The sequence below is a fragment of the Janibacter endophyticus genome (assembly GCF_016888335.1).
GTDB lineage: Bacteria > Actinomycetota > Actinomycetes > Actinomycetales > Dermatophilaceae > Marihabitans > Marihabitans endophyticum.
Genome location: NZ_JAFEJG010000004.1, coordinates 2590930 through 2648054, shown reverse-complemented (window position 1 = coordinate 2648054; position 57125 = coordinate 2590930). Strand labels below are relative to the sequence as shown.

53 protein-coding genes (1 of these 53 running past the window's edge) are annotated in these 57125 nt (G+C 72.1%); 29 read left to right on the top strand and 24 right to left on the bottom strand.

The genetic code is table 11. From position 1 onward, the window contains the following. From JNO54_RS12695 to JNO54_RS12645, 11 genes are all read left to right on the top strand, one after another. Positions 1-881, top strand: partial view of a mannose-1-phosphate guanylyltransferase gene (locus tag JNO54_RS12695; RefSeq protein WP_204144220.1) — the 3' portion only. 241 nt of this gene lie to the left of the window's left edge; only the last 881 of its 1122 coding nucleotides appear in the window; its start codon lies off the left edge, out of view; its stop codon occupies positions 879-881. Positions 882-926: 45 nt separating this feature from the next. Next, positions 927-2126 carry an amidohydrolase gene (locus tag JNO54_RS12690; RefSeq protein WP_204144219.1) on the top strand — a complete coding sequence of 400 codons (1200 nt, stop codon included), beginning with the start codon at positions 927-929 and terminating at the stop codon, positions 2124-2126. Positions 2127-2314: 188 nt separating this feature from the next. After that, a complete protein-coding gene (locus JNO54_RS12685; protein WP_204144218.1) occupies positions 2315-3358 on the top strand; it encodes a BMP family lipoprotein in 1044 nt (347 codons plus the stop codon). A 192-nt stretch (positions 3359-3550) separates the two neighbouring features. After that, positions 3551-5101, top strand: coding sequence for an ABC transporter ATP-binding protein (locus JNO54_RS12680; RefSeq protein ID WP_307818212.1), 1551 nt, complete (start codon positions 3551-3553; stop codon positions 5099-5101). Beyond that, positions 5098-6207 carry an ABC transporter permease gene (locus tag JNO54_RS12675; RefSeq protein WP_204144217.1) on the top strand — a complete coding sequence of 370 codons (1110 nt, stop codon included), beginning with the start codon at positions 5098-5100 and terminating at the stop codon, positions 6205-6207. Before JNO54_RS12680 ends, JNO54_RS12675 begins: the two co-directional genes overlap by 4 nt. After that, on the top strand, positions 6204-7484 hold the full coding sequence (locus tag JNO54_RS12670) for an ABC transporter permease (RefSeq protein WP_204144216.1): 1281 nt from the start codon (positions 6204-6206) through the stop codon (positions 7482-7484). Before JNO54_RS12675 ends, JNO54_RS12670 begins: the two co-directional genes overlap by 4 nt. Beyond that, a complete protein-coding gene (locus JNO54_RS12665) occupies positions 7485-7916 on the top strand; it encodes a cytidine deaminase (protein ID WP_372430722.1) in 432 nt (143 codons plus the stop codon). Further along, positions 7913-9223 carry a thymidine phosphorylase gene (locus JNO54_RS12660; protein WP_204144215.1) on the top strand — a complete coding sequence of 437 codons (1311 nt, stop codon included), beginning with the start codon at positions 7913-7915 and terminating at the stop codon, positions 9221-9223. The genes JNO54_RS12665 and JNO54_RS12660 overlap by 4 nt, the downstream gene beginning before the upstream one ends. Beyond that, the gene (locus tag JNO54_RS12655; RefSeq protein WP_204144214.1) at positions 9220-9606 is read left to right on the top strand and encodes a cupin domain-containing protein; all 387 of its coding nucleotides are present in this window, start codon (positions 9220-9222) and stop codon (positions 9604-9606) included. The genes JNO54_RS12660 and JNO54_RS12655 overlap by 4 nt, the downstream gene beginning before the upstream one ends. 2 nt (positions 9607-9608) lie before the next feature. Continuing rightward, positions 9609-10742: an adenosine deaminase gene (locus tag JNO54_RS12650; protein ID WP_204144723.1), complete on the top strand. Its 1134-nt coding sequence runs from the start codon at positions 9609-9611 to the stop codon at positions 10740-10742. A 129-nt stretch (positions 10743-10871) separates the two neighbouring features. Beyond that, entirely contained in the window at positions 10872-11771 is a 900-nt protein-coding gene (locus JNO54_RS12645) for a DUF559 domain-containing protein (RefSeq protein ID WP_204144213.1), read from the top strand. Positions 11772-11843: 72 nt separating this feature from the next. On the opposite strand, the gene deoC is transcribed toward JNO54_RS12645, so the two are convergent. Genes deoC through JNO54_RS12625 form a run of 4 tightly spaced genes read right to left on the bottom strand, consistent with a single transcriptional unit; the run spans position 11844 to position 15912 of the window. Beyond that, positions 11844-12617 (bottom strand): deoxyribose-phosphate aldolase, encoded by a 774-nt coding sequence (gene deoC / locus JNO54_RS12640; protein ID WP_204144212.1) that lies wholly within the window; start codon positions 12615-12617, stop codon positions 11844-11846. 6 nt (positions 12618-12623) lie between these two features. Then, positions 12624-13292 (bottom strand): uridine kinase family protein, encoded by a 669-nt coding sequence (locus tag JNO54_RS12635; RefSeq protein WP_233703247.1) that lies wholly within the window; start codon positions 13290-13292, stop codon positions 12624-12626. After that, the gene (locus JNO54_RS12630) at positions 13289-15061 is read right to left on the bottom strand and encodes a phospho-sugar mutase (protein WP_204144211.1); all 1773 of its coding nucleotides are present in this window, start codon (positions 15059-15061) and stop codon (positions 13289-13291) included. Before JNO54_RS12630 ends, JNO54_RS12635 begins: the two co-directional genes overlap by 4 nt. A 2-nt stretch (positions 15062-15063) precedes the next feature. Next, complete coding sequence (locus JNO54_RS12625) at positions 15064-15912, bottom strand: purine-nucleoside phosphorylase (protein WP_204144210.1); 849 nt, start codon at positions 15910-15912, stop codon at positions 15064-15066. A 66-nt stretch (positions 15913-15978) separates the two neighbouring features. Here JNO54_RS12625 and JNO54_RS12620 point away from each other — a divergent pair, with 66 nt between their 5' ends. Next, entirely contained in the window at positions 15979-17388 is a 1410-nt protein-coding gene (locus JNO54_RS12620) for an NAD(P)H-quinone dehydrogenase (protein WP_204144209.1), read from the top strand. 89 nt (positions 17389-17477) lie between these two features. Continuing rightward, positions 17478-17951, top strand: coding sequence for an antitoxin (locus JNO54_RS12615; protein WP_204144208.1), 474 nt, complete (start codon positions 17478-17480; stop codon positions 17949-17951). Here the strand turns inward: JNO54_RS12615 and JNO54_RS12610 are convergent. After that, positions 17924-19942 (bottom strand): MFS transporter, encoded by a 2019-nt coding sequence (locus JNO54_RS12610; RefSeq protein ID WP_204144207.1) that lies wholly within the window; start codon positions 19940-19942, stop codon positions 17924-17926. The two genes, JNO54_RS12615 and JNO54_RS12610, sit on opposite strands and share 28 nt — an antisense overlap. Before the next feature lie 11 nt (positions 19943-19953). Continuing rightward, positions 19954-21723, bottom strand: coding sequence for an acetyl/propionyl/methylcrotonyl-CoA carboxylase subunit alpha (locus tag JNO54_RS12605; protein WP_204144206.1), 1770 nt, complete (start codon positions 21721-21723; stop codon positions 19954-19956). Between the two features lie 128 nt (positions 21724-21851). Between JNO54_RS12605 and JNO54_RS12600 the strand changes: the two genes are divergently transcribed. Beyond that, positions 21852-22718 carry an aldo/keto reductase gene (locus JNO54_RS12600; protein WP_204144205.1) on the top strand — a complete coding sequence of 289 codons (867 nt, stop codon included), beginning with the start codon at positions 21852-21854 and terminating at the stop codon, positions 22716-22718. Between the two features lie 66 nt (positions 22719-22784). Here the strand turns inward: JNO54_RS12600 and JNO54_RS12595 are convergent, their stop codons facing one another. Together JNO54_RS12595 and JNO54_RS12590 are read right to left on the bottom strand one after the other, a co-directional pair. Next, positions 22785-25367, bottom strand: a complete 2583-nt coding sequence (locus JNO54_RS12595) for a DUF4153 domain-containing protein (RefSeq protein WP_204144204.1) — start codon at positions 25365-25367, stop codon at positions 22785-22787. After that, on the bottom strand, positions 25367-26071 hold the full coding sequence (locus tag JNO54_RS12590; protein WP_204144203.1) for a response regulator transcription factor: 705 nt from the start codon (positions 26069-26071) through the stop codon (positions 25367-25369). The genes JNO54_RS12595 and JNO54_RS12590 overlap by 1 nt, the downstream gene beginning before the upstream one ends. A gap of 227 nt (positions 26072-26298) precedes the next feature. On the opposite strand from JNO54_RS12590, the gene JNO54_RS12585 reads away from it, so the two are divergent. Beyond that, positions 26299-27228 (top strand): type IV toxin-antitoxin system AbiEi family antitoxin domain-containing protein, encoded by a 930-nt coding sequence (locus JNO54_RS12585; RefSeq protein ID WP_204144202.1) that lies wholly within the window; start codon positions 26299-26301, stop codon positions 27226-27228. Between the two features lie 84 nt (positions 27229-27312). Here the strand turns inward: JNO54_RS12585 and JNO54_RS12580 are convergent, their stop codons facing one another. Both JNO54_RS12580 and JNO54_RS12575 read right to left on the bottom strand, forming a co-directional pair. Next, positions 27313-28800: a VWA domain-containing protein gene (locus JNO54_RS12580; RefSeq protein ID WP_204144201.1), complete on the bottom strand. Its 1488-nt coding sequence runs from the start codon at positions 28798-28800 to the stop codon at positions 27313-27315. Next, positions 28787-29686, bottom strand: a complete 900-nt coding sequence (locus JNO54_RS12575; protein WP_204144200.1) for an AAA family ATPase — start codon at positions 29684-29686, stop codon at positions 28787-28789. Before JNO54_RS12575 ends, JNO54_RS12580 begins: the two co-directional genes overlap by 14 nt. Before the next feature lie 30 nt (positions 29687-29716). On the opposite strand from JNO54_RS12575, the gene JNO54_RS12570 reads away from it, so the two are divergent. Next, positions 29717-30634 (top strand): PfkB family carbohydrate kinase, encoded by a 918-nt coding sequence (locus JNO54_RS12570; protein WP_204144199.1) that lies wholly within the window; start codon positions 29717-29719, stop codon positions 30632-30634. Positions 30635-30737: 103 nt separating this feature from the next. Here JNO54_RS12570 and JNO54_RS12565 read toward each other — a convergent pair whose 3' ends face one another. Further along, positions 30738-31148, bottom strand: coding sequence for a MerR family transcriptional regulator (locus JNO54_RS12565; RefSeq protein WP_204144198.1), 411 nt, complete (start codon positions 31146-31148; stop codon positions 30738-30740). Between the two features lie 70 nt (positions 31149-31218). Here JNO54_RS12565 and JNO54_RS12560 point away from each other — a divergent pair, with 70 nt between their 5' ends. From JNO54_RS12560 to JNO54_RS12550, 3 genes are all read left to right on the top strand, one after another. Next, positions 31219-32415, top strand: coding sequence for an acyl-CoA dehydrogenase family protein (locus tag JNO54_RS12560; RefSeq protein WP_204144197.1), 1197 nt, complete (start codon positions 31219-31221; stop codon positions 32413-32415). Further along, a complete protein-coding gene (locus JNO54_RS12555) occupies positions 32412-33983 on the top strand; it encodes an acyl-CoA carboxylase subunit beta (RefSeq protein ID WP_204144196.1) in 1572 nt (523 codons plus the stop codon). Before JNO54_RS12560 ends, JNO54_RS12555 begins: the two co-directional genes overlap by 4 nt. Before the next feature lie 156 nt (positions 33984-34139). Continuing rightward, complete coding sequence (locus JNO54_RS12550; protein WP_204144195.1) at positions 34140-34421, top strand: beta/alpha barrel domain-containing protein; 282 nt, start codon at positions 34140-34142, stop codon at positions 34419-34421. A 50-nt stretch (positions 34422-34471) separates the two neighbouring features. On the opposite strand, the gene JNO54_RS12545 is transcribed toward JNO54_RS12550, so the two are convergent. From JNO54_RS12545 to JNO54_RS12515, 7 genes are all read right to left on the bottom strand, one after another. Continuing rightward, complete coding sequence (locus tag JNO54_RS12545; RefSeq protein ID WP_233703245.1) at positions 34472-35095, bottom strand: Maf family protein; 624 nt, start codon at positions 35093-35095, stop codon at positions 34472-34474. A 122-nt stretch (positions 35096-35217) separates the two neighbouring features. Then, the gene (locus tag JNO54_RS12540) at positions 35218-36057 is read right to left on the bottom strand and encodes a hypothetical protein (protein WP_204144193.1); all 840 of its coding nucleotides are present in this window, start codon (positions 36055-36057) and stop codon (positions 35218-35220) included. A gap of 87 nt (positions 36058-36144) precedes the next feature. Beyond that, positions 36145-37833, bottom strand: a complete 1689-nt coding sequence (locus JNO54_RS12535; protein ID WP_204144192.1) for a DUF885 domain-containing protein — start codon at positions 37831-37833, stop codon at positions 36145-36147. A 53-nt stretch (positions 37834-37886) separates the two neighbouring features. Next, positions 37887-39401 (bottom strand): FG-GAP-like repeat-containing protein, encoded by a 1515-nt coding sequence (locus tag JNO54_RS12530; protein ID WP_307818210.1) that lies wholly within the window; start codon positions 39399-39401, stop codon positions 37887-37889. Positions 39402-39585: 184 nt separating this feature from the next. Next, a complete protein-coding gene (locus tag JNO54_RS12525) occupies positions 39586-40251 on the bottom strand; it encodes an MOSC domain-containing protein (protein WP_204144190.1) in 666 nt (221 codons plus the stop codon). A gap of 11 nt (positions 40252-40262) precedes the next feature. Next, on the bottom strand, positions 40263-40508 hold the full coding sequence (locus tag JNO54_RS12520; protein WP_204144189.1) for an acyl-CoA carboxylase subunit epsilon: 246 nt from the start codon (positions 40506-40508) through the stop codon (positions 40263-40265). Positions 40509-40549: 41 nt separating this feature from the next. Continuing rightward, the gene (locus JNO54_RS12515; protein ID WP_233703244.1) at positions 40550-42193 is read right to left on the bottom strand and encodes an acyl-CoA carboxylase subunit beta; all 1644 of its coding nucleotides are present in this window, start codon (positions 42191-42193) and stop codon (positions 40550-40552) included. A 23-nt stretch (positions 42194-42216) separates the two neighbouring features. Here JNO54_RS12515 and JNO54_RS12510 point away from each other — a divergent pair, with 23 nt between their 5' ends. The 4 genes from JNO54_RS12510 to JNO54_RS12495 are packed head-to-tail and all read left to right on the top strand — an operon-like array spanning position 42217 to position 45889. Next, positions 42217-43053, top strand: a complete 837-nt coding sequence (locus JNO54_RS12510) for a biotin--[acetyl-CoA-carboxylase] ligase (protein WP_204144188.1) — start codon at positions 42217-42219, stop codon at positions 43051-43053. Between the two features lie 15 nt (positions 43054-43068). Further along, positions 43069-44154, top strand: a complete 1086-nt coding sequence (locus tag JNO54_RS12505; RefSeq protein ID WP_204144187.1) for an adenylate/guanylate cyclase domain-containing protein — start codon at positions 43069-43071, stop codon at positions 44152-44154. 56 nt (positions 44155-44210) lie between these two features. After that, a complete protein-coding gene (locus JNO54_RS12500; RefSeq protein WP_204144186.1) occupies positions 44211-44882 on the top strand; it encodes a response regulator transcription factor in 672 nt (223 codons plus the stop codon). Next, entirely contained in the window at positions 44882-45889 is a 1008-nt protein-coding gene (locus tag JNO54_RS12495) for a sensor histidine kinase (RefSeq protein ID WP_204144185.1), read from the top strand. Before JNO54_RS12500 ends, JNO54_RS12495 begins: the two co-directional genes overlap by 1 nt. Here JNO54_RS12495 and JNO54_RS12490 read toward each other — a convergent pair. Then, positions 45879-46415: a GtrA family protein gene (locus JNO54_RS12490; RefSeq protein ID WP_204144184.1), complete on the bottom strand. Its 537-nt coding sequence runs from the start codon at positions 46413-46415 to the stop codon at positions 45879-45881. The genes JNO54_RS12495 and JNO54_RS12490 overlap by 11 nt on opposite strands. Positions 46416-46454: 39 nt before the next feature. Between JNO54_RS12490 and JNO54_RS12485 the strand changes: the two genes are divergently transcribed. Together JNO54_RS12485 and purE are read left to right on the top strand one after the other, a co-directional pair. Further along, a complete protein-coding gene (locus JNO54_RS12485) occupies positions 46455-47651 on the top strand; it encodes a 5-(carboxyamino)imidazole ribonucleotide synthase (RefSeq protein WP_204144183.1) in 1197 nt (398 codons plus the stop codon). A 37-nt stretch (positions 47652-47688) separates the two neighbouring features. Beyond that, complete coding sequence (gene purE / locus JNO54_RS12480; protein ID WP_204144720.1) at positions 47689-48168, top strand: 5-(carboxyamino)imidazole ribonucleotide mutase; 480 nt, start codon at positions 47689-47691, stop codon at positions 48166-48168. A 3-nt stretch (positions 48169-48171) separates the two neighbouring features. On the opposite strand, the gene JNO54_RS12475 is transcribed toward purE, so the two are convergent. After that, positions 48172-48624, bottom strand: coding sequence for a CoA-binding protein (locus JNO54_RS12475; protein ID WP_204144182.1), 453 nt, complete (start codon positions 48622-48624; stop codon positions 48172-48174). A gap of 140 nt (positions 48625-48764) precedes the next feature. Here JNO54_RS12475 and JNO54_RS12470 point away from each other — a divergent pair, with 140 nt between their 5' ends. Continuing rightward, the gene (locus JNO54_RS12470; RefSeq protein ID WP_307818209.1) at positions 48765-49940 is read left to right on the top strand and encodes a nucleotide sugar dehydrogenase; all 1176 of its coding nucleotides are present in this window, start codon (positions 48765-48767) and stop codon (positions 49938-49940) included. Between the two features lie 32 nt (positions 49941-49972). After that, positions 49973-51154: an acyl-CoA dehydrogenase family protein gene (locus JNO54_RS12465; protein ID WP_204144180.1), complete on the top strand. Its 1182-nt coding sequence runs from the start codon at positions 49973-49975 to the stop codon at positions 51152-51154. A 103-nt stretch (positions 51155-51257) separates the two neighbouring features. On the opposite strand, the gene JNO54_RS12460 is transcribed toward JNO54_RS12465, so the two are convergent. Together JNO54_RS12460 and JNO54_RS14600 are read right to left on the bottom strand one after the other, a co-directional pair. After that, positions 51258-52106: a 3-hydroxybutyryl-CoA dehydrogenase gene (locus tag JNO54_RS12460; RefSeq protein ID WP_204144179.1), complete on the bottom strand. Its 849-nt coding sequence runs from the start codon at positions 52104-52106 to the stop codon at positions 51258-51260. Between the two features lie 46 nt (positions 52107-52152). Continuing rightward, the gene (locus JNO54_RS14600) at positions 52153-53619 is read right to left on the bottom strand and encodes an LCP family protein (protein ID WP_233703243.1); all 1467 of its coding nucleotides are present in this window, start codon (positions 53617-53619) and stop codon (positions 52153-52155) included. 69 nt (positions 53620-53688) lie between these two features. Here JNO54_RS14600 and JNO54_RS12450 point away from each other — a divergent pair, with 69 nt between their 5' ends. Further along, positions 53689-54690 carry a glycosyltransferase family 2 protein gene (locus tag JNO54_RS12450; RefSeq protein WP_307818208.1) on the top strand — a complete coding sequence of 334 codons (1002 nt, stop codon included), beginning with the start codon at positions 53689-53691 and terminating at the stop codon, positions 54688-54690. Here the strand turns inward: JNO54_RS12450 and JNO54_RS12445 are convergent. After that, complete coding sequence (locus tag JNO54_RS12445) at positions 54680-55321, bottom strand: CoA transferase subunit B (protein ID WP_204144178.1); 642 nt, start codon at positions 55319-55321, stop codon at positions 54680-54682. The two genes, JNO54_RS12450 and JNO54_RS12445, sit on opposite strands and share 11 nt — an antisense overlap. A gap of 1 nt (position 55322) precedes the next feature. Continuing rightward, positions 55323-56129, bottom strand: coding sequence for a CoA transferase subunit A (locus JNO54_RS12440; protein WP_204144177.1), 807 nt, complete (start codon positions 56127-56129; stop codon positions 55323-55325). A gap of 221 nt (positions 56130-56350) precedes the next feature. On the opposite strand from JNO54_RS12440, the gene JNO54_RS12435 reads away from it, so the two are divergent. Further along, positions 56351-57125 (top strand): peptidoglycan-binding domain-containing protein (locus JNO54_RS12435; protein WP_204144176.1); only part of this gene is annotated, 775 nt, incomplete at its 3' end.

Here is a 57125-nt window from a genome sequence, read left to right as displayed (position 1 = left end):
CCGCCGCAGTCCGGGAGCAGCTGCCCGGTCTGCCCTCCGACCACCTGCTCGCCGAGCCCAGCCCCCGGGACTCCATGGCGGCGATCGCCTGGGCCGCGGCGGTGCTCGAGGCCCGCGACCCCGATGCGGTGCTGGGGTCCTTCGCCGCCGACCACGTCGTCACCGGCAGCGAGGCCTTCCGCGCGGCGGTCACCGAGGCCGTCGACGTCGCCCGGCAGGGCTTCCTCGTGACCATCGGCATCGAGCCGACCTTCCCGTCGACCGGCTTCGGGTACATCCAGACCGGGCGAGGGCTCCCCGGCTTCCGGACCGCCTGCCGGGTGCGGCAGTTCGTCGAGAAGCCCGACGCCCGCCGCGCCGCGAGCTACCTCGCGACCGGGGAGTTCCGGTGGAACGCCGGGATGTTCGTCGTGCGGGCGACCACGCTGCTCGACCTGCTCGCTCGCTGGCATCCCGCGCTCGCCGACGGCGCGCGCCTGCTGGCCCGCGCGCCCGAGCGGCACGACGAGATCTGGCCGACGCTGGAGAAGATCGCCATCGACCACGCGCTGGCCGAGCCGGCCGCCGACGAGGGCCTCGTCGCCGTCGTGCCGGGGACCTTCGGCTGGGACGACATCGGCGACTTCAGGTCGCTGGCGGGGCTGCTGCCCGGTGACGAGGACGGCGTCATCGTCGTCGGCGACGAGGAGCAGGTCCAGGCCGTCGACTCGAGCGGGCTCGTCGTCAGCGAGTCCGGCCGGCTCGTCGCCCTCGTCGGCGTCGAGGGCATCGTCGTCGTCGAGACCGACGACGCCCTCCTCGTGACGACGGCCGAGCGCGCCCAGGACGTCAAGCGGGTCGTCGAGGCGCTCAAGGCCGCGGGCCGTACCGAGCTCGTGTGACCCCGGTCGCCGCGCCAGGGCCCCGGAGTAGAGTGCGACGTTGACATGACAGCTCCCCTCGCCCCGACGCTCCTGCGCGTCGTCGACGACCTCGTCCCGGAGCTCATCGCCTTCCGCCGCGATCTCCACGCGCACCCCGAGCTGGGCTTCGCCGAGCACCGGACGACCCAGCGGATCCGCGAGCGGATCGTCGCCGCCGGCCTGACCCCCACTGACGTCGGCGAGACCGGCCTCGTCGTCGACCTCGGGGCCGAGCAGCCCCGCCGGCGGGTCGCGCTGCGCGGCGACATCGACGCCCTGCCGATCCGTGAGCGCACCGGCCTCGACTGGTCCTCGACGGTCGAGGGCGTGTGCCACGCCTGCGGCCACGACGTCCACACCGCCGTCCTGCTCGGCGCGGGCCTGGCCCTGTCCACCGTCGCCGACGACCTCGCCGAGCGCGGCGTCGGCGTCCGCCTCGTCTTCCAGCCCGCCGAGGAGTCGATGCCCGGCGGCGCGGAGAAGCTCGTCGAGCTCGGGGTCATGCGCGACGTCGACGTCGCCTACGCCGTCCACTGCGACCCCTCGATCGACGTCGGCAGCATCGGGCTCAAGGAGGGTCCGCTCACCGCCGCCGCCGACCGCGTCGTCATCACCGTCGGCGGCCGAGGCGGCCACACCTCCCGCCCCCACCTCACCGAGGACCTCACCTTCGCGCTCGCCAAGGTCGTCACCGAGGTGCCCGCGATCCTCTCCCGCCGGATGGACCCCCGCTCCGGCGTCGCCCTCGTCTGGGGGCAGATCCAGGCCGGCGGCGCCGCCAACGTCATCCCCTCGACCGGCCGCGCCGAGGGCACGATCCGGATGCTCGACGTCTCCGTCTGGGACGACATGGAGTCCTTCCTCACCGAGATCGTCCACGAGGTCGTCGAGCCCTACGGCGTGCGCGCACGCGTCGAGTACGTCCGCGGCGTTCCGCCCGTCGTCAACGACCCCAAGGCCGTCGCCGCCCTCGGTCGGGCCGCGCTCACCGCCCACCTCGCACCGGTGCCGACCCCGCAGTCGCTCGGCGGCGAGGACTTCGGCTGGCTCATCCAGGAGAGCAGCGGGGCCATGGCCCGCCTCGGGACGAGGACCCCCGGAGGGACGACCTACGACCTCCACCAGGGCGACCTCGTCGTCGACGAGGGCGCCGTGCGTGCCGGCACCCTGCTGCTCACCCTGGCCGCCGCGGGGGAGTGGACCCGGGTCGACGACCCGAGCTGACCCCCCTTCGTACCCCCCTCGGTACCGGCGAAGGGGTGGCACCGACCGGTCACGGCAGCGTCGCGACTCGGTAACAACCCCGGGGAGATCCGCGGGAACGGTCAAGGCACGAGACCGCCGGGCCTAGCATTGATCGAAGGGCCGACCCCTGCCGGCCACCTGCACACGCCCAATTGAAGGAGAGCACCGTGCGCCACTCCCTGATCAAGGTCGCCGCGATGTCGTCGGTGGCCGCCCTGTCCCTCGCCGCCTGCGGCGGCTCCGACGCCGACTCGGACGCGACCTCCGGCGGAGGCGACAACGCCAGCGACGTGAAGTTCTGCCTGGCCTACGACGTGGGTGGCCGCGGCGACCAGTCCTTCAACGACTCGGCGGCCAAGGGCCTCGACAAGGCGAAGTCCGAGCTCGGCATCGACTCGGCCGAGGCCGAGGCCAGCCAGGAGGAGAACGACGCAGCCCGCGAGGACCGCCTCAACGCGCTCGTCGACGGCGGCTGCACCGACATCGTCGGCGTCGGCTTCATCTACGCGACCGCGGTCGGCAACGCCGCCAAGGCCAACCCGGACGTGAACTTCGGTGTCGTCGACGACGCGTCGCCGGCCTCCGAGGGCGACAACATCGCCCAGCTCGTCTTCGCCGAGGAGGAGGGCTCCTTCCTCGTCGGTGCGGCCGCGGCCCTGAAGTCCAAGAGCGGCAAGCTCGGCTTCGTCGGTGGCATGGACACCCCGCTCATCAACAAGTTCGAGAAGGGCTTCGAGGCCGGCGCCAAGGAGGTCAACCCTGACGCCACCGTCGAGGTCAAGTACCTCGCCGACAACGGCTCCGGCTTCGCCGACCCGGCCAAGGGCAAGACCGCGGCCGAGGGCATGTACGACCAGGGTGCCGACGTGGTCTACCACGCCGCTGGTGGCTCGGGCTCCGGTGTCTTCCAGGCGGCCAAGGCCGCGAAGAAGCTCGCGATCGGTGTCGACTCCGACCAGGCGCTCACCGCCGAGGAGGACGTCCGTGACGTCATCCTCACCTCCATGGTCAAGAACGTCGACGTCGCGATCTTCGACATGGCCAAGGCCTCGGTCGACGGCGAGCCGCTGAGCGGCGTGCAGTCCTTCGACCTCAAGTCCGGCGGCGTCGACTACGCGACCACCGGCGGCAAGGTCGACGACATCAAGACCAAGCTCGACGAGTACAAGCAGCAGATCATCGACGGTAAGATCACCGTCCCGTCCAGCTGATCTCGCAGGACGCCTGGGGCCCGGTCACGCGATGCGCGTCGGCCGGGCTCCCGGTCGTCCAGGGAGATACCCTGAGCCCCCGGGTCGTCCCTGACGACCCGTCCCGCCCGCAGCCTCGATGACGAGGAGACCGCCATCAGCACCGCAGCCACGCAGCAGGCCGGCACGGCAGCCCACCCGGGCGCGACCGCCGTGCGCCTCGAGGGCATCACCAAGCGATTCCCCGGCGTCATCGCCAACCACGACGTGACCTTCGAGGTCGCCCGCGGCACCGTGCACGCCATCGTCGGCGAGAACGGCGCGGGCAAGTCGACGCTGATGAAGATCCTCTACGGGGTCCAGCGCCCCGACGAGGGCACGATCGAGATCAACGGGGAGCGGGTCGACCTCAAGACCCCCAGCGATGCCATCAAGCACGGCGTCGGCATGGTCTTCCAGCACTTCATGCTCGCGGACAACCTCACCGTGCTCGAGAACGTCGTCCTGGGCGCCGAGGGGCTGCACGGCATCGGGGGCAAGGCGCGCGAGGAGATCCGCCGGATCTCCTCGGCCTACGGCCTCGACATCGACCCGGACTCGCTCGTCGGCGAGCTCGGCGTCGGCGCCCGCCAGCGGGTCGAGATCCTCAAGGTCCTCTACCGCGGCGCCAAGATCATCATCCTCGACGAGCCGACGGCCGTCCTCGTGCCGCAGGAGGTCGACGAGCTCTTCGACAACCTGCGCGAGCTCAAGGCCGAGGGCCTGACCGTCCTCTTCATCTCGCACAAGCTCGACGAGGTGCTCTCCGTCGCCGATGCCGTCACGGTGATCCGCCGGGGCACGACCGTCGACACGGTGCTCCCGCAGGACGTCAACGCCCGTCAGCTCGCCGAGCTCATGGTCGGCTCCGAGCTCCCGACCCCCCAGACCGAGGAGTCCACTGTCACCGACCGACCCGTCCTGCGGGTCGAGGGGGTCAAACTCGCCGGCGCGGCCGGCGCCGGACGCGACCTGCTGAGCGATGTCTCGCTGACGATCCACGCGGGTGAGGTCCTCGGCATCGCGGGCGTCGAGGGCAACGGCCAGGCCGAGCTCGTCGAGGTCATCATGGGCATGCGTGAGCCCAGCTCAGGCACCGTCTGGCTCGAGGACACCGACATCTCCGACTGGGGGGTCCGCCAGATCCGCGAGGCGGGCGTCGGGTACATCCCCGAGGACCGGCAGCGCCACGGCCTGCTCCTCGACGCCCCGCTGTGGGAGAACCGGATGCTCGGTCACCAGACCGAGAAGCCCAACGTCAAGGGGCAGCTCATCGACGGCGCCGGCGCCCGCAAGGACACCGAGCGCATCGTCGAGCAGTACGACGTGCGGACCCCGAGCATCTACGTCACCGCCGGGTCCCTCTCCGGCGGCAACCAGCAGAAGCTCATCGTCGGGCGCGAGATGAGCCACGCCCCCAAGGTGCTCATCGCGGCGCACCCGACCCGAGGCGTGGACGTCGGCGCGCAGGCCGCCATCTGGGACCTCATGCGTGAGGCCCGGCGCGAGGGCCTCGCCGTGCTGCTCATCAGCGCCGACCTCGAGGAGCTCATCGGGCTCTCCGACACGATCAAGGTCATCCTCCGCGGGCGGATCACCGGCGAGTTCGACCCGGACGAGGTGACGAGCCAGCAGCTCGGCAGCGCGATGACCGGCGCGGACGCCGAGGCCGGCCCCGAGCCTCTCCCCGGGCGGAACGACCACAGCGAAGGAACCCAGGCATGAGCCGCTTCAACCCGCGCAGCCTCCTGCTGACGCTGGCCGCTCCGGTGCTGGCGCTCGTCGTCGCCTTCGTCGTCACCTCGCTCATCCTGCTCGCCGTCGGCGACCCGGTCGGCAAGGTGTGGGAGACCCTGCTCACGCCGCCGCGGGCCCGTGCCGTGGTCAACATCGTCAACAACGGTGCCGTCTACTACCTCTCGGCGATCGCCGTGGCCATCGGCTTCAAGATGAACCTCTTCAACATCGGTGTCGACGGCCAGTACCGCATCGCGACCTTCGCCGCGGCGGTCTTCGCCGGGAACGGCTGGCTGCCAGGGCCGCTGAACATCCTCGTCGCCCTCCTCGTCGCCATGCTCGCCGGCGGCATCTGGGCCGGCATCGCCGCGTGGCTCAAGGTCAAGCGCGGTGTCTCCGAGGTCATCTCGACGATCATGCTCAACGCGATCTCCGCCGGTCTCGTCGGCTGGGGCCTGCGGCAAGTCGGCTCCCGCGCCGAGGGGGGCAACACGATCAGCACCACGGAGATCCCGCTGAGCTCCCAGCTCGAGGGCCTCCAGATCATCCCGGGGGCGGCCAACCGGGTCTACACCCTGGCCCTGCTCGCGATCGTCGTCGGCCTGGCCTACTGGTTCATCCTCAACCGCACCCGCTTCGGCTTCGACCTGCGGGCGACCGGACAGTCCGAGACCGCGGCCGTGGCCAGCGGCGTCAAGGTCCCGCGCATGGTCATCGGGGCGATGATCGCCTCCGGTGCCGTCGCCGGCCTCATCGGCATGCCGGCGTTCTTCGGCGCCGACCACTCCTACGGGCTGAACTTCCAGGGTGGCATCGGCTTCATCGGCATCGGGATCGCCCTGCTCGGCCGCAACCACCCCGTCGGCATCGCCTTCGCGGCGCTGCTCTGGGCCTACCTCGACCGGACCTCTGACGCCCTCCAGCTGCAGGCCGGTGTCGCACCGCAGCTCGTCTTCATCATCCAAGGTGTCATCCTCTTCGCCGTCGTCATCGCCTACGAGGTGATCCGGCGTGTCGACCAGCGCATGGAGCAGACCCACGTGGCCAAGACCCTTCGAGAAGCCAGCCCGGTCAAGGAAGGGGTGTCGGCATGAGCGACACAGGTCTGAGGGTCGGCGCTGCGGCATCCCCCGAGGCGCCCGCCGAGGCACCCAGGCGCTCCCGTCTGCCCTGGTGGACCTCCGCGGCCGTCGTCGCGGGCGTCCTCCTCGTCCTCGCGATCGTCCGCGTCGTCACCGGCGTCGGCGAGGTGAGCTCCTCCGGCACGCTCGGCGCCGCGCTCGCCTGGGCCATGCCCATCGCGCTCGCCGGTCTCGGCGGCCTCTGGTCCGAGCGGGCCGGCATCGTCAACATCGGTCTCGAGGGCATGATGATCCTCGGCACCTGGGGCGCCGCCTTCGGCGCCATCCACGGCGGGCCCTGGATGGGTCTGGTCGGCGCGATCCTCGGCGGTGTCGTCGGCGGCATCATCCACGCGATCGCCACGGTGACCTTCGGCGTCGACCACATCGTCTCCGGCGTGGCGCTCAACATCATCGCCCTCGGCGCCGCGGCCTTCCTCGCGACCCGCTTCTTCTCCGAGCTCGAGGGCGGCGGGTCGACCCAGTCGCCGCCGTTGCCCGGCCTGTGGCGCGTCCCGGACAACCCGGTCGCAGGTGCCTTCGAGTCCGTCGAGCAGTCCGACATCTTCTTCGTCTCCGAGGTCGGCGCGCTGCTGCGCGCCCTGACCGTCGGCGTCTCCATCCTGACGATCGTCGGCATCGGCCTCTTCGTCGCCAGCTACTGGATCCTGTGGCGGACCCCCTTCGGCCTGCGGCTGCGCTCGTGCGGCGAGTCGCCTGCCGCCGCCGAGTCCCTCGGCGTCAACGTCTACCTCTACAAGTTCATCGCCGTGATCATCTCCGGCGGGCTCGCCGGCCTCGGTGGTGGCTTCCTCGCGATGGTTGCCTCGAACCACTTCCGAGAGGGGCAGACCGGTGGCCGTGGCTACATCGGCCTCGCCGCGATGATCTTCGGCAACTGGCGGCCCGGCGGGCTGCTCGCCGGCTCCGGGCTCTTCGGCTTCATGGACGCGCTCCAGCTCCGTGGCGGCGGCACCGCCCTGCACGCGCTGCTGCTCGCCATCGCGATCCTCCTGCTGGCCTTCGGGCTCTGGCAGGTGCTGCGCTCGAAGCGCACCGTGGCCGGCAGCATCACGATCGGCATCGCCGTCGTCGTCTTCCTCGGCTGGGTCCTCTTCGACACCATCCCGGACGACTTCACGAAGTTCGCCCCGCACCTCACCACCCTGCTCGTCCTCGCCTTCGCCAGCCAACGGCTGCGGATGCCGGCGGCCGACGGCAAGGTCTACCGCAAGGGCGAGGGCCACTAGGTGGACCCAGCCATCACCCCTTCGCCCGAGTCCGTGCCGGTCGACTGGGCCGCCCTGCGGGTGGCCGCGACCGAGGCGATGCGCCGGGCGTACGCGCCCTACTCGGGGTACGCGGTCGGTGTCGCCGGGCTCGTCGACGACGGGCGGGTGGTCACCGGCTGCAACGTCGAGAACGCGAGCTACGGCATCGGGCTGTGCGCCGAGTGCGGCATGGTCAGCCAGCTCGCGCTCACCGGCGGGGGACGGCTCGTCGCGGTGTCCTGCGTCGACGCACACGGCGCCACGATCATGCCCTGCGGCCGGTGCCGACAGCTCATCCACGAGCACGGCGGCGACGCCTGCCTCATCGAGACGCCGGCCGGCGTCCTGAGCATGGCCGACGTGCTGCCGCAGGCGTTCGGCCCCGACGACCTCGAAGGAGCACGAGCATGAGCGAGCAGCACGACGCCGTCGACATCATCCGCGCCAAGCGTGACCGCCAGACCCTCACCGACGAGCAGATCGACTGGGTCATCGACGCGTACACGCGCGGGGCGGTGGCCGACGAGCAGATGTCCGCGCTGGCCATGGCGATCCTGCTCAACGGCATGGACCGCGCCGAGATCAGCCGATGGACCGCCGCGATGATCGCGTCGGGGGAGCGGATGGACTTCTGCTCGCTCTCCCGCCCGACGGCCGACAAGCACTCCACCGGCGGCGTCGGCGACAAGATCACGCTGCCGCTCGCCCCGCTCGTCGCGGTCTTCGACGTCGCCGTGCCCCAGCTCTCCGGGCGCGGCCTCGGCCACACGGGTGGCACGCTCGACAAGCTCGAGGCGATCCCCGGCTGGCGGGCCGACCTGACCAGCGAGGCGATGCTGCGCCAGCTCGACGAGGTCGGCGCGGTGATCTGCGCGGCCGGGTCCGGCCTGGCTCCCGCGGACAAGAAGCTCTACGCCCTGCGCGACGTCACCGGCACCGTCGAGGCGATCCCGCTCATCGCCAGCTCGATCATGAGCAAGAAGATCGCCGAGGGCACCGGCGCGCTCGTCCTCGACGTCAAGGTCGGCAGCGGGGCCTTCATGAAGACCGAGGCCGACGCCCGCGAGCTCGCCGAGACGATGGTCGCGCTCGGCACCGACGCGGGCGTGCGCACCGTCGCGCTGCTCACCGACATGGCGACCCCGCTCGGGCTCACCGCCGGCAACGGGCTCGAGGTCCGCGAGTCCGTCGAGGTGCTCGCCGGCGGCGGGCCGCAGGACGTCGTCGACCTCACCGTGGCCCTGGCCGTCGAGATGCTCGCGGGCGCCGGTCGGGCGCAGGACGAGGGGGAGGTCCGCGCGGCCCTCGTGGACGGCCGGGCGATGGACGTGTGGCGCCGGATGATCGCTGCGCAGGGTGGCGACCCCGATGCCCCGCTGCCGACCGCGCGCGAGACCGAGACGGTCCTCGCCGACACCGACGGGGTGCTCACCGCGCTCGACGCCTACGCCGTGGGGGTCGCGGCCTGGCGCCTCGGCGCCGGCCGGGCCCGCAAGGAGGACCCGGTGCAGGCCGCGGCCGGTGTCGAGCTGCACGCCAAGCCCGGTGACCGCGTGAGCGCCGGCCAGCCGCTGATGACCCTGCACACCGACACCCCGGAGCGCTTCGCGCGAGCCCGGGAAGCGCTGGCCGGGGGCTGGCAGATCGGGGAGGCCGAGCAGGCCGGATCTCGCTCCGTCGTCCTCGACCGGATCACCGCCGAGGAGGCCGACCGATGACCGACCCGGGCCGCACCCCTTCGCCGGTCACCGTCAACGACCACCCGGCGATCGTCGACGTGCCGGGCGGCAAGGTCATCGCCGAGCACGTCGGCAGGGTCGCCACCGGTGACACGGCGATGTCGATCGCGCACATGAAGGCCCCGCCGGGGTGGGACGAGCCGGCGCAGACGCCGGCCTTCGACGAGGTGACGCTGGTGATCTCCGGGAGCGTCGTCGTCGAGCACGACGACGGGCGGGTCGAGGTGACGGCCGGGCAGTCCGTGCGGACCCGGGCCGGGCAGCGGGTGCGCTACTCCGTCGGCCCGGACGGCGCGGAGTACGTCGCGATCTGCGCGCCGGCCTTCGACCCGGAGACCGTGAACCGCGAGGACGCGTCGTGACCCTGACCCGCGAGATCATCGCCGGCCTGCCCAAGGCGCTGCTGCACGACCACCTCGACGGCGGCGTCCGTCCGGAGACCGTCCTCGAGCTCGCCGACGAGATCGGCCACGAGCTGCCCGTCAACGGGAGCGTCGAGGAGCTGGCGGCGTGGTTCCGTGACAGCGCCGACTCGGGGTCGCTCGTGCGCTACCTCGAGACCTTCGCCCACACGGTCGCCGTGATGCAGACCCCCGACCACCTCTACCGGGTGGCCAAGGAGTGCGTCCTCGACCTGGCGGCCGACGGCGTCGTCTATGCCGAGTCGCGGTACGCGCCGGAGCAGCACCTCGAGCGCGGGATGGCGCTCGACGAGGTCGTCGAGGCGGTCAACGCGGGTTTCCGCGACGGCGAGCGGATGGCTGCCGACGCGGGACAGCCGATCGTCGTGCGGGCGCTGCTCACGGCGATGCGGCACGCCGCGCGCTCGCGGGAGATCGCCGAGCTCGCGGTGCGCTACCGCGACGCCGGGGTCGCGGGCTTCGACATCGCCGGGGCCGAGGCGGGCTTCCCGCCGAGCCGGCACATGGCGGCCTTCGAGTACCTCAAGGCGGAGAACGCGCACTTCACGATCCACGCGGGCGAGGCCTTCGGGCTGCCGTCGATCTGGGAGGCGCTGCAGGTGTGCGGCGCCGACCGGCTCGGTCATGGTGTGCGGATCGTCGACGACATCGGCTTCGGCGACGGGACGGTCACCGACGACCCGGCGGGGGCCAACCTCGCAGCGCTGTCGGACCCGACCTCCCTTCGCCTCGGGCGGCTGGCCGCCTACGTGCGCGACACCCGGGTCCCCCTCGAGATGTGCCCGCACAGCAACGTCCAGACCGGGGCGGCGCCGTCGATCGCCGCCCACCCGATCACCGCGCTCGCGCGGCTGCGCTACCGGGTCACGGTCAACACCGACAACCGGCTGATGTCCGGCACGTCGATGACCCAGGAGATGAGCGCGCTCGTCGAGCAGGCCGGCTGGACCATCGACGACCTGCGCTGGGTGACGACCAACGCGATGAAGTCGGCCTTCCTCCCCTTCGACGAGCGGCTCGCCCTCATCGAGGAGACGATCAAGCCCGCCTACGCCGCCGCCGGCGCCCGCCGCTGAGATCCGAATTCCCCTAGGCTTCTGGCATCCGCTCGCGAATGTTCGCGGGCGGATAGTCAATTTCTGTAGTGGATCAAGGGGTGTGGATAACCACGACGGGCGACTGGGCCGACCGGCCAGTCTTCTGCCATGCGCAACGTGGACCTCACCAGCCTTGCCGGGATCGCTGTCTTCAGCACCTCTCAGGCCGTGGCTGACGGCATCAGCAACCGCACCCTGCACACGCTCACCGCGCGTAGACGGCTCACCCGGCTCCATCACGGCTGGTACACCGCGGTCGGTATCGAGGACGACGAGCATCGCCACAGGCTCTCGGCGCTCGCCGCGGTGCAGCTCATGGACGGCCGCTGCGTCGCGTCGCACCACTCGGCTCTCGTCCTGCACGGCCTGCCCGTGCACCAGGTCGACCTGCGCCAGGTCTTCCTCGAGCGGAGCGACGGCTCGCACGGTCGCCGGCGCCCGGGGGTCGTCGTGCGTGCGGGACGCTCGCGCCGGACGAAGGCGGCCATGGAGGGATGGGCGAAACCCATCCCGACCGTCAGCGTGGCGGACGCATGCGTGCAGTCAGGGGCGCTCCATGGTCCGATGACAGGGCTCGTCGCCGCGGACGCGGCGCTGCGGCGCGAGCTGTGCAGCATCGAGGAGCTCCACGCGGCCGCCGAACGGGCGAAGGGGCACGCCGGCATCGGGGGGATCCGGGCGATGCTGCGCCGTGCGGACGGACGGCACGAGACGCCGGGTGAGACCGTCACTGCGGGGGTGCTGCGCGGGACGGGAATGGCCTTCGAGCCGCAGGTTGAGATCCGGACCCGCGCGGGTACGTACTTCGTGGACTTCCTCAGCGAGAAGCTGAGGCTGATCGTCGAGTTCGACGGCTTCGAGAAGTACGCCAACGTCGAGGACCTCGTCGCTGAGAAGATCCGCGAGGACGCGCTGCGGGCCAAGGGGTACCGGATCGTCCGGGTCATCTGGCGAGAGCTCTTCGAGGAGGGGGCTGTCGCGGCGAAGATCCGCGACGTGCTGGCCTGATCCGCTCAGCAACCTGACAATATGCCCGCGAACGTTCGCGGGCGGATGTCAGAAACCTAGGGGAATTTGGATCTAGTAGCCGGTGGGGGCGGGGATGGCGGCGTCCTGGCCGGGCTCGGGGACGACGAGCGTGCCCGCGTCGACCGCCGTGGCCGCCTCGGCGAGGAGGCTCTGCGTGCTCGACGTGCCGATCCGCGTGACCCCCTCGGCGAGCATCGCCAGGAGCGTCGGGATGTCGCGGACCCCGCCGGAGGCCTTGACCTCCATCGACTCCGGCGTGTGGGCACGCATGAGCCGCACGTCGGGCAGGGTCGCGCCGCCGCCGGCGAAGCCGGTCGAGGTCTTCGTGAAGTCCGCACCCGCGTCGACGCTGGCCCGGCAGGCGTCGATCTTCTGCTGCTCGTCGAGCAGCGCGGTCTCGAAGATCACCTTGACGATGACCCCGGCCTCGTGACCGACCTCGACGACCGCCGCGATGTCGTCGCGGACCGCCGCGACGTCGCCGCCTCGCAGCCGTCCGATGTTGAGCACCATGTCGAGCTCGGTCGCCCCGTCGGCGAGAGCCTGCCGCGCCTCGGCGACCTTGGCGGCCGTCGACGTCGTCCCGTGGGGGAACCCGATGACCGTGCACACCCGCGTCGGCGATCCCTCGACGGCGGCGATCGTCTCCCGGGCCAGCGCGACGTCGCTCGGGCGCACGCACACGCTCCAGATCCGCTGCGCCGCAAGGGCCTTCGTCACCTCTGCGACCTCCGAAGGGGTGAGCTCGGGCTTGAGGAGCGCGTGGTCGACGAGGTCGGCGACGTCCTGGACGGTAAGGGTGCTCCCCGGGGTGAAGGCCTTCATGGCTCCCTAGCGTACGGCCCTCCCGGCCGGCTGCGACGCCACCGAGGAGAGGGCCCGCTCGACCGTCCGGGGGCTCCCTGCGCGGGCACCCTTCGCCACGTGAGCGGCGACGATCCCGGGCTCCGCGCGCAGGAGCACGAGCCCACGGCGGATCAGCGTCAGCGGGGGCTTGCGGCGCTCCGAGAGGTCGCGGACCAGGCGCAGCACGAAGGTCACGATCGACCGGTGGCGCACGCACCATGCCGAGTGGAGCAGCCCGCGCTCCCGCAGGTCCGCGATGATCTCGGCTGCGAAGATCCCCTCCGCGAGGACGAGATCGTCCTCGCCGCACGAGAGCTCGCGGCGGCCGACGACGCTCGAGGTCGAGATGTCGTAGACCGGTGCCTCGCAGCCCCCCGTCACGAGCAGATCGGTGAGCGCAGCTATCGCCGCCGCGCCGTCCCACGACCGCGGGTCGTCCCAGTCGACGATGCCCAGCGCCTCGCTCCGCGGCAGCCCGGGGTGGTCGAAGGGGTGGTAGAAGTCGTCGAGCCGCATGATCGGCCAGCCGCAGTGCTGGCTGAGCCGCTCGGCGAGGCGCGACTTGCCGCTACCAGAGGGGCCCGCGAGGATGACGACCCGCCCGGTCCGGGCCGGCTCATCGTGCCGGCCCCCGGGGTGAGCTCGCCCGCTCACAGCGCGGTGAGGGCCGTGAGGTCCTTGCGCAGCGCGGCGAGACGCTCGCCGGCGACCCACCTGGCGTGGGCGAGGCCGTCGCCACCGTCGCGGGGCTCGGGCATCTCGACCGCCTCGAGGTAGACCTTGAGCTTCGGCTCCGTCCCGGAGGGACGGACGATGACGCGCGACCCGTCCTCGAGGTACCAACGCAGGCCGTCGGTGGGTGGCAGCCCGCCGTCACCGGCGGCCAGGTCGTCGAAGCGTGCGACGGGCACGCCCGCGATCGACGTCGGAGGGGTCTCCCGCAGGCGGCGCATCACCGGCGCGACCTCCTCGATGCGCGGGACGCGCACGGAGAAGGAGTCGGTGGCGTGCACGCCGTAGGCGCGGTGCAGGTCGTCGAGCACGTCGAGCAGGGATCGCCCGTGGGACTTGAGGATCGCGACGTGCTCGGCGACGAGCAGGGCGGCGCTCACGCCGTCCTTGTCCTTGACCCACTGCGGCGCGACGCAGTAGCCGAGCGCCTCCTCGTAGCCGTACGCGAGGCGGTCGACCTTGCTGATCCACTTGAACCCGGTGAGGGTCTCCTCGTGCCGGATCCCCGCGTCCGCAGCCATCCGGGAGAGCAGCCGCGAGCTGACGATCGAGCACGCGAAGGCGTGGCCCTCGGGGACCCCGCGCATGATGAGGTGGCTGCCGAGCAGCACGCCGAGCTCGTCGCCGCGGAGCAGCCGCCAGCCGCCCTCGGTCGTCGCGTCGGGCACGGCGACGGCGCAGCGGTCGGCGTCGGGGTCGTTGGCGATGAGCACGTCGGCGCCGCTCGCCCGCGCGGCCTCGAGCGCGAGATCGAGCGCGCCGTCCTCCTCCGGGTTGGGGAAGGCGACGGTCGGGAAGTCCGGGTCTGGCTCGGCCTGCTCCTCGACGAGCTCGGGCTCGGGGAAGCCGGTGAGCGTCAGCGCGGCGACGACGGTGTCGGTGCCGACGCCGTGCAGCGCGGTGTGGACGATGCGGACGTCGCGGGGCGAGTCGGGGGAGACCAGGGAGGCGATCGCGGCGAGGTAGGCGTCGATGACCTCCTCGCCGAGGGTCACCCAGCCGTCGTCGGCCAGCGGGACCTCGGAGGTGCTGCGGATCCCGGCGATCCGGGCGGCGATCTCGCCGTCCACGGGCGGGACGATCTGGCTGCCGTCCTCGAGGTAGACCTTGTAGCCGTTGTCCTGCGACGGGTTGTGGCTCGCGGTGACCATGACACCCGCGTCCGCGCCGCACCACGGCGTCGCGAAGGCGAGCACCGGGGTGGGCAGCACCCGCGGCAGCACCATCGCCCGCCCGCCGGCGGCCGTCACGACCGCCGCGGTGTCCCGCGCGAACTCGTCGGATCGGTGCCGGGCGTCGTACCCGACGACGACGACCGGCGCGTCGTTCGGGGCGAAGGGGGTGCCGTCGCCTCCCTTCGCCCTCACCTCGTCGAGGTGGTGGGCGATGTTGGCGGTGAGCCCGGCGGCCGCCCGGATGACGACCGAGCGGTTCATCCGGTTCGGGCCGGCGCCGATGGCGCCACGCAGCCCGGCGGTCCCGAACTCGAGCATCCCGGCGAAGCGGTCGGTCAGCTCGGTCGCGGCCTCCTCGGCCCCGCCTCCGCCCCCTTCGACCCGCTCGACGAGGGCGAGCAGCTCGTCCCGGGTCTGCGGGTCGGGGTCGTCCTGCGCCCACTCCCGCGCGGCGAGGATCAGGTCGGTGTGGTCCGCGGCGGGTGCCTCGCCGCCGTGCCGTCCGGTGTAGCTCATCGTCACGCTCCGCAGAGGCGGCCGACGATGTCGGCGAGCAGTCGGCCGCAGCGGGCGGCGGCGTCTCGGCCGGCCTCGACGACCTCGTCGTGGGACAGGGGAGCGTCGCTGACGCCCGCTGCGGCGTTGGTCACGAGCGAGATGCCGAGGACCTCGAGGCCGGCCTCGCGGGCAGCGATCGCCTCGAGCGTCGTGGACATGCCGACGAGGTCGCCGCCGAGGATCCCGGCCATGCGGACCTCCGCCGGGGTCTCGTAGTGGGGACCGCGGAACTGGACGTACACCCCTTCGTCCAGGCTCGGGTCGACCTCCCGGGCGAGCGCGCGCAGCCGGATCGAGTACAGGTCGGTGAGGTCGACGAAGGTCGCCCCCTCGAGCGGCGAGGTCGCCGTGAGGTTGATGTGGTCGCTGATGAGCACCGGGGTGCCCGGCGCCCACTCGGGGCGCAGCCCGCCGCAGCCGTTGGTGAGGACGATGGTGGAGCAGCCGGCCGCCGCCGCGGTGCGGATCGCGTGGACGACGGCGCGCACGCCCCGGCCCTCGTAGAAGTGCGTCCGGGTCCCGTAGACGAGGGCCCGCCGGTCGGTGTCGCCGATCGCCACCGAGCGCATCGTCCCCGAGTGCCCGACGACCGCTGCCTTGGCGAAGCCCGGGACGTCCTCGTTGTCGATGGTCGTCAGCGTCTCGCCGACGAGGTCGCCGGCCTCGCCCCAGCCGGAGCCAAGGACGAGTGCGACGTCGTGGCGCTCGACGCCGGTCCGCTCGGCGATCACTGCCGCGGCCGCGCGGGCGACCTCGCGAGGGTCGGTCGTGGGGTCGTCGAGGCTCAGGGCGTCAGGGTCGTGGTGCACCGGGGCAGGCTATCGCGGTGCCGCGTGTGCGGCGGGGCGTCGCGCCGCAGGTGGTTGGATAGGAGCGTGAGTACGCACGAGAGCTCAGTGGTGATCATCGGCGGCGGCCCCGGCGGGTACGAGGCGGCGCTCGTCGCCGCCCACCTCGGCGCCCAGGTCACCGTCGTCGACCGGGACGGGCTCGGCGGCGCTGCGGTCCTCACCGACTGCGTGCCGAGCAAGACGCTCATCGCGACGGCCGACTACATGTCGGAGTTCGAGACCGCGGCCGAGCTCGGCGTGCACCTCGAGGACCGTGAGGGTGACGCCGTCACCGACGTCGTCGCGCGGCTCGCCGAGGTCAACCAGCGGGTCCTCGAGCTCGCCGCCGCCCAGTCCGAGGACATCGGTGCCCGGCTCGCCGAGGTCGGCGTCCGGGTGATCCAGGGGACGGGTCGGCTCTCCGGCCCCGGGACCGTCGTCACGACGGGCGAAGGGGGCGAGGAGACCCTGCAGGCCGATGTCGTCCTCGTCGCCACAGGCGCCACCCCTCGGGTCCTGCCGACCGCGCAGCCCGACGGCGAGCGGATCCTCACCTGGCAGCAGATCTACGGCCTCACCGACATCCCCGAGCACCTCGTCGTCGTCGGCTCCGGTGTCACCGGCGCCGAGCTCGCGCAGGGCTTCCTCGGGCTCGGCACCCGGGTCACCCTCGTCTCGTCCCGCGACCTCGTCCTACCCGGCGAGGACCAGGACGCCGCCGCCGTCATCGAGGACGTCTTCCGCCGCCGCGGCATGGAGGTGCTCAACCGCTCCCGGATGGAGTCCGCGCAGCGTCGGGGCGAGGGCGTGGTCGTCCGGCTCACCGACGGGCGCGAGGTGGAGGGCAGCCACGTCCTCATCGCCGTCGGTGCCGTCCCGCAGACCTCCGACCTCGGTCTCGAGGAGGCCGGTGTCGAGCTCAGCGAGTCCGGGCACATCGTCGTCGACCGGGTCTCCCGGACCTCCGTCCGTGGCGTCTACGCCGCCGGCGACTGCACCGGCGTCTTCGCGCTCGCCTCGGTGGCGGCGATGCAGGGACGGATCGCCATGTCGCACGCCCTCGGCGACGCCGTGGCGCCCCTGCGCCTCGGTGCCGTGAGCGCCAACGTCTTCACCGACCCCGAGATCGCCACCGTCGGCATGACCGCCGCCCAGGCTGCCGAGGCCGAGGACGTCGAGGCCGTGACGATGCCGCTGGCCCGCAACCCGCGGGCCAAGATGCTCGGCATCCAGGAGGGCTTCGTCAAGCTCTTCGCCTCGCGCGGGGTCGGCACGGTGCTCGGCGGAGTCGTCGTCGCGCCGCGGGCCTCCGAGCTGATCTTCCCCGTCGCGCTCGCGGTGCAGAACAGGCTGAGCGTCGACCAGGTCGCCTCGACCTTCACCGTCTACCCCTCCCTCACCGGCACCCTCGCCGAGGCGGCCCGCAGGCTCCACCCCACCGAGGGCGACGTCTGACCCCCTTCGCCCCCGTCCTGCCGGGCCGCTTGCTCGCCTAGCATCAACGAGCCGGGTGCACGGCCCGGCGCGAGCGAGGAGGACCCGGCATGAGCAACGACCCGCAGCGGATCAGCGGCGGCGAGATCGCCGACACGGCGCGTGACATGGCGCGAGACAACCCCGAGCACGCCCGCAGCGCCATCGACACGGTCGAGGACGCCATCAGCCGGCGCACCAGCGGTCGCTTCGACTCGGTGATCGAGGCGGGCGGGGACTTCGTGGAGAAGCAGCTCGGCCTGCCGGAGGACAGCTCGGCCGACGAGACCCCCGCGCCGAGCCCGGCGCCCGCGCCGCAAGACCCGCAGCCGCAGGACCCGGACGGCCCCGCGACCCCGGGGGAGACGCCTGGCGGTGCACCGCAGGAGACCCCCGGCCAGCCGACCCCCGAGCCCGAGACGACCCCTGCCCCTTCGCCCGCGCCGGCCCCCGGGCCGTCACCGGACCCCGTGCCCGCACCGGACGCCGACCCGCAGACGCGCCCCGCGGAGGCGCCTCAGGGTGAGGGCAGGCTGCCCAGCTGATCGGGGACCTTCGTCCGCGCCGTGGGCGAGGGCGCGAGCCGCAGATCGACCCGCTGAGCCCGGCCGTCGGCCGACAGCGCAGCGGTGGCCACGTCGTTGGTCGTCCGGTCGACCGCGGTGAGGACGTACTGGCCGACGCCCACGAGCGGGATCGCGTAGAGGCCGAGCGAGTCCGTCCGGGTCAGGCCGGCGGCCCCGCCCTCGGTCCGGGTGAGGACGACCGAGACGTCCTCCCTCCTCGACCCGTCGGCGAGCAGCACCTGGCCCGAGACGACAACCGGCTGCCCCAGGATGACCACCGGGGCTCGCTGCTCCGCCCCGACCTCAGATCGCACCGCGGCCGGGCCCCACCCTGGTGCCGAGACGACAAAGAGGTAGTTGCCCGGGCCCGCCAGACCGACCGAGTAGGTCCCGGTGCTGTCGGTCCGGCCCCAGTCGACGTGCTCGCCCATCGCCCCGATGACGGTGACGACCGCGTGAGGCACCGGTCGCCCGTCCGCGCTGCGCACCTCGCCCTTCGCCACCTGCTCGAGGGTCTGCATCGGGACCGCCCGCGCCGGCGAGAGGCGCGGGATGCGGGTCAGCGGGAGCGCGGCCACGACCGCGAGGAGCGCGGCGCCGGTGGCGAGCCAGAAGGCGGCGGTGAGGGCCTGCGGTGACGGAGCCAGCTGCTCGCCGAGACGCACTGTGCTCGCCGCAAAGACCGCCGTCACGAGCGCGCTGCCGACCGAGGTGCCCGCGGAGCGCAGCAGCGTGTTGAGCCCGTTGGCCGCGGCCGACTCGGTCGCCGGGACGACCTGCATGATGAGCGTCGGCAGCGCGGAGTAGGCCACCGCCGTGCCGACCGAGACGACGATCGAGCCGAGCACCACCTGGGCGAGGTTGTCGCTGAGGAAGACGCGGGCGGCGTAGGTGCCCGCCATGATCAGGCCGCCGGCGACCAGCGCTGTCGGTGTGCCCCAGCGCCGCGTGATGGCCGCCGAGACCGGTGCCATGAAGCCGAAGGCGATCGCCCCCGGCGCCATCCACAGGCCGCTCTCCATCAGCCCCTGGCCCAGCCCGTAGCCGGTCTCCACCGGGGCCTGCAGCTGCTGCGTCGTGACGAGCATGTTGACGAACATGCCGAAGCCCATGAGCAGCGAGACGACGTTGGCGAGCAGGACCGGCGGGTCCATCGCGGTGCGCAGGTCGACGAGCGGGTTGGGGACGCGACGCTCCAGCGGCACCCACACGAGCAGGATCGCGATGCCCGTGGAGACGGCGGCGACGGTCCGCAGGTCGGCCCAGCCCCACTGGGTCCCCTGCGAGACCGCGACGAGCAGCAGGGTGAGGGCGATGCTCAGCAGGACCGCCCCGAGGACGTCGAAGGTACCCGCGGTCCGCATCGGGGACTCACGCACGACGAGCCGGACGGCGGCGGCCATGCCGACGGCGAGCACGCCCGGCAGCCAGAAGATCGCATGCCAGTCGAGGTGCTCGGCGAGCAGGCCGCCCATCGGGAGCCCGACCCCTGCGCCGATGGCCAGGGTGGCGCTCATGATCGCGACGGCCAGCGGCACCTTGTCGCTCGGCAGCTCGTCGCGCATCATCGCGATGCCGATGGGCACGATCGCCATGCCGGAGCCCTGGAGCAGGCGCGCGAGGATGAGCAGCGGCAGGGTGTCGGAGACGCCGCCGACGAGGCTGCCCGTCGCGACGACCACGAGCATGAGCAGCATGACGCGGCGCTTGCCGTACATGTCGGCCATCCGCGAGACGACCGGGGTGGCGACCGCCCCGGCGAGCAGGGTCGCGGTGACCATCCACGACGCGCCCCCGACGGAGGTGCCGACGAGCTGCGGCAGCTCGGGCAGGAGGGGGAGCAGCATCGTCTGCTGCAGCGAGACGATCGTGCCGCACAGCGCGAGGACCGAGATGATCAGCCAGGCCCGGGTCCCCCCGGCAGAGGGATCAGGCCCGGGGCGTGCGCCCCGGGCCTGATCGTCGCTCATGAGGATGGACCCTACTCGGCGTCCTTGATCTCGCAGAGGACGGCACCGTTGCTCACGGTCGCGCCCTGCTCGGCGGACAGACCGGTGATCACGCCGGCCTTGTGCGCGTTGAGCGGCTGCTCCATCTTCATCGCCTCGAGCACGAGGACGAGGTCACCCTCGGCGACCTCCTGGCCCTCCTCGACGGCGACCTTGACGATCGTGCCCTGCATGGGCGCGGTGAGGGAGTCGCCGGACGCGGCGGTGCCGCCACCCTTGCCGGCACTGCGCTTCGGGGCCTTCTTCTTGGCCGTGCCGCCGCCGCCCAGGGCGATCCCGGCGGGCAGGACGACGTCGAGACGCTTGCCGCCGACCTCGACGGTGATCTTCTGACGCTCGCCGGCCTCGTCGCCCTCGGCGACGTCACCGGAGTAGGCCTCGATGTCGTTGGTCATCTCGGTCTCGATCCAGCGGGTGTGGACCGTGAAGGGCGCGTCCGGGTCCGCCGGGGCGAACGCCGGGTCGTTGACGATCTTCTGGTGGAAGGGGATGACCGTCGGCATGCCGTCGACGACGATCTCGTCGAGGACGCGGCGCGAGCGCTCGAGCGCCTCCGCGCGCGTCCGGCCGGTGACGATGAGCTTGGCGATCATCGAGTCGAACGCCCCCGCGACGGTGTCGCCCTCCACGATGCCGGCGTCCCAGCGCACGCCGGGCCCCGAGGGGACCTTCATCGTCGACACGGTGCCGGGAGCCGGCATGAAGCCGCGCCCGGCGTCCTCGCCGTTGATCCGGAACTCGAAGGAGTGCGCGTGCGGGACCGGGTCGTCGAACGAGAGCGCCTCGCCGTCGGCGATCCGGAACTGCTCGCGGACGAGGTCGATGCCGGTGACCTCCTCGGTGACGGGGTGCTCGACCTGGAGGCGGGTGTTGACCTCGAGGAAGGAGATCGTGCCGTCCTTCGCGACGAGGTACTCGCAGGTGCCGGCGCCCACGTAGCCGGCCTCCTTGAGGATGGCCTTCGAGGCGCGGACGAGCTCGTCGTGCTGCTCCTCGGTGAGGAAGGGGGCCGGTGCCTCCTCGACGAGCTTCTGGTTGCGGCGCTGCAGCGAGCAGTCACGGGTCGAGACGACGACGACGTTGCCGTGCTGGTCGGCGAGGCACTGGGTCTCGACATGGCGCGGGCTGTCGAGGAACTTCTCGACGAGGCACTCGCCGCGCCCGAAGGCGGTGACAGCCTCGCGGACGGCCGAGTCGAAGAGCTCGGGGATCTCCTCCAGCGTGTGGGCGACCTTGAGGCCGCGACCGCCGCCGCCGTAGACCGCCTTGATGGCGATCGGCAGACCGTACTCCTGCGCCAGGGCGACGATCTCGTCGGCGTCCTTGACCGGGTCCTTCGTCCCCGGCGCGAGGGGGGCATCCGCCTTGACGGCGATGTGCTTGGCCTTGGCCTTGTCACCGAGGGCGTCGATGGCCTCGGGGCCGGGACCGATCCACACGAGGCCGGCATCGATGACCTTCTGCGCGAAGTCGGCGTTCTCGGCGAGGAAGCCGTAGCCGGGGTGGACGGCGTCGGCGCCCGTCTCCTGGGCGACCTCGATCAGCTTGTCCTGCATCAGGTACGAGTCGCCGGGCGTGCTGCCGCCGAGGGCGTACGCCTCGTCGGCGACCTTGACGTGCAGGGCCTCGCGGTCGGGGTCGGCGTAGACGGCGACGGAGCCGATGCCGTGGTCCTTGCAGGCGCGGGCGATACGGACGGCGATCTCGCCACGGTTGGCGATGAGGACTTTGCTGATGGCCATGCTCCGGAGCCTAGCGGGCGAAGGAGTCGGCTTCAGCGGGCGTCCGCGTCCGGCGGGCGTGGGTCTGGCCACAGGTCGGGGTCTGCGCCGAGCGGCCTGGAGGGACTGCAGGTCGTAGGGTCGGGGACATGGCTGACGTGCAGAACGTGACTCTTGACCGGTCGTCCGGCGGCGTGGAGATCCCGCAGCTCGGCTTCGGTGTCTTCCAGGTCCCGGCGGACGACGTCGAGGCGGCGGTCGCCAACGCCCTCGGGGCCGGCTACCGCCACCTCGACACTGCCCGGATCTACGGCAACGAGGAGGGCGTGGGCGCGGCGCTGGCCCACGCGCCCTACCCGCGCGAGGACATCTTCGTCACGACCAAGCTGTGGAACGACGACCACGGCGACGTCGACCGGGTGCGGACCGCCCTTCGCGCCTCTCTCGAGCGCCTCGGCCTCCAGCAGCTCGACCTCTACCTCATCCACTGGCCCGTCCCGTCGGCCGACCGCTACGTGGAGACCTGGCGCTCGATGCTCGAGGTCCGCGAGGAGGGCCTGACCAAGGCGGTGGGCGTGTGCAACTTCGGCGTTGACCAGCTGCAGCGCACCTACGACATGGTCGGGATCATGCCCGCCATCAACCAGGTCGAGCTGCACCCCTACATGCAGCAGCGCGAGCTCCGCGAGTTCCACGACGAGCACAACATCGCGACGCAGGCGTGGAGCCCGATCGGCGGCCAGAGCGGCACCGTCCTCGACGACGAGGTCATCGGCGAGATCGCCCGCAAGCACGACGCGACCCCCGCGCAGGTCGTCATCGCCTGGCACCTCGCCATCGGGAACGTCGTCATCCCGAAGTCGGTCACCCCCACGCGCATCGCGGAGAACTTCGCGGCGAAGGACCTCACCCTCGACGACGACGACCTCAAGGCCATCGAGAAGCTCGACCGCGGCCCCGACGGCCGCGTCGGCCCCGACCCGGCCACCTTCGACAACGGCGCCCGCACGGACTGACCCACCCGACCCAGCGCGAAGGGGGGATGCCGGCCGACCCGGCATCCCCCCTTCGTCCTGGGCGGGCTACTCCCAGCGGGTCCCCGAGCACTCGAGGCTGCGCGGGGCCGCCGGGTACTGGCGGTAGACCTCGTGGGCGCGTTCGCGGCCGAGGTTCCACGCGAGGAGCGCGTCGTCGTGGTCGTGCCGGCCGGCGAGGGCGCACTCCTTGGCGGCCGCGGGCAGCGAGCTGGCGTGGATCGTCGGCGCGGCGTCTGGCCCGACGCTGCCGAGATAGCCGATGTCGATCTTGCCGGTCGCCTCGTAGCGGGCGATGTTGCGCTCGGCGACGAAGGCCGAGGTGTTGCCGACGGTGAGGACGAGCACAGCGGCCGCCCCGGTGAGGACCACGACGCGCCCGAGCCGACGCCACCCGGTGAAGAGCGAGGTGAGGACGGCGAGCACCACGAGGCCGAGCCACAGCTCGCCGACCGTGCCGACGACGCGGGCCTCGGTCCACCCGTAGGCCTGCTGGTAGAGGGCCATGCGGCGCAGGGCGGAGCCGACGACGAGCAGGGCGAGGACGCACAGCGCCGCGAGCAGGCTGGTACGCAGTCGCTCGTCACGGCGGGTCTGCGCGAGGCCGTACGTGCGGACGCCGGTGACGAGCGCGAGGGTCAGCACGGTGACGACGACGAGCTGTCCGAAGCCCTGGCGCGCCGACTCCGCGTAGGTGACGCCGGTCGTGCGCAGCACGTAGTCGTGCCCGCCGAGGAGCGAGGCCGCCTGCGCGACGAGCCACGCGACGAAGACCCCGACGACGACGAGGAGCGGCACCTGCCACTCGCGGGCGGGGACGCGGTGGCTCACGTGGTCCGAGAGCTCGAGGTGCTCGACCGCCGGCGGGTTGATCGCGAGGTAGAGGCCCGCGAGGGTCACCCCGGCGAAGAAGACGAAGGTGAAGACGCGGAAGACGGTCGCGTCGCCGATGTCGGGGACCACCGCGTCGACCCACGAGCCGAGGACGGCGTCGCTGCTCGCGAGGAGCCCGCCGAAGACGAGGAGCAGCACGAGGGAGACGGCGCCCATGCGCAGCGTCGAGGCGAGCTGGCCGCCGCGGGTCATCGCGCGCAGGGTGCGGTCGAGCAGCGGCAGCCCGCGCAGGGCCGACGCGGGCCAGGCGAGGGCGCTCGCGGCGATGCCCGTGAGCGAGCGGGCGCCGGTGCAGGCGAGGACGGTGAGGAGGGCCGCGGTCATGAGCGCCGGGACGGCGTAGCCGAAGTCGGCCCGGAGGATGGTCGTCAGGGCGAGCGGGATCGCCAGGGCGGCGGTGACGAAGGACAGGGCATGGGTGCGGCGGGGCGAGGCCGCCCAGAGGGACAGGCCGCCGGCGACGAGGACGACGAGCAGGCCGAGACCCGGGGTGTGCTCCGGGAGGAGCAGCGCGGCGAGCAGGCCGACACCGAGGGCGGCGCCGAGGGCGCGAGGCTGGGGACGGTCGTCGTGCTCGGGCCACCAGCCGCGGATCGTCGTGAGCGGGCGGGCGAGGGCTGTCGACGGGGTCGGTGGGGGCGCCGTCGGCGTCGTCGGGGCGGGCGGCGAAGGGGTGGTCACGGTGGGCTCCTGGTGCTGGAGGGTGGTGCGGGAAGGCCTGGCGAAGGGGGGATCGACCGGCAGGGTCATCCGCAGGCGGGCGCCGGCCGTGCCGTCGTCCTGGGGGAGGGCGGTGATCGTGCCGTGGTGCATCCCGGCGACCCAGCCGGCGATGGCCAGACCGAGGCCGGTGCCGCCGCCGCCGTCCCCGGAGGCGCCGGCACCGAAGCGGGAGAAGAGCCGGTCGGCCCGCTCGGGGGAGAGGCCGGGCCCCTCGTCAGCGACGGTGAGCTGCCACCGGTGCGCGTCGGTGCGCTCGGCGACGAGCTCGACCGTCCCGCCGCCGGGGGAGTGCCGCAGCGCGTTGTCGACGAGGTTGGCGAGCACCTGGTGGAGGCGGCCCGGGTCGGCGGTGACGGTGAGGTCCTGCGGCTCGACACGCGCGGTGACGGTGACCTGGCGACCCTGGAGATCGGCCTCGCCGACGGCACGGTCGAGCAGGTCGCGGACGCGGACCTGCGCCGGCCGGACCGGGGCGCCGCGGCCGTCGTCGCGGGAGAGGTCGAGCAGATCGGTGACGAGACCGCTGAGGCGCTCGGACTGGTGGAGCGCCTGCTGCAGCGCCGCGTCGTCGGGGGCGATGACGCCGTCGACGAGGTTCTCGAGCAGGGCGCGCTGGGCGGTCAGCGGCGTCCGCAGCTCGTGGGCGACGGTGGCCACGAGACGGCGACGGTGCTCGTCGGCGGTTGCCAGGTCGCCCGCCATCCGCTCGAAGGCCCGTGCGAGAGAAGCGATCTCGTCGCTGCTGGTCGTGGCGATCCGGACGTCGTAGTCCCCGCCGGCCATGCGCGACGCGGCGGCGGTCATCTGGCGCAGCGGTGTCGTCATGCCGCTGGCGAGCCACCGGGTGATGAGCAGGGCCAGGCCGATCGTCGCCGGGATCGTCAGCCAGAGCGGGGCCCCGACGTCGGTGCCGAGCGCGCCGACGAGGGCGGCGACGACGACGCTGACGCCGACGAGGACAGCCAGCCGGGTGCGGATCGACCCGATGCCGGCGAGAGGTTCGCTGCGGTCCATCAGGATCCCCCTTCGCTCTCGGCGAGGGCGTAGCCGACGCCGTGGACGGTCCGGACCCGGTGGGCGCCGACCTTGGCGCGGACGGCCTTGACGTGGCTGTCGAGGGTGCGGCTGCCGAGGGTCTCGTCCCAGCCCCAGAGGTCCTCGACGATGCGCTCGCGGCGCACGACGCTGCCGGGGTCGGCGGCGAGGAGCGCGAGCAGGTCGAACTCGGTCGGCGTGAGGTGGACGTCGACGCCCTCGACGGTGCAGCGGCGGGTGCGGGGGTCGAGGACCAGCCCGTCGTGGGTGAGCGCGGGGGTGCTGGTCGATGCGAGCTCGCGGGCCCGGTCGACCCGGCGCAGCAGCGCCTCGATGCGCGCGACGACCTCACGCATGCGGAAGGGCTTGGTGAGGTAGTCGTCCGCGCCGACGCCGAGGCCGAGGACGATGTCGGCCTCCTCATCGCGGGCGGTGAGCATGAGGACCGGGGTGGGGCGGATCGGCTGGATCCGCCGCATGACCTCGAGCCCGTCGAAGCCGGGGAGCATGAGGTCGAGCAGGACGATGTCCGGCTCCGTCCGCTCGAAGGTCGCCACCGCGCCCGGCCCGTCGCTCGCCCGCTCCACGGCGTAGCCGAGGGCGAGCAGGCGGTCGGTGAGCGCCTGGTTGATCGTGGGGTCGTCCTCGACGACGAGCACGCGCCGGGGCGGGGGAGTGGCCATGCGCTCAGGCTAGGGAGCACCTCGTGGAGTCCGCGGGAGGACGATCTGGAGATCCCCTGGAGATCGCACGAGCCAAGGCTCGTACCAGGCCGACAGGCCTCCCCCCTTCGCACGAGCCAAGGCTCGTACCGGGCCGACAGGCCTCCCCCCTTCGCACGAGCCAAGGCTCGTAAGCTGGCTGTGGATAACTTGCCGGAGGCGGGGACCGGAGCCGCCAAGATCGCTTCATGGAACCAACCCTGCGGAAGGCCGCCAAGGGCATCGCCGATGTCCCGCTCTTCAGCGCCGAAGAGGCGCGCGCCTGGGGGATCTCGGCGAAGGATCTCACCATCCTCGTGCGACGTGGCCTCATCCTCCGTCTTGACCGTGGGTGGTACTCGACCATGGTTGCGGCTGAACCGTCCGAGCTCCACGTGCTGCGGACGGCTGCTGCGCTTCGCATGCACTCCGGGCCGGTCGCGGCTGGGCACTCGGCGGTGCTCCTGCACGACCTCCCCCTTGCCCGGGCGGACCTCAGCACCGTCGAGCTGGCCAGGGTGAGCGATGGACACGGAGTGATCCGACAGGGCGTCCGCGTCCGGAGGGAGACCGGCCTGCCCAACGTGCCGGTGACCATCCCGATGCTCGGGCAGAGCGCGCGGGCCGTCGACATCCCGAGCGCGATCGTTGGTACCGCCCTGACGAACAACCCAGTTGCGGCGCTGGTCGCCGGCGACGGAGCGCTGCACTCGAAGCGGTGCACCACGCAGCAGATCGACGCCGCGCTGGCTGCGGCACGCGGTTCGGTAGGGATCGCCCGGGCCCGAGACGTCCTGCAGCTGCTCGATCATCGACATGAGTCAGCGGGTGAGACGTTGACGCACTGGGAGCTTGGCCGCCTCGGGTGGGAGCTCATCCCGCAGTGGGAGGTCACGCTCGCCTCTGGCAGGAAGCGCCGCCTCGACCTTCGGGTCAAGGGGGAGCGCGTCGCGATCGAGTACGACGGCAGGGACAAGATGAAGCTGCCGAGAGCGAGGGAAAAGCTCGAGGCGCGACAGATCGCGCTCGAGGGGATGGGCTGGGAGTTCGTCCGGGTTGTATCCGAGGACCTCGATGACCCTGTCGGATTGCACCGGCGAGTCCAGGACGCGGTGGCGGCCTCGCGACGTGCCGCGTGATGGGTAGGGGCCTTGGCTCGTGCGAAGGGGGAGGGGCTGGGGGAGCGGCAGGAGCCTTGGCTCGTGCGAAGGGGGAGGGGCGGGTCAGACGGGGAGGGCTCGGGCGACGAATCGGCGGAGCTGGTCGATGTTGCGGCACTCGTGCATGTCGACGACCTGCGCGTAGCGGCCGGCGACGGAGTCACCCGTGTCCCAGCTCGCGTGGGGCTCGGGGTTGAGCCAGGCGACGTGGCGGGCCTGGGCGGCGATGGTCCGCAGCGCGTCGACGTGCGGCTCGGTGCCGTTGGTCCGGGCATCGCCGAGGACGATCACCGTGCTCCGCGGCCCGACCGCGCCGAGCCACCGGTCGACGAAGTCGGTGAGCGCGCTGCCGTAGTCGCTGCTCCCGTGCCAGCGCGACAGGCTCGCCCGCTGCGCGACCTGGCTGCTGATGTCCTCGCCGACGCTCGACCCGGTGACGATGTCGGTGATGTCGTCGCAGATGTTGACGAAGCCGAAGAAGCGCACCCGACGGAACTGCCCGGCCAGCGCCTGGAGCAGCAGCATCGTGAAGCGGGAGAAGCCCGCCACCGACCCGGACATGTCGCAGATCAGCACGATGTCGGCGCGTGAGCGGTGCCGGTGCTTGTAGGCCGGGCTCATCGGCACACCACCGGTCGACATCGCCCGGCGCAGGGTGCGGCGGATGTCGACGGTGCCGCGCGACTGCCGCCGCTGCCGGGCGGAGAGCCGCGCGGCGAGCTTGCGGGCGAGGGGACGGATCGCGGCCTGCAGATCGGCCCCCTCGGTCTTACCGGTGAGCAGGAAGTCCTTGCGCTCCAAGGGGTCCCGCACGCCGTACCGGCTGATCCGCTCGGTGCCTCGGGCCTCGGTGTTGCGCCGCGTCGCCTCACGCTCGACCCGCCGCCGGAAGGCCGCGACCCGGCTCCTCATCTCGTCGCGGTCGAAACGGTCGCTCAGCTGCTCGGGCCGCCACGGCGAGCCCTGGCCGTGGGCGCCGCCGGCACCGGACCCGCTGCCTCCGCTCCCTTCGCCCGATCCGGACATGACGTCCCCGGCGTCCCGCGCGCGCTGCAGCGCGGCCGCGATCGTCGTCTGCGGGCCCAGGCGGTCGAGGGTCTGGTTGGCGGAGAAGCCGCCCATCGAGGAGTCGTTGCTCAGGGCGCCGAGCTCGGCGACGGCCCGGGCCGCGAGCCGGTCGAGCTCACGCTCGTCGTTGGTCGCCAGCGCGGTCGCGAGGTCGTCGCGGAGCCGCTCGGCCGCGGCCCGCGCCTCGACCGGATCGTGCGTCGCCTCCACCTCACCGACCCCGGTCCGGTCGCCGACCCCGGCCGGGAAGTAGATGTCGAAGAGCTGGTCGAAGACCGCCCGGTCGCCCTCGCGACGCATCATCGAGGCGGCGATCCCGGCGCGCAGCCGCTCCCGGTCGCTGACCCCGAGCGCCGCACAGGCCGACGCCGCGTCGACCGTCTCGGACGGCCCGACGTTGACGCCGTGCCGCCGCAGCGCCCGCGACAGGTCGACGACCCGCGCGGTGAGCGCGGCCGTCGTCGGGGCCTCAGGCGAGGGCACGGGTGAGGTCGAGCTTCTCGGTCGCGAGGTCGATGTCCTCCTGGTGCTTGAGGAGCACCCCGAGGCTGGCGCGGACGAGCTCGGGGTCGAGGTGGTCGCCGCCGAGCGCGATGAGTGTGCGGGCCCAGTCGATCGTCTCGGCGACCGAGGGCGACTTGCGCAAGCGCATCTCGCGCAGGGCACCGACAAGGCGCACCACCGACTCCGAGAGCGTCGCGTCGAGGTCAGGAACCTTCAGCGAGACGATCCGCTGCTCCAGCTCGGCCTCGGGGTAGTCGATGTGCAGGTAGAGGCAGCGGCGCCGCAGCGCCTCGGAGAGCTCCCGGGTCGCGTTGGAGGTCAGCACGACGAAGGGGATGTGCCTCGCCTCGATCGTCCCGAGCTCGGGCACCGTGACCGCGAAGTCCGAGAGGATCTCGAGCAGCAGTCCCTCGATCTCGACGTCGGCCTTGTCGAGCTCGTCGATGAGCAGGACGGTCGGGACCTCGGAGCGGACCGCCTTGAGCAGCGGCCGGTCGAGGAGGAACTCGTCGGTGAAGATGTCCGCCTTGACGTTGCCCCAGTCCGCCTCGTCCTCTCCCGCAGGGGTGTGGTGAGCGCCGGCCGCGGTGATGCGGAGCAGCTGCTTGGCGTGGTTCCACTCGTAGAGGGCGCGGGCCTCGTCGACCCCTTCGTAGCACTGCAACCGGATGAGCTCGGCCCTGGTGGCGGTGGCCACGGCCTTGCTCAGCTCGGTCTTGCCGACACCGGCCGGGCCCTCCACGAGGAGCGGCTTGCCGAGGGCGTCGGCGAGGAAGACGGTCGTGGCGATGGCCTCCGAGGCGATGTAGCCGGCATCCGCCAGGGCGGTCTGGGCGTGCTCGACGGAGGAGAATCGCTGCGGCATGCCCTCCAGTGTGCACGTAGGCTCCCGCCCATGCCGAGCCGGGTGATCCATACCGCACAGGCCCTCGTCGACGTCGTCGTCGAGGTGCCGACACTGCCGCGACGCGGCGCCAACGTCATGGCGACCGGCCATGACCGATATGCGGCCGGCGCCGTGAACATCCTTCTCGCAGGGGCGCGCTCGGGTGCCGAGTGCGTCCACGCAGGCGCCCACGGCGAGGGCCCGAACGGGGACCTCGTGCGCTCCGCGCTCGCTGCCGAGGGGGTCAGCCTGTCGGCGCCGATGACGACGGGCCAGGACACCGGGATCTGTGTGGTCCTGCTGGAGGCGAGCGCGGAGCGAACCTTCGTCACGACCCAGATGGCGGAGCGTGAGATCACCGTCGAGTCCCTCGCGACCTCGGCGCCGGTCGCCGGGGATCTCGTCTGTGTCAGCGGGTACAGCCTCATCGGCCGCACCCGCGACCCACTTCTCACCTGGCTGGGGTCGCTCGACCCGGAGGTCGTCGTGGTCCTCGACCCGGGGGCGATCTTCGCCGAGCTCGACGAGCGGGTTCAGGAACGCATGCTCACCCTCACCGACGTCTGGACCTCCAACATGGAGGAGGGCGAGGACCTCACCGGCGAGAGCGACATGATCGCTGCGGCGGCTGCGTCGCTCGCCTACCTGCCTCCGGGGGCGGTCAGCATCATCCGCGACGGCGCGAAGGGGTGTGCGCTCGCGGTCCCGGGGGAGGAAGCCGTGGTCGTCGAGGGTTTCCCGGAGAAGGCGATCGACACCAACGGGGCGGGTGACACCCACACCGGTGTGCTCGCCGCCGAGTGGGCGAAGGGGACCGGCTGGGTCGAGGCCTGCCGTCGCGCCAACGCGGCCGGGGCGATCAAGGTGACTCGTCGCGGTCCCGACGCTGCCCCGACCGTCGCCGAGATCGACCACTACCTCCGCTGACCGTCTCTTCGCACGAGCCAAGGCTCGTGCGAAGAGGAGAGGGCGCGCGGCCTGGTACGAGCCTTGGCTCGTGCGAAGGAAGGGGGTGGGGGCGGGTCCGGGCTCAGGGGAGGGCGTCGAGGTCGGCGCGGCAGTCGGCCTCCCACCGGTCGAGCTCGCGCAGGGCGGCCTCGATGTCGGCGAGCCGGGACCGGAGGTCGGCGCGTCGCTCCTCGATCGTGCCGAGCGCCTCCTGGAGCTGGCGCCGGTGGCCGCGGTCGCCCTCGTAGAGGTTGATGAGGTGCGCGCTCTCGTCGAGCGAGAACCCGAGCCGCTTGCCGCGCAGCACGAGCTCGAGCCGCACCCGGTCGCGCCGGCGGTAGACCCGCCGCGTCCCGACCCGCTCCGGGGAGAGGAGCCCGAGCTCCTCGTAGTGGCGGATCGTCCGGTGGGTGATGCCGAAGTCCTCGGCCATTTCCGCGATGGTCCAGGTGACCTCGTCACCCGGCCGGCCGCCCCCCTTCGCGCTTGTCATGCGCGCCACTGTGCTTTACGTTGACGTCAACGTCAAGCACTGCCCAACCGGCGACCGACGAAGGACGACGATGTTCGAGCTGAGCCAGGACCATGAGGACTTCCGCGCGATGGTGCGCGACTTCGCCGAGCGCGAGGTCGAGCCGCACGTCGCGCAGTGGGACAAGGACCACCACTTCCCCACCGAGCTCGTCCCGCGGATGGGTGATCTCGGCTTCTTCGGCCTCGTCGTCCCCGAGGAGTACGGCGGCAGCGCCGAGACCGACGGGGGCATGGTCCAGAGCGACTTCACCGCCCTGTGCGTTGCGATCGAGGAGCTCGGTCGTGTCGACCAGTCGATCGGCATCACGCTCTCCGCCGGTGTCGGCCTGGGCATCAACCCGATCCTCTCCTTCGGCACCGACGAGCAGAAGCAGGCCTACCTGCCCGACCTCGTCGCCGGCCGCGCCCTTGCGGGCTTCGGCCTCACCGAGCCGGACGCCGGCTCCGACGCCGGTGGCACCCGCACCCGGGCCGTCCGCGACGGCGACGAGTGGGTCGTCAACGGCGCCAAGGCCTTCATCACCAACTCGGGTACCGACATCACCTCGGTCGTCACCGTCACCGCCCGCACCGGCGAGCTCGAGGGCGGGCGCCAAGAGATCAGCGCGATCATGATCCCTTCGGGCACACCGGGTTTCACCGTCGAAGCGCCCTACGACAAGCTCGGGTGGAACATCTCGGACACCCACGGCCTGACCTTCGAGGACTGCCGCGTCCCCGCGAGCAACCTTCTCGGCGAGCAGGGCAACGGCTTCCGCCAGTTCCTCAAGACCCTCGACGACGGACGCATCGCGATCAGCGCGCTCGCGACCGGGCTCACCCAGCGGATGCTCGAGCTCTCCACCGAGTACGCGCAGACCCGCCAGGCCTTCGGCCGGCCCATCGGCGCCAACCAGGGGATCTCCTTCCAGGTCGCCGACCTCGCCGTCATGGCCGAGACCTCGCGGGTGCTCACCTACAAGGCCGCCTGGCTCAAGGACGAGCACGACCGCGGTCGCCGCAGCGTCGCCGAGGTGAAGCAGGCCGCCTCGATCGCCAAGCTCTACACCTCCGAGGCCGCCGTCTCCGCCACCCGCATCGCCACCCAGGTCTTCGGTGGCAACGGCTTCATGGAGGAGTACCCCGTCGCCCGCTTCTACCGCGACGCCAAGATCCTCGAGATCGGCGAGGGCACCTCCGAGGTCCAGCGCATGGTCATCGCCCGCCACCTCGGGCTGCCGTCATGACCCCCCGTCCGTCCTACCAGGGCGACCCGAAGGTCGCCGACGTCCGCAGCCGTCTCGCAGCCGCCCACGCCGCCTCCGAGCGCCCGCCGGAGAAGGCCGCCGCCAAGCTCGCCGCGCAGAACAAGCTCTACGTCCGGGACCGGATCGCGCTGCTCGTCGACGAGGGGAGCTTCGTCGAGGACGGCCGCTACGCCAACGCGCTGGCCCCCGGGCTCCCGGCGGACGGGGTCATCACCGGACGCGGTCTCGTCGACGGCCGGCCCGTCATCGTCATCGCCAACGACCCGACGGTCAAGGCCGGCTCGTGGGGCGCCCGCACGGTCGAGAAGATCGTCCGCGCCACCGAGACCGCGCTGCGCGAGGAGGTCCCCGTCTTCTGGTTCGTCGACTCGGCAGGCGCGCGGATCACCGACCAGGTCGAGATGTTCCCCGGCCGCCGCGGCGCGGGCCACATCTTCCACAACCAGGTCGCGCTCTCCGGCAAGGTCCCGCAGGTGTGCTGCCTCTTCGGCCCGAGCGCGGCCGGCGGCGCCTACATCCCGAGCTTCACCGACCTCGTGATCATGGTCGAGGGCAACGCCTCGATGTACCTCGGCAGCCCGCGCATGGCCGAGATGGTCGTGGGGGAGCGGGTCTCGCTCGAGGAGATGGGCGGGGCCCGCATGCACTGCACCGTCTCGGGCGTCGGCGACATCCTCGTCCAGGATGACGCCGAGGCGATCGAGACGGCTCGGCTGTGGTTCAGCTACCTCCCGACGAGCTGGCGCTCCGAGCTGCCGAGCTACCAGCCGGAGGACCCCGCCGAGCCGCTCACCGCGAGCGTGATCCCCGAGGTCGAGAGCCAGCCCTTCGACATCCACGAGGTCATCGACGGGCTCGTCGACGACGACTCGTTCTTCGAGGTCAAGCCGCTCTTCGCCCCCGAGCTCGTCGTCGGTCTCGGTCGGATGGGCGGCGAGACCGTCGGCATCGTCGCGAACAACTCGATGGCCAAGGGCGGCGTGCTCTTCACCGACAGCGCCGACAAGGCGGCCCGCTTCATCTGGCTGTGCGACGCCTACTCGATCCCGCTCATCTATCTCGCCGACGTGCCCGGCTTCATGATCGGCAGCGAGGTCGAGCGCGGCGGCATCATCCGCCACGGCGCGAAGATGGTCTCGGCCGTCGCCTCGGCGACGGTCCCGCAGGTCTGCGTCGTCGTCCGCAAGGCCTACGGCGCCGGCCTCTACGCGATGGGCGGGCCGGGTTTCGCGCCCGACGCGACGATCGCCCTGCCCACGGCCCGGATCGCGGTCATGGGGCCCGAGGCCGCGGTCAATGCGGTGTATGCCAACAAGATCGCCGCGATCGAGCAGGCCGAAGGGGTGGAGGCGCGCGACGCCTTCGTCGCGGCCCGTCGGGTCGAGTACGAGGAGGACGTCGACCTCGAGCGGCTCGCCGCGGACCTCGTCATCGACGCGATCGTCGAGCCGGAGGAGCTGCGGCGCGAGATCCAGGCGCGCCTGGCCCACGCGAAGGGGCGGGAGCGCCACTTCGCCGAGAAGCGCCGGGCGATCCCGCCGGTCTGACCCACTCCTCGCGAGCACGGCCCTCGCACGAGCCTTGGCTCGTGCGTCCGCTCGCGGGCGTGACCTCTCGCACGAGCCCTGGCTCGTGCGGACGATGCGGCGCCGCTGAACCGCCGATCGCCCACGTCGGTCAGGCCCGCGCGGCTGACGACGGGGGTGTGGAGCGCCGACGACGTCGTCAAGGCTCTGCTGGCCGGGGCCGACGTCGTCATGACGGCCTCCGCGCTGCTCGAGGAGGGGCTCCACGTCGTCGACGAGCTGCTCGAGGGGACGAGGGCGTGGATGTCGGCGAAGGGGGCGCTCGAGCTCTCCGACCTTCGCGGCCTGCTCGCCGTGCCCGTGGACGTCGACGCGGGCGGCCGGGCGCGCAGCGGCTACGTCAGCGCGCTCGACCTTGCCCGCAGCAGCTGGGCGGGGGTCGGTCGGGTCGGCGGCTGACCGCCCTCGGGTGGCACGAGCCTTGGCTCGTGCGACCTTCTCAGGGGGTGTCAGGGGTCGACGAGGTCGAACCACCCGACGCCGAGCTCGAGGGTCATTCGCCGCAGGAGGGGCAGGCAGAGCCCGATGACGGTGCCGGCGTCGCCGGCCACCACCTCGACGAAGGGGGATCCCAGCCCGTCGATCGTGAAGGCGCCGGCGACGTGGAGCGGCTCGCCGGTCGCGACGTAGTGCTCGATCTCGTCGTCCGAGAGGTCGGCGAAGCGCAGCTGCGTCGACGCCGCCGCGGTCACGCTGCACCCGGTGCGCAGGTCGTGCAGCCAGTGGCCCGTGTGCAGCGTGCCCGCCCCGCCGCGCATCGCCCGCCATCGGGCGACGGCGACCTCCGCAGTGTGTGGCTTGCCGACGACCTCTCCGCCGATCTCGAGCACGCTGTCGCAGGCGAGGACGAGCGTGCCCTGGGACGACCCTGGGTACGACGAGGCGACGTGCTCCCCCTTCGCCCGGGCGAGCGCGACGACGAGGCCGGCCGGGCTGAGGTCAGGGTCGGCCGCGCGAGCCGCCGTCTCGACGGCCGCCTCGTCGACGTCGCTGGCCCGCACGAGCGGTGTGACGCCGGCCCGCTCGAGCAGCGCGCGGCGGGCGGGGGAGGCGGAGGCGAGGACGAGGTGCATCGCGTCCACGCTACTGGGCACCTGTTGCCGGCAACCCATGGCTGACGTGCGCTCCGGTAGGGACGAAGGGGTGCGACCCGGACGGCAGGACGATGGGTGGGCCGGCTGACCCCCCTTCGTCGTCAGCGGAGGTCGATCGCGATGATGGCGTCACCGCGACCGGCAGCCACCCGGTCGGGGTCGAGTGTGATGACCATCGTGGACCCGTCGCCGCTGTTGGTGTAGGTCGCCGTGGTGGAGGTGGAGGCCGTCCGCGCCCAGCTCGGCCCGCCGATCCCGTTCCCTCCTCCGTAGAGGCCCTCGACGACCCACTCGCGCAGGTACTGTCCCGCCACCGGGTCGCCCACGCCCCAGCTACGGACGAAGGCGTCTGCGTAGCCTGTGACCGTCGTCGGCAGACCCGTGACGGCGTAGTCGTCCGCGTCGATACCGTCCATCCCTGACTCCGGCTCCGCTGCGACGTCGTGCTCGATCGTCGTCCCGACGATCGCGTCCTCGGCGCCACGGGCCATGGTGGCGGTGTCGAGGACCACGTACAGCGTGGTGCGGTCGGCGTCCATGTACGTGACCTGGGTCCGGGCGTCCTGGGGGTCGGACCGTGTCCGCTTCCAGGTGCTCCCGCCGCGGGGCCACCCCGCGAAGAGGCTCGCGACGGTGTCGTTCGTGGCGTACCGCTCGGCCGTGCCCCGGTCACCGATGCCCCACGCCCGGACGAAGCCGTCGGCATAGTCGCCGGCGGTGGTCGGCATGGTCCGGGCCGCCGGTACGGAGGGTGCCGTCGTCGTGGCCGGCGGGCTCGGGCTCTCCGTCGGAGCGGTGGGCGACGGCGTGGCGGTGACGGTCCTCTCGCTGACGATGACCGTCTGGGTCGCTGTCGATACGGGGTCCGCCCCCTGCGAGCAGGCTGCAGTCCCCATGACGACGAGGCTGATGACGAGGCCGTCCCTGATCCGCCTGCTCATACCCATGAGCCTAGGCATGGGCGGTCGCTCACGCGGAGCGTTCCGTGGAATGTGAGCAGGGTCGTGCCGTCCGGGCGCCTCTGCGGGTCAGAGCGCCCCGAGGACGGCCCGACGGAGGGTGTCGAGGCCGACGCCGCCGATGTCGAGGGCCCGGCGGTGGAAGGCCGTGATGTCGAAGGCGTCGCCCTCGCGGCGGGCGGCCTCGGTGCGGAGCTCCATCCAGAGGCGCTCGCCGATCTTGTAGCTCGGCGCCTGCCCGGGCCAGCCGAGGTAGCGGTCGAGCTCGAAGCGCAGCTGCTCGGTGCCCTGGTTGGCGTGGGTGTCGAGGAAGGTCCACGCCGTGTCGTACGTCCAGGCCCCGCCCCCCACCTCGGCCGGCGCCTCGAGGCCGCAGTGCACGCCGATGTCGAGGACGACGCGGGCCGCGCGCAGCGACTGCCCGTCGAGCAGCCCCATGTACGTACCGGGGTCATCCATGTACCCGAGCTCTGCCATGAGCCACTCGGCGTAGAGCGCCCAGCCCTCGCCGTGCCCGCTCGTCCACGAGGCGAGCCGGCGCCACCGGTTGAGCAGGTCACGGCGGTAGACGGTCTGGCCGACCTGGAGGTGATGCCCGGGGACGCCCTCGTGGTAGACGGTGGTCAGCTCGCGCCACGTCGCGAAGGTCGTCACACCCTTGGGCACCGACCACCACATGCGGCCCGGCCGGGCGAAGTCGTCGCTGGGGCCGGTGTAGTAGATGCCGCCGGTCTGGGTCGGCGCGATGAGGCACTCGATGGTGCGCACCGGGTCGGGGATGTCGAAGTGGGTGCCGGCGAGGGCGTCGACCGCCTCGTCGGCCTTGCCCTGCATCCACTCGCGGAGGGCAGCGGTGCCTTCGAGGCGGTAGGCCGGGTCCTCGTCGAGGGCGGCGATCGCCTCCTTGACGGTGCTGCCGGGTCGGATCCGCTGAGCGGTCCGCTCCATCTGCTCGGTGATCCGGGCGAGCTCCTCCTGGCCCCACGCGTAGGTCTCCTCGAGGTCGACCGTGCTGCCGAGGAAGAGGCGTGAGTACAGCTGGTAGCGCTCCCGGCCGCACCCGAGCTCATCGGGCGCGCGCTCTCGCAGACCTCTGAGGTCGTCGGCGAGGGCGAGGTAGGCGTCGCGGGCGGCGCGGGTCGCGCGCTGGAGGTCGGAGCGAAGGGAGTCGCCCGGCTCGTCGCCGCCCACCCGGGCCGTGACCGGGAGGGTGGCGAGATAGGCGTCGTCGGCCGCGAGCTCCGTGGCCTGGTCGATGCAGACGTCGACCTGACGGCGGGAGGCGACCAGGCCGCGGGCGGCAGCGTGATCGAGGGACTCTGCGTACTGGCGCAATGCGGTCGGGATCGCCGCGATCCGCCGGCTGATCGTCGCCCAGTCGTCCTCGGTGCTCGTCGGCATGAGGTCGAGGACGTCGCGCACCGCCTGCATGGGGGAGGCGATGTTGTTGAGCTCCATCGCGTCCAGGCCCGCGGTGTGGATCTCCTCGGCGAGCCCAAGGCGCTCGCGCATGGCCTCGACGGTGACCCGGTCGACCTCGTCAGCCGCCGGCACGCCGTCGAGCTCGGCGAGGGTGCGACGGCGCAGGTCGCTCTGGGCCGCGAGGCCGGCGGGGGAGAAGTCGTCGAGCGCGTCGGCCCGGCCGGGGACCCCGAGGTAGGTCGCCTCGATGGGGCTCAGCTCCACGGAGGCGTCGAGGTACGCCTCCGCGATCCGGTCGATCTCGGTCTGCCGGCGCGGGGCTCTCTGCTCGGTCACGACTGGAAACCTACTCCCAGCCCTGCGTCGTGCACCCCGACCGGCCTACCCCCTCAGAAGAGCCGGTTGTACTTGTCCCAGCCCGTGGCGACGAGCACGCGTGTCCGCCACGTCCCCGTGGCCGTGCGCGGGTAGAGCCACAACCGACCGCTGCTGTCTCGGGCGAGCACGTCTGCCGTGCGGTCACCGTTGAGGTCGCCCGGGCTCATGATCGCCGTCATCGAGCTCCATCCGGTGCCCACCCGGACACGAGCCTGGAAGCCGCCCTGCCCGTTGCCCGGGTAGAGCCACAGGTACCCGGTCGACCTCTGCCGGGCGAGCACGTCGGCGCGACCGTCGCCGGTGAAGTCACCCGGGGCCACGAGGGTGTTGAAGCCGTTCCATCCCGTCGCCACCCGGACCCGGGGACGCCACCCGGAGGCTCCGTTGCCCGGATACAGCCAGAGGTATCCCGTGGCGCTCTCGCGCGCCAGGAGATCGGCGCGCTGATCGCCGTCGAAGTCCCCCACGCCGATGATGGAGCTGAACTTCCCCCACCCGGTCCCGAGCCGCACCCGGGGGCGCCACCCACCGGTGCCGTTGCCGCGGTACAGCCACAGGTACCCGGTTGCGGACTCTCGGGCGACGACGTCCTGGGCCCCGTCCCCGTCGAGGTCGCCGGCCGTCTCGAGGATGTTGAATCCGCGCCATCCTGTCCCGATGCGCACTCCGGGTCGCAGGGTGCCCTGACCGCGTCCGGCATGGAGCATCAGCTCGTTCGTCGAGCTCAGTCGGGCGATCTCGTCGTTGTTCCAGTCGCCGTTGAAGTCTGCGGTGGAGCTGGACAACGACGATGGCGGCATCGGCAGCCGCGTGAACGCGTAGGACCCGCAGGTGCGGTCGTAGTCCCGGGTGTCGTCGTACCACTGGGAGAGGTAGACGCGGCCCCCCGAGAAGCTCGCCTGGGTGCAGCGGTCGAGAGCCTCCGTGGGGTAGTCGAGCCTGCCCGCGGTCGCCCAGACGGGGACGCCGGGGAGCCGCCAGGAGCCGGTGATCTCCGCCCAGCCGCTCGCGTAGGAGTAGAGGCCGTAGCTGAACCCCTTGTCGCGCAGCCCGCGCATGAGCCCCTCGATGACGAAGCGGTTCTCCAGGCGCTGCGTCCGGGTGCTGGAGGGCCAGGGTTGCGTCGGCCGCGGTTCCACGTCGATCCAGACCATGGCCGGTCTCCACCCGACCTTGCTCAGGGTGGCCGCCGCGAAGGTGGCCTGGGCGTAGCCGACGTTGGAGAGCCGACCCGCCTTGGTGCTCGTCGACCAGGGACCGTCGTCGCCCGTGCTCGTCAGCTGGGTCGAGGTCGGGTACCCCGCCATGGTGTAGGCGTGGGCGGGCTTGCCGCGGTCGCGCACCCACCGGACCTGCCTGGCCAGGCACGGGTTCTCCGTCAGGGGCCGCCCCTTGGTCAGGCCGATGATGACGAACTGCGTCGTTGTCGGTGGCATGGGCAGCCCGTAGCCGCCCTCTGCGGTCGTGCACTGCGGCCAGGAGACGTCGTGGCCCAGGAGCACGGCTGCGTCAGCGGGTGGGGTCACTACCGGCGACACGACGAGGGCAGCCGCGAGGAGCGGTGCCAGCAGCAGGAGGCGCACTCGGTGCAGCGCGAACCTGCGGGACCTGGAACAGCGAATCGGCGTCTCCATGACGCACCCCTTCGTTCGCCTCCAGTGTGCTCCCGTCTCCGTGGCGTGTCACCTGTCCAGGCAGAACTTCTCTCGGTCAGCCCAGACCCGCCGCGAGCCGGCTGTGGTGGGGCTCGCGGAGGACGTGGGCAGCGACGACCGCGCGGGCCGCCTGCTGGTCGCCGAGGAGGGCGCGCAGCACGGTCGGCACGTCGATCCCGCTGCCGCCGGGCTCCACCGCGATCTCGTCACCGGCGCGGACCTCACCGGGCTCGAGGACCGCGAGGTAGGCGCCGGAGCGTCCCCGCTCGCCGAAGCGACGCACCCAGCCACGCTCACCCATCCGCTCCGCGAACGTCGCACACGGCACCCGCGGACCGCTCACCTGGAGGAGCGCCGTCCCGACGCGCCAGACGTCGCCGATCTCGGCAGCGTCGACGTCGATGCCCGTCGTCGTGAGGTTCTCGCCGAACATCCCGGCCGGTAGGTCACGGCCCAGCTCCGCGCCCCATGCGTCCAGCTCCTCCCGGGCGAAGGCGTAGACCGCCTGGGAGCTCCCGCCGTGGTGCCGGCCGTTGCCGACGAAGTCGCCCTCGACCCCGGAGACACCGTGCCCCTCCTCGACGCGCCTGGGCCCAGGATCCAGCACCCGGATCACCTCGACGGGCACCTTCCTGATCCCGGTGTCCTTCCCCCTCGGGACGCGCTGACGCACGGGCGAGCCGCGGTTGACGGACAGGACGCGGGGTCGCTCGCTCAGCATCCGCAGCAGGGTCAGCGGGGCAGCGCGGAGGCGCGCCAGCCGTCGGGGCCCGGGTGGACCTCGCGGCGGACGAGCCGCTCGCGGCTGGCCCAGCGGGAGGTCGACGCGGGTGCGGGCTCCTCGCCGCCGCCGATCCCGGAGAGGACCGCGACGAGCGCCGCGACCTGCTCCGGGGTGGCGTCGCCGATGATCTCGATCGCCTGGGTCGCCGGGGCGTCCGCCTCGGCGGGGGCGTCGGTGGTCTCGGTGGCAGCCATCAGAGCGTGGCGTCGATCAGAGCTCTGATCCGGCGAAGAGGTCACAGCGGAATGTTCCCGTGCTTCTTCGCCGGCAGCGACGCCCGCTTGGTGCGCAGCGCCCGCAGCGCCCGGCTGACGTTCATCCGGGTGTTGCTCGGCGTGATGACGGTGTCGATGTAGCCCCGCTCGGCCGCGACGTACGGGTTCGCCAGCGCGTCCTCGTACTCCGTGATGAAGCTCTGGCGGGCCGCCTCGACGTCCTCGCCCTTGGCCTGCGCCTCGGCGATCTGCTTGCGGTAGAGGATGTTGACCGCGCCCTGCGCGCCCATGACAGCGATCTGCGCGGTGGGCCACGCGAGGTTGATGTCGGCGCCGAGGTGCTTGGAGCCCATGACGTCGTACGCACCGCCGTACGCCTTGCGGGTGATGACGGTGACGAGAGGGACGGTCGCCTCGGCGTACGCGTAGATGAGCTTGGCGCCGCGGCGGATGATGCCGTCCCACTCCTGGTCGGTGCCCGGCAGGAAGCCCGGGACGTCGACGAAGGTCAGCACGGGCACGTTGAAGGCGTCGCAGGTGCGCACGAAGCGCGCGGCCTTCTCCGACGCCGCGATGTCGAGCGTGCCCGCGAACTGCATCGGGTTGTTCGCGACGACACCGACGGAGCGGCCCTCGACCCGGGCGAAGCCGCAGATCATGTTCGGCGCGAAGAGCGGCGCGACCTCGAGGAACTCGCCGTCGTCGACGACGACCTCGATGACCTTCTTCATGTCGTAGGGCATGTTCGCCGAGTCCGGGATGATCGTGTCGAGCTCGCGGTCGAGGTCGGTGACCTCGAGGTCGAGCTCCTCACCGAAGACCGGGGCGTCCTCGAGGTTGTTGCTCGGGAGGTACGAGAGCAGAGCCTTGACGTACTCGATCGCGTCCTCCTCATCGGTGCCCATGTAGTGCGCGACACCGGACTTGGTGTTGTGCGTGCGGGCGCCGCCGAGCTCCTCGAACTCCACGTCCTCGCCGGTGACCGTCTTGATGACGTCCGGGCCGGTGATGAACATGTGCGAGGTCTGGTCGACCATGACGGTGAAGTCGGTGACGGCGGGGGAGTACACCGCACCGCCGGCGCAGGGGCCCATGATGAGCGAGATCTGCGGGATGACGCCGGAGGCGTGGACGTTGCGGCGGAAGATCTCGCCGTAGAGGCCGAGCGAGGCGACACCCTCCTGGATCCGCGCGCCACCGGAGTCGTTGAGGCCGACGACCGGGCAGCCGATCTTCATGGCGAAGTCCATGATCTTGACGATCTTCTCGCCGAAGACCTCGCCGAGCGAGCCGCCGAAGACGGTGAAGTCCTGGGCGAAGACCGCGACCTGGCGACCGTCGACGGTGCCGTACCCGGTGACGACGCCGTCGCCGTAGGGCCGGTTCTTGTCCTGCCCGAAGGCGGTGGACCGGTGCCGGGCGTACTTGTCCATCTCGACGAAGGTGCCCTCGTCGAGGAGCATCTCGATCCGCTCACGGGCGGTCTTCTTGCCCTTGGCGTGCTGCTTCTCGACAGCGCGCTCGGAGCCGGCGTGGGCGACCTCCGCGACGCGGCGCTTGAGGTCGGCGAGCTTGCCTGCGGTGGTGTGGACGTCGATGTCGGCGGGGACGTCGGTGCCGCCGATGTCCTGCGTGGACGGTGCGGAGTCGGTGCTCTGGGCCATGTGTCGGAGCCTAGCCTTGTCGGATGGAGCGAACACGTGCCGTCCGTGAGAGCCTCGCCGCACTTCGGGCCGCTCGCCGGTGGGGCGAGATCTCCATCGTCGCCGAGGTCGGGTCGACGAACGTCGAGGTCCAGCGCCTGGGCGCCGACTGGTCAGCGGTCGTCGCCGAGCGGCAGTCGGCGGGCCGTGGGCGAAGGGGGAGGGCCTGGGACGACGGGGCAGGTCACGGGATCGCGTGCTCGATCCTCGTCCCGATGCCTGCCGTGACCTCCCGCGCCGCGACCGCCGACGACGAAGGGGTGGCCCTCGGCTGGGTGCCCCTGGCCACCGGCCTCGCGGTCCGGGACTGCCTGCAGGACATGGGGATCGAGGCAGGGCTCAAGTGGCCCAACGACGTCCTCGTCGTCACCGGTGACGGCGAGGAGCGCAAGATCTGCGGGATCCTCTGCGAGGTCGTCCCGGGCGACGCCGGCGGGACAGGGCACGTGGTCGTCGGGGTCGGCGTCAACCTCTCTCACGCGGAGGCGGACCTCCCGGTGCCGCACGCGACCTCCCTTCGTCTCGTCGCCGAGGCGGCCGGCCGGCCGACGCCGACCCGCGCCGAGGTCGTGCCCGCGCTGCTCGACGCCCTGCGGGACCGGCTCGACCCGCTCGACCTCACGACGGTGCGCGCCGACTACCGGGCCGCCTGCCTGACCCTCGGCCGCGACGTCGACGTCCACCTGCCCGACGGCTCGGTCGTGCGCCGCACCGCCGCAGCTGTCGAGGACGACGGTCGGCTGCTCGTGTCCGGCGACGGGCGCTCGGATACCGTGAGCGCGGGTGACGTCCACCACGTCCGCCACCAGCCGCCGCCGTGACCCGCGAGGAGGGCCATGCCTGAGCCCCGGCACGCCGCGCCTCGACCTGCCGTCGAGGTGGCCGAGGTCTCGGAGACCCTCGAGCGTGCGCTGCTCGGTCGCCCGGCGACGATGGGCCGCCGCGAGGTCTCCCGTGGGGCGGGCGTCTCGATCCGCTCGGCCCGCAAGTTCTGGCACGCGATGGGCTTCCCGCTCGTCAGCGAGGACGACGCGATGTTCACCGAGGCGGACCTCGCGGCCCTGGCAGGAGTGGCAGAGCTCGTGCGCAGCGGTGCGGTCGACGAGGACTTCGCGCTGTCGATGACCCGGGCGCTCGCCCGGACCATGGACCGGCTCGCCATCTGGCAGACCCAGCTCGTCGCCGAGGAGATCGCCGAGGAGATCGCCGAGCCGGGCCGCGCCGGCGACGAGGCGGCCGACCTCGCCGCCTCGCCGGAGGTCGCGCGGGAGGCGGCGCTGCGCCTCGCCGCGATGGTCGACGACCTCGAGCCGCTGCTCGTCTACGTCTGGCGCCGACAGCTGACCGCCGCAATCAACCGTGGCCTCAACGACGCCCCGGGCGAGGACGGCCAGGGCGCCCCTCGGGTCATCGGCTTCGCCGACCTCGTGAACTTCACCGCCGTCGTGCGCCGGCTCACCGAGCGTGAGCTCGCGCAGATGGTGCAGCGCTTCGAGGTGCTCGCCACGGACATCGTCACCGCGCACGGCGGCCGGGTCGTCAAGACGGTCGGCGACGAGGTCATGTTCCTCACCGTCGGTGTCGCTCCCGCGGCCGCGATCGCCCTCGACCTCGTGGAGGCGATGTCCGAGGAGCCGCTGCTGCCCGACGCCCGCGTCGGCATGGCCCACGGGCCGGTCGTCAACCGGCTCGGCGACGTCTTCGGCGTGACGGTCAACCGCGCCAGCCGGCTCACCGCCGTGGCCCCGGCCAACGGCGTCTTCGTCGACGACGCGCTGGCCCGCCTGCTCGCCCCGCTGAGCGGCTTCTCGACCGTCCGCACCCGCCAGCGCACCCTGCGGGGGATCGGGACGGTCACCCCTTCGCGCCTCGTCCGGGTCACCGGCGTCCGGGACCGCTCCGACGCCCCCGAGCACCTCTGACCCGCGCCCACCGCCTGACAGGACGGGCCCGCCTCCCGTCCGTACACTGGGCGCCCATGACGCGTGTGCTGCTGGCCGAGGACGACACAGCCATCGCCGAACCCCTCACCCGGGCGCTGCGTCGCGAGGGCTACGACGTCGAGGCCTACGTCGACGGGGGAGAGGCCCTCGACGCGGTGACCGCCTCGGCGCCCGACCTCGTCATCCTCGATCTCGGGCTGCCCACGCTCGACGGACTCGAGGTGTGCCGCCGGGTCCGGGCCACCGGCTCCGCCGTCCCGGTCCTCATCCTCACCGCACGCGCTGACGAGGTCGACACCGTCGTGGGGCTCGACGCCGGCGCGGACGACTACGTCACCAAGCCCTTCCGCCTGGCCGAGCTCATGGCCCGGGTGCGGGCGCTGCTGCGCCGCGCAGCGCCGGAGGAGGCGGCGTCCGGCAGCCCCGTCCGGATCGATGCCGAGGCCCGTCGCGCATGGTTCCACGGCGAGGAGCTCGCGCTGACGGTCAAGGAGTTCGAGGTCCTCTCCGTCCTCGTGCGCGAGTGCGGTCGCGTCGTGCCCCGAGCCCGCCTCATGTCCGAGGTCTGGGAGACCGAGTGGTACGGCTCGACGAAGACCCTCGACATGCACGTCTCCGTCCTGCGTCGCAAGCTCGGTGACGAGGCCGCGAACCCGCGCTACATCACGACCGTGCGCGGGGTCGGCTTCCGCTTCGACGCCTGCTGATGCGCCGTCGCGCGCTCCTCGCGGCGGGGCTGCCGTTGGCCGTCCTCACCCTCGGGGTGGTCCTGCCGCTCGCCGTGCTCCTCGGCCTCGTCGCCGACGACCCGACCCGTGCGCTCGGTGGGGCGTCCCGCCGCGAGTGGGCGCTCGGCCTCCTCGTGTGGGTGATCGTCGTCGCCGGGGCGGCGGCGCTCGTGGCGCGGGCGGTCGCCGAGCGGCTCGCGGGCTCGGTCGCCGATGCCCTCGGGACCGTGCGGGAGCGGGTGCGGACGATCGGCGAGGGGGGCGAGGTGCCCCCGAGGTCGGGGGTCGCCGAGATCGACGCTCTCGCCGACGCGGTGACCCGGCGCGACGTCGAGCTGGCCCGGCGCACGGCGACCGACCGCGACTTCGCGGCGGACGCGGCCCACCAGCTGCGCACCCCGCTGACCGCCCTGCTCATGCGCCTCGAGGAGCTGGCCACGCTCGAGGACCTCGAGGCCGTGCACGAGGAGGCTCAGGTCGCCATCGCGCAGGTGGTGCGCCTCAGCGGCGTCGTCGAGGACCTGCGGGCACGGACCCGCACGGGCGAGGTCGAGCTGCCCGTCATCTCGCTCGACGCCGTGCTCGCCTCGCTCCAGCGGGAGTACCAGCCGAGCTTCGCGGCCCGGCAGCGCAGCGTGCGCGTCGCGGGGGAGCGGGGGCTCATGGTCCGTGCGCGTCCCTCGGACCTGGGCCAGGTCATCGGTGCGCTCGTCGAGAACGGGCTCACCCACGGCGAGGGGACCGTGTCGGTCGTGCCCCGGCGGTCCGGTCCGAGCGTCGTCGTGGAGATCCGGGACGAAGGGGTGGGGATCCCGGTGGCGATCGCCCCGCACATCTTCGAGCGGTCGGTGACGTCGTCGGGCAGCGGGCTGGGTCTCGGCCTGGCCCGAGACCTCGCGGAGCGCAACGGTGGTCGGCTCCAGCTCGTCCAGTCGCAGCCGGCCGTCTTCGAGGTCTACCTCACCGACGGGCGGATCATCCGCTGACGCGGTGGTCCTCGTCGGCGAGCGGCGAGGTGTCGACGTCCATCGGCTCGTTCGCGAAGACGTACCGGCGGTAGGCCCAGAAGCGGAAGAGGGTGCCCAGACCGATGCCGAAGATCGTCGAGAGGTTGTCCGCGAGCCGGCTGTCGAGCCCGAGGACGTAGTGCGAGACGACGAGGGTGAGCGTCGAGATCGCCAGCGCGATGCCGTTGACGACGAAGAAGAGGCTCACCTCGTGCGAGACCGGCCGGCTGCGCCGGTGGGCGAAGGTCCACGACCGGTTGCCGAACCAGGCGAAGAGGGTCGCCGCGACGCCGCTGACGATGCGGGCGGTCGTCGGCTTGCCCTCGAGCACGGTGTGGGTGAGGAGGTTCATCCCCCCGAGGTCGATGACGAAGGCGAGCAGCCCGATGACGCCGAACTTCGCGACCTCGTGCCAGATGGTGTCGACCAGCCCTCGCAGCCCTGAGTGCGCAGGCCGGGACGCCGCGGCAGCGGTGTCTGGGCGCTCTTCGGGGGAGGTGGGCACCGGGGGAGCCTATGCGGTGACCTCGTTATCCTGCGACTCGTGACCTCACCGCGCCGCTCCCCCGGAGGATTCCCCGTCGTCGGCGTCATCGGCGCCGGTCAGCTCGCGCGGATGTGCGTCGGGCCGGCGGTCGAGCTGGGCCTCACCCTCTCGGTCCTCACCGCAGACCCGGAGGACAGCGCAGCCCTCGTCGTCCCGAGCGCGCCGGTCGGGCGGCACACCGACCTCGAGGCCGTGCGCGCCTTCGCCCGCGAGTGCGACGTCGTGACCTTCGACCACGAGCACGTGCCCGCCGAGGTCCTCGATGCGCTCGTCGCCGACGGCGTCGTCCTGCACCCGCGGCCCTCGGCCCTGCGTTTCGCCCAGGACAAGCTGGCCATGCGTGAGCGGCTGACGGCGGCCGGTGTCCCGTGCCCGCGCTGGGTCGCCGCCCGGGACGAGGCCGAGCTGCGGGCCTTCGGCGACGAGCACGGCTGGCCGGTCGTCCTCAAGACCCCCCGGGGCGGCTACGACGGCAAGGGCGTCCTCGTCGTCGAGACGGTCGAGGAGGCCGCCTCCTGGCTGGCCCGGGCCGCCGACGCCGGTGAGCCGCTGCTCGCCGAGGAGCGGGTCCCCTTCGTCCGCGAGCTCGCGGTCCTCGTGGGGCGGGCGCCCTCCGGGCAGGCGTGCGTCTGGCCGGTCGTCGAGACCGTCCAGACCGACGGGATCTGCACCGAGGTCCTTGCCCCCGCGCCGGGACTGTCGCCGGCGCTGGCCGAGCGGGCCACCGAGGTGGCCCTGACGATCGCGGCCGAGCTCGACGTCACCGGCGTCTTCGCCGTCGAGCTCTTCGAGCTGGCGGGGAGTCGCGGGGAGACGGGCGAGGTCGTCGTCAACGAGCTCGCGATGCGTCCGCACAACTCGGGCCACTGGACGATGGACGGCTCGGTCACCGGCCAGTTCGAGCAGCACCTCCGTGCGGTCCTCGACCTCCCCCTCGGCTCGCCGACGTCGCGCGCGCGCTGGACCGTCATGGCCAACGTCCTCGGTGGTGCGGGCGAGGGCGCCGACGAGCTCTACGGCACCTACCGGCACGTGCTCGCCCACGACCCGGAGGTCAAGGTCCACCTCTACGGCAAGTCGGTCCGCCCGGGCCGCAAGATCGGCCACGTCAACATCTGCGGCGAGGACCTCGCCGACCTGCGCGAGCGGGCCCGGCACGCCGCCGGCTACATCGAAGGAGCGATCCGTGAGTGACGCATCGACCGCCGCAGCCCCCCTCGTCGGGGTCGTCATGGGCAGCGACAGCGACTGGCCGGTGATGAAGGACGCCGCCGAGGTGCTCGACGAGCTGGGCGTGCCCTACGAGGCCGACGTCGTCTCGGCGCACCGGATGCCGCTCGAGATGATCGAGTACGGCCGCCGGGCATCCGAGCGCGGGCTGCGCGTCGTCATCGCCGGAGCCGGCGGGGCCGCCCACCTCCCCGGCATGCTCGCCTCGGTCACCACGCTGCCGGTCGTCGGTGTCCCCGTGCCCCTGAAGTACCTCGACGGCATGGACAGCCTGCTCTCCATTGTCCAGATGCCCGCCGGGATCCCCGTCGCCACGGTCGCCGTCGGTGGCGCCCGGAACGCCGGGCTGCTCGCCGCGCGGATCCTCGCTGCCGGCGAGGGTCCGGAGGCGGAGCGGCTCAGCAGGGCCCTGGCCGGCTTCGCGGAGGAGCTCCGGGCCGCCGCCCAGGCGAAGGGGGAGGCGCTGCGGCGCCGGCTCTGACCCTCAGCGGTGAGCGCCCATGGTGCGCAGGCGGCGCCACTGGATCTTCGGGCAGGTGTCCATGACGACCTCGATCCCCGCCTTGCGCGCGCGGTCCGCGGCGGCGGGGTCGGAGACGCCGAGCTGCATCCAGATGGCGTCGATCTGCAGCCGGTCCTTGTGCTCGATCGCCTCGTCGACGACCGCGCCGACCTCGTCGCTGTTGACGAAGCAGTCGACGACCTTGACGTCGGTGTCCGGGATGTCGGCGATGCTCGCGTAGCCCGTGTCGCCGTCGACCTCCTCGGCGTCGGGGTGCACCGGGATGATCCCCTTGTGCATCTCGTGCTTGAGCCACCGCGCCACACGGTGGGCATCTCGGGCGGTGTTGTTGGACAGGCCCACGACGACCCAGGTACCCGGGTCGTTGATGAGCTCGCGCATGAGGTCGTCGTCGTTCTGGTGGGTCAGGCTCATGGGCCCTAGTCAACGCTCTCCGCGTCGTCGAGGGGCGGAGAGCGGCTGAGGAGTTTCCCTTCTGCTCATCTGGCGTGGTGATAATGCGACGGTTCCCACCGGCCGGGCGACCGGCCGACCACCCAGCAGACAGGGCACTCGTGAGCACTCGCATCGCCGTCGTCGGTACCGGTTACGTCGGCCTCTCCATGGCCGTCCTCCTCGCTCAGCACAACGAGGTCGTGTGCTTCGACATCGACCCGGCCCGGGTCGAGATGCTCAACGAGGGACGCAGCCCCATCCACGACGAGCAGATCGAGGACTTCCTCGCCCACCGCGAGCTCGACCTGCGCTTCACCCTCGACAAGGCGCAGGCATACGCCGCAGCCGAGTACGTCGTCATCGCCACCCCGACGGACTACGACCCGAAGACCAACTACTTCAACACCTCGACGGTCGAGGAGGTCGTGCGCGACGTCATCGCCGTCAACGCCGACGCGACGATGGTCATCAAGTCGACCATCCCCGTCGGGTACACGGCCGGCCTGCGGGAGCGGATGGGCGCCGACAACATCATCTTCTCGCCGGAGTTCCTCCGCGAGGGGCAGGCGCTCCGCGACAACCTCCACCCCTCCCGCATCGTCGTGGGGGAGCAGAGCGAGCGGGCGCAGCGCTTCGCGGACCTGCTCATCGAGGCCGCGGAGACCAAGGACGCCCCCGTCCTGCTCACCGACTCCACCGAGGCGGAGGCGATCAAGCTCTTCGCCAACACCTACCTCGCGATGCGGGTGGCCTACTTCAACGAGCTCGACACCTTCGCCGCGACCCACGGGCTCAACACCCGGCAGATCATCGAGGGGGTCGGTCTCGACCCGCGGATCGGCAAGCACTACAACAACCCGAGCTTCGGCTACGGCGGCTACTGCCTGCCCAAGGACACCAAGCAGATGCTCGCCAACTACCAGAACGTCCCGCAGAACCTCATGCAGGCGATCGTCGACAGCAACCGCACCCGCAAGGACTTCGTCGCGGAGGACGTCCTCGCGCTCTCGCCGCGGGTGGTCGGCATCCACCGGCTCATCATGAAGGCCGGCTCGGACAACTTCCGAGCCTCCTCGATCCAGGGGATCATGAAGCGGATCAAGGCGAAGGGGGTCGAGGTCATCGTCTTCGAGCCCGAGCTGCGCGAGGACACCTTCTTCGGCTCCCGGGTCGTCCGTGACCTCGAGGAGTTCAAGGCGGCCTCGGACGTCATCCTCGCCAACCGGCGCACGCAGGACCTCGCCGACGTCGCCGACAAGGTCTACACCCGCGACCTCTTCGGGTCCGACTCCTGATCCTCGCGGGCGACCTCCTATAGTCGGGTGCCGTGACCGGGAAGCCTGACTTCGACCTCTTCCGCATGACCGAGGACCACGAGGCCCTTCGCGAGGCGGTGCGGGCCATCGCCGAGGCGAAGATCGCCCCCTTCGCCGCTGCCGCGGACGAGGAGAGCCGGTACCCGCGGGAGGCGCACGACGCCCTCGTCGCCGCGGACTTCCACGCCGCGCACGTCGCCGAGGAGCACGGCGGCGTCGGCGCCGACGCGCTCGCGGTGAGCATCATCATCGAGGAGGTCGCCCGGGTCTGCGCGAGCTCCTCGCTCATCCCGGCGGTCAACAAGCTCGGCTCGATGCCGGTGATCCTCGGCGGCTCCGAGGAGATCAACGCCCGGTACATGCCGCGTCTCGCGTCGGGCGAGAGCTTCTTCTCCTACGGACTCTCCGAGCGCGAGGCCGGCTCCGACACCGCGGGCATGCGTACCAAGGCCACCCGCGAGGGCGACGACTGGATCCTCAAGGGCAGCAAGGCGTGGATCACCAACGCCGGCGTCTCCGAGCTCTACACGGTCCTGGCCGTCACCGACCCCGACGGGCCGCGCGGCCGCAACATCTCCGCCTTCGTCGTCGAGAAGTCCGACGAGGGCTTCACCTTCGGCGAGAAGGAGCGCAAGCTCGGCATCAAGGGCAGCCCGACCCGCGAGCTGCACCTCGACAACGTGCGGATCCCCGGCGACCGCATCGTCGGTGCCGAGGGGGAGGGGCTCCAGATCGCCCTGCGCACCCTCGACCACACCCGCGTGACGATCGGCGCCCAGGCCGTCGGTATCGCGCAGGGCGCGCTCGACCAGGCGCTGGCGTACGTCAAGGAGCGCAAGCAGTTCGGCAAGCACATCGCCGACTTCCAGGGCATCCAGTTCATGCTCGCCGACATGGCGATGGAGCTCGAGGCCGCGCGCCAGATGGTCTACGTCGCGGCGGCGAAGTCCGAGCGTGCCGACGCCGATCTGGCCTTCTTCGGCGCGGCCGCCAAGTGCTACGCCTCCGACGTCGCGATGAAGGTGACGACCGACGCCGTCCAGCTCCTCGGTGGCGCCGGCTACACCCGCGACTTCCCGCTCGAGCGGATGATGCGCGACGCGAAGATCACCCAGATCTACGAGGGCACCAACCAGGTCCAGCGGATCGTCATGGCCCGCCAGCTGCTCAACGGCCTGCCGGCCTCCCGCTGACCCACGGGGGGCCCGGCCCCCACCCCTTCGCAGGTACCAGGGTTCCTGCGAAGGGGGTCAGCGGAGATCGTCGTCAGGCGGCGCGTACCCAGACCCGCACTCGTCAGGACTCGTAGGTGTAGAAGCCACGCCCGGTCTTGCGGCCGAGCAGGCCGGCGTCGACCATGCGCTGGAGCAGCGGCGGGGGAGCGTAGAGCGGCTCCTTGAACTCCTCGTAGAGCGACTGCGCGACCGCCATCGTCGTGTCGAGGCCGATGAGGTCGGCGAGCGCGAGCGGCCCCTGGGGGTGGGCCGCGCCGAGGACGAGCCCCGAGTCGATGTCCTCGGCCGTCGCGAAGCCCGACTCGTACATGCGGATCGCGCTGAGGATGAAGGGGATGAGCAGGCTGTTGACGACGAAGCCCGCGCGGTCCTGGCAGGTGATGGCCTGCTTGCCCAGCCTGCCGTCGACGTAGTCCCGCGCCCGCTGGATGGTCGCCTTGTCGGTCATGAGGGAGGGGACGAGCTCGACGAGCTTGAGCACCGGTACCGGGTTGAAGAAGTGGACGCCGAGGACGTGGCTGGGCCGCTTCGTCACCGTCGCGAGCTTCATGATCGGGATCGAGCTCGTGTTGGAGGCGAGGATCGCGTCCGGGCTCTCGACGATCTCGTCGAGCTCACGGAAGAGCGCGACCTTCGCGGCCTCGTCCTCGACGATCGCCTCGACGACCATGTCACGGTCGGCCAGCTCGGCCAGCTCCGTGACCACCCGGATGCGCGCGAGCACGTCGTCGGCGCTGTCGAGCTTGCCCCGCTCCTCGGCCCGCCTCAGCGACCGCTCGAGGCGCGACCTCCCCTCTTCGGCCCGCTCTGCGGAGGACTCGACGACGACGACGTCGCTCCCTGCCCGCGCGCACACCTCCGCGATGCCTGCACCCATGAGCCCGCAGCCGACGACGCCGATCTTGTCCATGCGCAAAACCTATCGACCGGTGTGACCCGGGGCACGTCGGGGCCCGCTACTCCTGGGAGGGGTCGATCGAGAGGGGGCGGTTGTTGTTGAGGTCCTCGAAGAGCCTCGGTGCCTTCTCGGCGTCCCACTCGACCGCGGAGCCCACGGCGGTCGGGAGGTTGTTGTTCGAGATCGGCACGGAGACGGAGTCGCCCTCACCCTTCGAGATCGAGCGGATCGCCCAGAAGGCCCGCGCCGTCTCGAGCATCGAGTCGTCCTCACCGACGGTCAGGGCGCCGCCGGTCTGCTGCCCGAGGGAGCGCAGCCGCCACGGCTGGGCGACGGTGCTCGGGGTGGCGATCTTGCCCATGAGGGCGCCGAGGAACTGCCGCTGGCGCTTCGAGCGGCCGATGTCGCCCTCGGGGTCGGAGTAGCGGGCCCGGACGTAGCCGAGCGCGTTCTTGCCGTCGAGGACCTGGCAACCCTTCTTGAGGTTGATGTGGGCCTTGGGGTCGTCCATGTCGTTCTTGACGCAGATCCGCACCCCGTCGACGGCGTCGACGACCTGGGCGAAGCCGCCGAAGCCGATCTCCATGTAGCCGTCCATGCGCAGGCCGGTGCTGTGCTCGACGGTCTCACCGAGCAGCTTGGCCCCGCCGATCGAGTAGGCCGCGTTGATCTTGTTCATCCCGTGCCCCGGGATCTCGACGTAGGAGTCGCGCGGGATGGAGAGCAGGACCGGGCGGTCGCCACCCGTGTGCAGCACGATGATCGAGTCGGTCCGCTTGCCCTCGGCCTGGCCGGTCCCGAGGCGCTCGCGCTCCTCCGCGGACAGGCCCTCGCGGGAGTCGCTGCCGACGAGGAGGACGTTGCGCCCGTCGCCGTCCGCGGCCCGCTGGCCCGACGGCGTGGCGTCGACCTTGGCCACGGAGTCCCACGCGGAGCTCACCGCCCAGTACGTCATCCCGCCCCAGAGGAGCGCGAGGCATAGCAGGGTGATGCCCAGGGTGCGAAGGGGGCGGCGCCGCCGCCGGGGCGGGTCACCTCCGTCGACGGGGCGACGGGGTGTGGACGGCGGACCGCCGCCCGGACGGCGGGCGGGTTCGCCGGCTGGCCGGCCGTTGCCCTCTCGGCGAGGTGCATCCGGCCGGGAGGGCCCGGTCGTGGGCATGACCCGGGTGCGCGGCTCACCCCGGTCACGAGGGCCCGCTGCCCGAGCCGGTGCCGGCTGCTGGCGTGGACGGCGCTGGCCGCTCGTGCGGGCGCCTGTCGGGATGGCCCGGGCCGTGTCGTCGTCCGCACGGGCCGGGCGGGACCGTGGCGACGCGGGCTGGGCGGGGGCGCTCGGCCGGGCCGGGCGCGCCTTGGGCTGCGGTCGGGCCGGGGCGGTCGTCCCGTCGGAGGAGCCAGCTGCGGCGCGTCCGCCGCCCGAGCCCGCCGGACGCCCTCGCCCCCGGCGGACGTCGAAGGTCAGGGCGTCGTCGTCGCGACGTCCGTCCTCGGGTCGCCGCGGGCGGCGGGGCTGGTCAGGCATGCCGAACAGGGTAAGCACTGATGCCGGGTCCTCCCTGGGTGCCACACCCGGCCCGGCCATACTGGTCGCGTGCTCACCCCCTCACCGGCCGTCAGCGTCGTCATGCCCGTGCTCGACGAGGAGCGGCACCTCGAGGCATCGGTCCGCCAGGTCCTCGACCAGGACTACCCGGGCCCGCTCGAGGTCGTCCTCGCGCTCGGCCCCTCGACGGACCGGACGGACGAGGTGGCAGCCCGGCTGGCGCGTGCCGACGGACGGGTCGTCACCGTGGCGAACCCCTCGGGGCGCACACCCGACGCGCTCAACGCCGCGATCGCCGCATCGAGCGGCGAGATCGTCGCCCGCGTCGACGCGCACGCCGAGATCCCCCCGACGTACATCGCCACGGCCGTGCGCGTCCTCCATGAGACCGGCGCCGACAACGTCGGCGGGATCATGGACGCCCAGGGGGGCACCCCCTTCGAGCGCGCCGTCGCGGTGGCGATGAAGAGTCCGCTGGGTGTCGGGGGCAGCCGCTTCCACGTCGGCGGGTCCGCCGGCGAGGCCGACACCGTGTACCTCGGGGTCTTCCGGCGCGAGGCCCTCGACGCGGTGGGGGGCTACGACCCCCACTTCGCCCGCGCCCAGGACTGGGAGATGAACCACCGGCTGCGGCAGAGCGGACGACGGGTCTGGTTCACCCCCGACCTCGTCGTGACCTACCGGCCGCGGAGCACGGTCCGAGCGCTCGCGGACCAGTACCGGATGTACGGGCGGTGGCGTCGGGTCGTGGCGCGTCGGCACCGGGGCACGGCGAACCCGCGCTACCTCGCAGCGCCGGTGATGGTCGCGGGCACCGTCGCCGCGACCGTGCTCGGTGCGTGGTGGCGCCCCGCCCTCGTCGTCCCGGCGGGCTACGCAGCCGCGGTGGCCGCCGGAGGGTGGGCCGTCGCGAAGGGGGAGGAGCCGCGGGTCCGTGCCCGGGTCCCCCTCGCCATGGCGACGATGCACTGGGCGTGGGGGGTCGGCTTCCTCACGAGCCCCGCCTCCCTGGCCGAGGGCACCGGGCCGGAGGCTGACCTCAGCCGCTGAGCTCGAAGGTCAGGGGTGCGCCGGTCGCGGCGACGAGCTCGTCCTCGGTCGTGCCGGGGGAGAGCTCACGGACCACGAGGCCCTCGTCGGTGACGTCGAGGACGGCGAGGTCGGTGATGATCCGCTGGACGACGGCCTTGCCGGTCAGGGGCAGGGAGCACTCGGCGACGATCTTGTGCGAGCCGTCCTTGGCGACGTGCTCCATGAGGACGATGACCTTGCGGGCGCCGTGGACGAGGTCCATCGCGCCGCCCATGCCCTTGACCATCTTGCCGGGGATCATCCAGTTGGCGATGTCGCCGTTGGCCGCGACCTGCATCGCGCCGAGGATCGCGGCGTCGACCTTGCCGCCGCGGATCATGCCGAAGGAGGTCGCGGAGTCGAAGACGCTCGCGCCGCGGCGCAGGGTCACGGTCTCCTTGCCGGCGTTGATGAGGTCCGCGTCGACGGCGTCCTCGGTGGGGTAGGGACCGACGCCGAGCAGGCCGTTCTCGGACTGCAGGACGATCTCGACGTCGTCCGGGACGTAGTTCGGCACCAGCGTGGGCAGGCCGATGCCGAGGTTGACGTAGTCGCCGTCGCTCAGCTCCTGGGCGGCCCGGGCCGCCATCTCCTGGCGGGTCAGCGCCATGTCAGGCCTCCTTGCTCGGGTTGGTCGTCCGTCGTTCGATGCGCTTGTCGGCGGCCTGCTCGGGGGTCAGCGCGAGGACACGCTGGACGTAGATGCCGGGCAGGTGGACCGCGTCCGGGTCGAGCTCGCCCGGCTCGACGAGCTCCTCGACCTCGGCGATCGTGACCCGGCCGGCCATCGCGGCGAGCGGGTTGAAGTTGCGAGCGCTGGTGCGGAAGACGAGGTTGCCGTGCCGGTCGCCCTTCCACGCCCGGATCAGGGCGAAGTCGGTGGTGATCGACTCCTCGAGGACGAACTCGTGCTCCTCGCTCGCGTCCTCGCCGTCCGGTCCGAGCGCGGTGACCTCGAAGGTCCGGGTCTCCTTCGCCGGGGAGGCCACGGCGATCCCGCCGTCGCTGTCGTAGCGCCACGGCAGTCCCCCTTCGGCGATCTGGGTGCCGACCCCGGTGCGGGTGTAGAAGGCCGCGATGCCGGCCCCACCGGCCCGCAGCTTCTCCGCCAGCGTGCCCTGCGGGGTCAGCTCGACCTCCAGCTCACCGGAGAGGTACTGCCGGGCGAACTCCTTGTTCTCCCCGACGTAGGAGGAGGTCATCCGCGCGATCTGCCCGTTGGCCAGGAGCACCCCCAGCCCCCAGTCGTCCACGCCGCAGTTGTTGCTCACGCAGCGCAGGCCGGTCACCCCCGACTCCCTCAGCTCGGCGATGAGCACGCTCGGGATACCGCACAACCCGAACCCACCCACCGCCAACGACGCACCGTCACGGATCCCGTCGACGGCCTCGGCAGCGGTAGAGACAACCTTGTCCATGGAGGGCACAGTAGTGGTGAGGGTCACAGGCACGGGTGCCGGGGGAGCGCGGGAGAGATCGGAACCACAGGGACGTAATTAGGCGTATGGGTCTGGCGTGTCCCCTGATGCTCATGACATAAGAGTGAAGGTTGTGGCGCCAGGGACACTTGTGACTCCTGATGCCGACTGCCGCTGGTCCCCCGACCCGCGGCTGCCGATGCTGAACTGGAGGATGCGGCGTGTCCCTCAACGCCCGAGTGCTTGGTGCCCTGCTCACCCCTGTGGTGACCGTCCCGCTGGCGGCGCAGGCCGCCCACGCCTACGAGCTGCCACCGCCGCCCACCAACCCGAACCTGCCGCGCGCCCTCGACATCGCCTCGCCCTACCTCCCGCAGACGGTGTGCGACCCGGTCGCCAAGCCGGGTGTCACAGCGTTCGCCCGGCTGATGTCACGGCACTACGAGGAGTTCAACTACGGCATCAGCCGCAGCTGCAACGCCGGCCTCACCGAGCACTCCGAGGGTCGTGCCCTCGACTGGATGCTCGACAAGAACAACCCCGACGAGCGGGCCGTCGCCGACGCGGTCGTCCGGTGGCTCGTGGCTCCCGATGCCTCGGGACAGCCGGGCGCGATGGCGCGTCGTTTCGGCGTCATGTACATCATCTGGGACCGCAGGATCTGGGGCACCTACAGCATGAACGAGGGCTGGCGTCCCTACTACGGCTCCAGCCCCCACACCGACCACATCCACTTCAGCTTCAGCTGGGACGGTGCCATGCAGCGCACCTCGTGGTGGACCGGAAAGGCATGGACGAGCGTCACGAGCACCCCGGGAGGGACCGCGTCGACCGTCCCCGTGACGCCCGACGCCACCGGCCTCAGCGCGTACTTCAGCACCACCGTCCGCCTGGGCTCGACGGGGTCCGCGGTTCGGGCCCTGCAGCAGGAGCTGAAGATCTCGGCCGACGGGGTCTTCGGTCCGCAGACGGAGTCGGCGGTCAAGGCATACCAGA

Bases quoted from the DNA above. Each gene is read 5' to 3' on its own strand.
- JNO54_RS12500 (WP_204144186.1), top strand. From the start codon at position 44,211: ATGACGCGTGTGCTGCTGGCCGAGGACGACACAGCCATCGCCGAACCC.
- JNO54_RS12540 (WP_204144193.1), bottom strand. From the start codon at position 36,057: ATGAGCAGGCGGATCAGGGACGGCCTCGTCATCAGCCTCGTCGTCATG.
- JNO54_RS12645 (WP_204144213.1), top strand. From the start codon at position 10,872: ATGCGCAACGTGGACCTCACCAGCCTTGCCGGGATCGCTGTCTTCAGC.
- JNO54_RS12495 (WP_204144185.1), top strand. From the start codon at position 44,882: ATGCGCCGTCGCGCGCTCCTCGCGGCGGGGCTGCCGTTGGCCGTCCTC.
- JNO54_RS12545 (WP_233703245.1), bottom strand. From the start codon at position 35,095: ATGCACCTCGTCCTCGCCTCCGCCTCCCCCGCCCGCCGCGCGCTGCTC.
- purE (WP_204144720.1), top strand. From the start codon at position 47,689: ATGGGCAGCGACAGCGACTGGCCGGTGATGAAGGACGCCGCCGAGGTG.
- JNO54_RS12605 (WP_204144206.1), bottom strand. From the start codon at position 21,723: ATGGCCATCAGCAAAGTCCTCATCGCCAACCGTGGCGAGATCGCCGTC.
- JNO54_RS12655 (WP_204144214.1), top strand. From the start codon at position 9,220: ATGACCGACCCGGGCCGCACCCCTTCGCCGGTCACCGTCAACGACCAC.
- JNO54_RS12660 (WP_204144215.1), top strand. From the start codon at position 7,913: ATGAGCGAGCAGCACGACGCCGTCGACATCATCCGCGCCAAGCGTGAC.
- JNO54_RS12515 (WP_233703244.1), bottom strand. From the start codon at position 42,193: ATGGCCCAGAGCACCGACTCCGCACCGTCCACGCAGGACATCGGCGGC.
- JNO54_RS12460 (WP_204144179.1), bottom strand. From the start codon at position 52,106: ATGGACAAGATCGGCGTCGTCGGCTGCGGGCTCATGGGTGCAGGCATC.
- JNO54_RS12615 (WP_204144208.1), top strand. From the start codon at position 17,478: ATGAGCAACGACCCGCAGCGGATCAGCGGCGGCGAGATCGCCGACACG.
- JNO54_RS12590 (WP_204144203.1), bottom strand. From the start codon at position 26,071: ATGGCCACTCCCCCGCCCCGGCGCGTGCTCGTCGTCGAGGACGACCCC.
- JNO54_RS12565 (WP_204144198.1), bottom strand. From the start codon at position 31,148: ATGACAAGCGCGAAGGGGGGCGGCCGGCCGGGTGACGAGGTCACCTGG.
- JNO54_RS12555 (WP_204144196.1), top strand. From the start codon at position 32,412: ATGACCCCCCGTCCGTCCTACCAGGGCGACCCGAAGGTCGCCGACGTC.
- JNO54_RS12560 (WP_204144197.1), top strand. From the start codon at position 31,219: ATGTTCGAGCTGAGCCAGGACCATGAGGACTTCCGCGCGATGGTGCGC.
- JNO54_RS12630 (WP_204144211.1), bottom strand. From the start codon at position 15,061: ATGAGCTACACCGGACGGCACGGCGGCGAGGCACCCGCCGCGGACCAC.
- JNO54_RS12505 (WP_204144187.1), top strand. From the start codon at position 43,069: ATGCCTGAGCCCCGGCACGCCGCGCCTCGACCTGCCGTCGAGGTGGCC.
- JNO54_RS12670 (WP_204144216.1), top strand. From the start codon at position 6,204: ATGAGCGACACAGGTCTGAGGGTCGGCGCTGCGGCATCCCCCGAGGCG.
- JNO54_RS12520 (WP_204144189.1), bottom strand. From the start codon at position 40,508: ATGGCTGCCACCGAGACCACCGACGCCCCCGCCGAGGCGGACGCCCCG.
- JNO54_RS12525 (WP_204144190.1), bottom strand. From the start codon at position 40,251: ATGCTGAGCGAGCGACCCCGCGTCCTGTCCGTCAACCGCGGCTCGCCC.
- JNO54_RS12510 (WP_204144188.1), top strand. From the start codon at position 42,217: ATGGAGCGAACACGTGCCGTCCGTGAGAGCCTCGCCGCACTTCGGGCC.
- JNO54_RS12610 (WP_204144207.1), bottom strand. From the start codon at position 19,942: ATGAGCGACGATCAGGCCCGGGGCGCACGCCCCGGGCCTGATCCCTCT.
- JNO54_RS14600 (WP_233703243.1), bottom strand. From the start codon at position 53,619: ATGCCTGACCAGCCCCGCCGCCCGCGGCGACCCGAGGACGGACGTCGC.
- JNO54_RS12445 (WP_204144178.1), bottom strand. From the start codon at position 55,321: ATGGCGCTGACCCGCCAGGAGATGGCGGCCCGGGCCGCCCAGGAGCTG.
- JNO54_RS12585 (WP_204144202.1), top strand. From the start codon at position 26,299: ATGGAACCAACCCTGCGGAAGGCCGCCAAGGGCATCGCCGATGTCCCG.
- JNO54_RS12600 (WP_204144205.1), top strand. From the start codon at position 21,852: ATGGCTGACGTGCAGAACGTGACTCTTGACCGGTCGTCCGGCGGCGTG.
- JNO54_RS12440 (WP_204144177.1), bottom strand. From the start codon at position 56,129: ATGGACAAGGTTGTCTCTACCGCTGCCGAGGCCGTCGACGGGATCCGT.
- JNO54_RS12475 (WP_204144182.1), bottom strand. From the start codon at position 48,624: ATGAGCCTGACCCACCAGAACGACGACGACCTCATGCGCGAGCTCATC.
- JNO54_RS12595 (WP_204144204.1), bottom strand. From the start codon at position 25,367: ATGGACCGCAGCGAACCTCTCGCCGGCATCGGGTCGATCCGCACCCGG.
- JNO54_RS12690 (WP_204144219.1), top strand. From the start codon at position 927: ATGACAGCTCCCCTCGCCCCGACGCTCCTGCGCGTCGTCGACGACCTC.
- JNO54_RS12570 (WP_204144199.1), top strand. From the start codon at position 29,717: ATGCCGAGCCGGGTGATCCATACCGCACAGGCCCTCGTCGACGTCGTC.
- deoC (WP_204144212.1), bottom strand. From the start codon at position 12,617: ATGAAGGCCTTCACCCCGGGGAGCACCCTTACCGTCCAGGACGTCGCC.
- JNO54_RS12675 (WP_204144217.1), top strand. From the start codon at position 5,098: ATGAGCCGCTTCAACCCGCGCAGCCTCCTGCTGACGCTGGCCGCTCCG.
- JNO54_RS12575 (WP_204144200.1), bottom strand. From the start codon at position 29,686: ATGCCGCAGCGATTCTCCTCCGTCGAGCACGCCCAGACCGCCCTGGCG.